This is a genomic window from Pantoea sp. PNA 14-12, from assembly GCF_004364735.1.
Taxonomy (GTDB): domain Bacteria; phylum Pseudomonadota; class Gammaproteobacteria; order Enterobacterales; family Enterobacteriaceae; genus Pantoea; species Pantoea stewartii.
Window position 1 is genome coordinate 115,344 of record NZ_SOAJ01000004.1, and the last position, 57,671, is coordinate 173,014.

At 53.2% G+C, this 57,671-nt stretch carries 53 protein-coding genes and 1 other RNA gene (1 of these 54 only partly in view); 29 read left to right on the forward strand and 25 right to left on the reverse strand.

Annotated elements, in window-relative coordinates; genetic code table 11:
• A protein-coding gene (locus C7434_RS14405) for a penicillin-binding protein activator (RefSeq protein WP_133745569.1) crosses the window boundary here: on the reverse strand, positions 1–656 show its beginning. 1,384 nt of this gene lie to the left of the window's left edge; the window shows 656 of its 2,040 coding nt (coding positions 1–656); its start codon is at positions 654–656; its stop codon lies off the left edge, out of view.
• 62 nt (positions 657–718) lie between these two features.
• On the opposite strand from C7434_RS14405, the gene rsmI reads away from it, so the two are divergent.
• The 5 genes from rsmI (at position 719) to tdcC (ending at position 5,997) form a co-directional block, all read left to right on the forward strand.
• On the forward strand, positions 719–1,579 hold the full coding sequence (gene rsmI / locus C7434_RS14410) for a 16S rRNA (cytidine(1402)-2'-O)-methyltransferase (RefSeq protein ID WP_006118319.1): 861 nt from the start codon (positions 719–721) through the stop codon (positions 1,577–1,579).
• Between the two features lie 54 nt (positions 1,580–1,633).
• Positions 1,634–2,009, forward strand: an RNA gene (gene rnpB, locus C7434_RS14415) — RNase P RNA component class A.
• 460 nt (positions 2,010–2,469) lie between these two features.
• Positions 2,470–4,080, forward strand: coding sequence for a glucan biosynthesis protein D (locus C7434_RS14420; protein ID WP_033739994.1), 1,611 nt, complete (start codon positions 2,470–2,472; stop codon positions 4,078–4,080).
• Between the two features lie 431 nt (positions 4,081–4,511).
• Positions 4,512–4,658 (forward strand): hypothetical protein, encoded by a 147-nt coding sequence (locus tag C7434_RS21980; protein ID WP_155489632.1) that lies wholly within the window; start codon positions 4,512–4,514, stop codon positions 4,656–4,658.
• A 10-nt stretch (positions 4,659–4,668) separates the two neighbouring features.
• On the forward strand, positions 4,669–5,997 hold the full coding sequence (tdcC, locus tag C7434_RS14425) for a threonine/serine transporter TdcC (RefSeq protein ID WP_033739993.1): 1,329 nt from the start codon (positions 4,669–4,671) through the stop codon (positions 5,995–5,997).
• A gap of 58 nt (positions 5,998–6,055) precedes the next feature.
• On the opposite strand, the gene C7434_RS14430 is transcribed toward tdcC, so the two are convergent.
• Positions 6,056–7,030: a glutathione S-transferase family protein gene (locus C7434_RS14430; protein ID WP_006118315.1), complete on the reverse strand. Its 975-nt coding sequence runs from the start codon at positions 7,028–7,030 to the stop codon at positions 6,056–6,058.
• 255 nt (positions 7,031–7,285) lie between these two features.
• Between C7434_RS14430 and C7434_RS14435 the strand changes: the two genes are divergently transcribed.
• Positions 7,286–8,206 (forward strand): formyltransferase family protein, encoded by a 921-nt coding sequence (locus C7434_RS14435; protein ID WP_033740111.1) that lies wholly within the window; start codon positions 7,286–7,288, stop codon positions 8,204–8,206.
• Positions 8,207–8,232: 26 nt separating this feature from the next.
• On the opposite strand, the gene C7434_RS14440 is transcribed toward C7434_RS14435, so the two are convergent.
• The 11 genes from C7434_RS14440 to C7434_RS14490 form a co-directional block, all read right to left on the reverse strand.
• Positions 8,233–8,925: a VIT family protein gene (locus tag C7434_RS14440; protein ID WP_006118313.1), complete on the reverse strand. Its 693-nt coding sequence runs from the start codon at positions 8,923–8,925 to the stop codon at positions 8,233–8,235.
• Positions 8,898–9,521 carry a cytochrome b/b6 domain-containing protein gene (locus tag C7434_RS14445; RefSeq protein WP_033740110.1) on the reverse strand — a complete coding sequence of 208 codons (624 nt, stop codon included), beginning with the start codon at positions 9,519–9,521 and terminating at the stop codon, positions 8,898–8,900. The genes C7434_RS14440 and C7434_RS14445 overlap by 28 nt, the downstream gene beginning before the upstream one ends.
• 174 nt (positions 9,522–9,695) lie before the next feature.
• On the reverse strand, positions 9,696–10,106 hold the full coding sequence (locus tag C7434_RS14450) for a DoxX family protein (RefSeq protein ID WP_033739992.1): 411 nt from the start codon (positions 10,104–10,106) through the stop codon (positions 9,696–9,698).
• Between the two features lie 202 nt (positions 10,107–10,308).
• Positions 10,309–10,593, reverse strand: coding sequence for a YqjK-like family protein (locus C7434_RS14455; RefSeq protein WP_006118310.1), 285 nt, complete (start codon positions 10,591–10,593; stop codon positions 10,309–10,311).
• Positions 10,593–10,988: a phage holin family protein gene (locus C7434_RS14460; protein ID WP_006118309.1), complete on the reverse strand. Its 396-nt coding sequence runs from the start codon at positions 10,986–10,988 to the stop codon at positions 10,593–10,595. Before C7434_RS14460 ends, C7434_RS14455 begins: the two co-directional genes overlap by 1 nt.
• Before the next feature lie 2 nt (positions 10,989–10,990).
• A complete protein-coding gene (locus C7434_RS14465) occupies positions 10,991–11,296 on the reverse strand; it encodes a YqjD family protein (RefSeq protein WP_006118308.1) in 306 nt (101 codons plus the stop codon).
• A 35-nt stretch (positions 11,297–11,331) separates the two neighbouring features.
• On the reverse strand, positions 11,332–11,706 hold the full coding sequence (locus C7434_RS14470) for a DUF1090 domain-containing protein (RefSeq protein ID WP_033739991.1): 375 nt from the start codon (positions 11,704–11,706) through the stop codon (positions 11,332–11,334).
• Positions 11,707–11,890: 184 nt separating this feature from the next.
• Positions 11,891–12,238, reverse strand: a complete 348-nt coding sequence (gene mzrA, locus C7434_RS14475; protein WP_033739990.1) for an EnvZ/OmpR regulon moderator MzrA — start codon at positions 12,236–12,238, stop codon at positions 11,891–11,893.
• Positions 12,235–12,909 carry a DedA family protein gene (locus C7434_RS14480; protein ID WP_006118305.1) on the reverse strand — a complete coding sequence of 225 codons (675 nt, stop codon included), beginning with the start codon at positions 12,907–12,909 and terminating at the stop codon, positions 12,235–12,237. The genes mzrA and C7434_RS14480 overlap by 4 nt, the downstream gene beginning before the upstream one ends.
• Before the next feature lie 313 nt (positions 12,910–13,222).
• The gene (exuR, locus tag C7434_RS14485) at positions 13,223–13,999 is read right to left on the reverse strand and encodes a transcriptional regulator ExuR (protein WP_006118304.1); all 777 of its coding nucleotides are present in this window, start codon (positions 13,997–13,999) and stop codon (positions 13,223–13,225) included.
• Positions 14,000–14,086: 87 nt separating this feature from the next.
• A complete protein-coding gene (locus tag C7434_RS14490) occupies positions 14,087–15,391 on the reverse strand; it encodes an MFS transporter (protein ID WP_033739989.1) in 1,305 nt (434 codons plus the stop codon).
• A gap of 399 nt (positions 15,392–15,790) precedes the next feature.
• Between C7434_RS14490 and uxaC the strand changes: the two genes are divergently transcribed.
• Genes uxaC through C7434_RS14505 form a run of 3 tightly spaced genes read left to right on the forward strand, consistent with a single transcriptional unit; the run spans position 15,791 to position 20,150 of the window.
• Positions 15,791–17,206 (forward strand): glucuronate isomerase, encoded by a 1,416-nt coding sequence (gene uxaC, locus C7434_RS14495; RefSeq protein ID WP_033739988.1) that lies wholly within the window; start codon positions 15,791–15,793, stop codon positions 17,204–17,206.
• Positions 17,207–17,208: 2 nt separating this feature from the next.
• Entirely contained in the window at positions 17,209–18,660 is a 1,452-nt protein-coding gene (locus C7434_RS14500) for a tagaturonate reductase (protein ID WP_033740109.1), read from the forward strand.
• Entirely contained in the window at positions 18,660–20,150 is a 1,491-nt protein-coding gene (locus tag C7434_RS14505) for an altronate dehydratase family protein (protein ID WP_006118300.1), read from the forward strand. The genes C7434_RS14500 and C7434_RS14505 overlap by 1 nt, the downstream gene beginning before the upstream one ends.
• A gap of 55 nt (positions 20,151–20,205) precedes the next feature.
• On the opposite strand, the gene C7434_RS14510 is transcribed toward C7434_RS14505, so the two are convergent.
• Together C7434_RS14510 and C7434_RS14515 are read right to left on the reverse strand one after the other, a co-directional pair.
• Positions 20,206–21,177: a TerC family protein gene (locus tag C7434_RS14510; protein ID WP_033739986.1), complete on the reverse strand. Its 972-nt coding sequence runs from the start codon at positions 21,175–21,177 to the stop codon at positions 20,206–20,208.
• Positions 21,178–21,436: 259 nt separating this feature from the next.
• Positions 21,437–22,417: a Gfo/Idh/MocA family oxidoreductase gene (locus tag C7434_RS14515; protein WP_133745570.1), complete on the reverse strand. Its 981-nt coding sequence runs from the start codon at positions 22,415–22,417 to the stop codon at positions 21,437–21,439.
• 134 nt (positions 22,418–22,551) lie between these two features.
• Between C7434_RS14515 and C7434_RS14520 the strand changes: the two genes are divergently transcribed.
• Positions 22,552–24,240, forward strand: a complete 1,689-nt coding sequence (locus C7434_RS14520) for a chloride channel protein (RefSeq protein ID WP_133745571.1) — start codon at positions 22,552–22,554, stop codon at positions 24,238–24,240.
• Here C7434_RS14520 and C7434_RS14525 read toward each other — a convergent pair.
• Complete coding sequence (locus C7434_RS14525) at positions 24,237–24,740, reverse strand: M48 family metallopeptidase (RefSeq protein ID WP_006118297.1); 504 nt, start codon at positions 24,738–24,740, stop codon at positions 24,237–24,239. The genes C7434_RS14520 and C7434_RS14525 overlap by 4 nt on opposite strands.
• An 82-nt stretch (positions 24,741–24,822) precedes the next feature.
• Here C7434_RS14525 and rlmG point away from each other — a divergent pair, with 82 nt between their 5' ends.
• The gene (gene rlmG, locus C7434_RS14530; RefSeq protein WP_033739973.1) at positions 24,823–25,941 is read left to right on the forward strand and encodes a 23S rRNA (guanine(1835)-N(2))-methyltransferase RlmG; all 1,119 of its coding nucleotides are present in this window, start codon (positions 24,823–24,825) and stop codon (positions 25,939–25,941) included.
• Here the strand turns inward: rlmG and C7434_RS14535 are convergent, their stop codons facing one another.
• Complete coding sequence (locus C7434_RS14535; RefSeq protein ID WP_133745572.1) at positions 25,942–27,963, reverse strand: NADPH-dependent 2,4-dienoyl-CoA reductase; 2,022 nt, start codon at positions 27,961–27,963, stop codon at positions 25,942–25,944.
• 170 nt (positions 27,964–28,133) lie between these two features.
• The gene (locus C7434_RS14540) at positions 28,134–28,841 is read right to left on the reverse strand and encodes a polyphenol oxidase family protein (protein ID WP_039341911.1); all 708 of its coding nucleotides are present in this window, start codon (positions 28,839–28,841) and stop codon (positions 28,134–28,136) included.
• Between the two features lie 109 nt (positions 28,842–28,950).
• Between C7434_RS14540 and C7434_RS14545 the strand changes: the two genes are divergently transcribed.
• The 4 genes from C7434_RS14545 (at position 28,951) to C7434_RS14560 (ending at position 34,124) form a co-directional block, all read left to right on the forward strand.
• Entirely contained in the window at positions 28,951–29,760 is an 810-nt protein-coding gene (locus tag C7434_RS14545) for a 5'-nucleotidase, lipoprotein e(P4) family (RefSeq protein WP_039341918.1), read from the forward strand.
• 571 nt (positions 29,761–30,331) lie between these two features.
• The gene (locus tag C7434_RS14550; RefSeq protein ID WP_039341920.1) at positions 30,332–30,964 is read left to right on the forward strand and encodes a carbonic anhydrase; all 633 of its coding nucleotides are present in this window, start codon (positions 30,332–30,334) and stop codon (positions 30,962–30,964) included.
• Complete coding sequence (locus tag C7434_RS14555; protein WP_006118229.1) at positions 30,961–32,436, forward strand: SulP family inorganic anion transporter; 1,476 nt, start codon at positions 30,961–30,963, stop codon at positions 32,434–32,436. The genes C7434_RS14550 and C7434_RS14555 overlap by 4 nt, the downstream gene beginning before the upstream one ends.
• Before the next feature lie 263 nt (positions 32,437–32,699).
• Positions 32,700–34,124, forward strand: coding sequence for a GGDEF domain-containing protein (locus C7434_RS14560; protein ID WP_033739966.1), 1,425 nt, complete (start codon positions 32,700–32,702; stop codon positions 34,122–34,124).
• 19 nt (positions 34,125–34,143) lie between these two features.
• Here the strand turns inward: C7434_RS14560 and ddlA are convergent, their stop codons facing one another.
• Positions 34,144–35,241 carry a D-alanine--D-alanine ligase gene (gene ddlA / locus C7434_RS14565; protein WP_033739964.1) on the reverse strand — a complete coding sequence of 366 codons (1,098 nt, stop codon included), beginning with the start codon at positions 35,239–35,241 and terminating at the stop codon, positions 34,144–34,146.
• 525 nt (positions 35,242–35,766) lie between these two features.
• On the opposite strand from ddlA, the gene C7434_RS14570 reads away from it, so the two are divergent.
• Entirely contained in the window at positions 35,767–37,344 is a 1,578-nt protein-coding gene (locus C7434_RS14570; protein WP_033740108.1) for a sensor domain-containing diguanylate cyclase, read from the forward strand.
• Between the two features lie 27 nt (positions 37,345–37,371).
• Here the strand turns inward: C7434_RS14570 and C7434_RS14575 are convergent, their stop codons facing one another.
• Positions 37,372–39,153, reverse strand: a complete 1,782-nt coding sequence (locus C7434_RS14575; protein ID WP_133745573.1) for a GGDEF and EAL domain-containing protein — start codon at positions 39,151–39,153, stop codon at positions 37,372–37,374.
• A gap of 342 nt (positions 39,154–39,495) precedes the next feature.
• Here C7434_RS14575 and C7434_RS14585 point away from each other — a divergent pair, with 342 nt between their 5' ends.
• From C7434_RS14585 to C7434_RS14595, 3 genes are all read left to right on the forward strand, one after another.
• The gene (locus C7434_RS14585) at positions 39,496–40,965 is read left to right on the forward strand and encodes a methyl-accepting chemotaxis protein (protein ID WP_039341927.1); all 1,470 of its coding nucleotides are present in this window, start codon (positions 39,496–39,498) and stop codon (positions 40,963–40,965) included.
• A gap of 393 nt (positions 40,966–41,358) precedes the next feature.
• Positions 41,359–41,598: a hypothetical protein gene (locus C7434_RS14590; RefSeq protein WP_033739962.1), complete on the forward strand. Its 240-nt coding sequence runs from the start codon at positions 41,359–41,361 to the stop codon at positions 41,596–41,598.
• Positions 41,599–41,929: 331 nt separating this feature from the next.
• Positions 41,930–44,029 (forward strand): EAL domain-containing protein, encoded by a 2,100-nt coding sequence (locus tag C7434_RS14595; RefSeq protein WP_033740106.1) that lies wholly within the window; start codon positions 41,930–41,932, stop codon positions 44,027–44,029.
• A 607-nt stretch (positions 44,030–44,636) separates the two neighbouring features.
• Here the strand turns inward: C7434_RS14595 and C7434_RS14600 are convergent.
• Positions 44,637–44,879 (reverse strand): biofilm development regulator YmgB/AriR family protein, encoded by a 243-nt coding sequence (locus C7434_RS14600; RefSeq protein ID WP_033739960.1) that lies wholly within the window; start codon positions 44,877–44,879, stop codon positions 44,637–44,639.
• 743 nt (positions 44,880–45,622) lie between these two features.
• Between C7434_RS14600 and C7434_RS14605 the strand changes: the two genes are divergently transcribed.
• The 4 genes from C7434_RS14605 to C7434_RS14620 all read left to right on the forward strand — a co-directional run bounded on the left by C7434_RS14605 (position 45,623) and on the right by C7434_RS14620 (position 47,259).
• Positions 45,623–45,928, forward strand: coding sequence for a hypothetical protein (locus tag C7434_RS14605; RefSeq protein WP_033739956.1), 306 nt, complete (start codon positions 45,623–45,625; stop codon positions 45,926–45,928).
• 277 nt (positions 45,929–46,205) lie between these two features.
• Positions 46,206–46,445 carry a regulatory protein YcgZ gene (ycgZ, locus tag C7434_RS14610; protein WP_033739954.1) on the forward strand — a complete coding sequence of 80 codons (240 nt, stop codon included), beginning with the start codon at positions 46,206–46,208 and terminating at the stop codon, positions 46,443–46,445.
• A gap of 134 nt (positions 46,446–46,579) precedes the next feature.
• Positions 46,580–46,849, forward strand: a complete 270-nt coding sequence (locus C7434_RS14615) for a hypothetical protein (RefSeq protein WP_033739952.1) — start codon at positions 46,580–46,582, stop codon at positions 46,847–46,849.
• Between the two features lie 137 nt (positions 46,850–46,986).
• Positions 46,987–47,259, forward strand: coding sequence for a biofilm development regulator YmgB/AriR family protein (locus C7434_RS14620; RefSeq protein ID WP_033739950.1), 273 nt, complete (start codon positions 46,987–46,989; stop codon positions 47,257–47,259).
• 105 nt (positions 47,260–47,364) lie between these two features.
• Here C7434_RS14620 and C7434_RS14625 read toward each other — a convergent pair whose 3' ends face one another.
• The 3 genes from C7434_RS14625 to C7434_RS14635 form a co-directional block, all read right to left on the reverse strand.
• Positions 47,365–47,562, reverse strand: coding sequence for a hypothetical protein (locus C7434_RS14625; protein WP_033739941.1), 198 nt, complete (start codon positions 47,560–47,562; stop codon positions 47,365–47,367).
• A 125-nt stretch (positions 47,563–47,687) separates the two neighbouring features.
• The gene (locus C7434_RS14630; protein WP_033739939.1) at positions 47,688–47,945 is read right to left on the reverse strand and encodes a hypothetical protein; all 258 of its coding nucleotides are present in this window, start codon (positions 47,943–47,945) and stop codon (positions 47,688–47,690) included.
• A gap of 279 nt (positions 47,946–48,224) precedes the next feature.
• Complete coding sequence (locus C7434_RS14635; RefSeq protein ID WP_033739938.1) at positions 48,225–50,153, reverse strand: methyl-accepting chemotaxis protein; 1,929 nt, start codon at positions 50,151–50,153, stop codon at positions 48,225–48,227.
• Between the two features lie 910 nt (positions 50,154–51,063).
• On the opposite strand from C7434_RS14635, the gene C7434_RS14640 reads away from it, so the two are divergent.
• A complete protein-coding gene (locus C7434_RS14640; protein WP_133745574.1) occupies positions 51,064–52,608 on the forward strand; it encodes a methyl-accepting chemotaxis protein in 1,545 nt (514 codons plus the stop codon).
• A gap of 100 nt (positions 52,609–52,708) precedes the next feature.
• Here the strand turns inward: C7434_RS14640 and C7434_RS14645 are convergent, their stop codons facing one another.
• Positions 52,709–53,293, reverse strand: coding sequence for a phage repressor protein (locus C7434_RS14645; protein ID WP_006118225.1), 585 nt, complete (start codon positions 53,291–53,293; stop codon positions 52,709–52,711).
• 426 nt (positions 53,294–53,719) lie between these two features.
• On the opposite strand from C7434_RS14645, the gene C7434_RS14650 reads away from it, so the two are divergent.
• The 5 genes from C7434_RS14650 to C7434_RS14670 all read left to right on the forward strand — a co-directional run bounded on the left by C7434_RS14650 (position 53,720) and on the right by C7434_RS14670 (position 57,427).
• Positions 53,720–54,088, forward strand: coding sequence for a hypothetical protein (locus C7434_RS14650; RefSeq protein WP_033739936.1), 369 nt, complete (start codon positions 53,720–53,722; stop codon positions 54,086–54,088).
• A gap of 66 nt (positions 54,089–54,154) precedes the next feature.
• Positions 54,155–54,373 carry a DUF2732 family protein gene (locus C7434_RS14655; RefSeq protein WP_006118223.1) on the forward strand — a complete coding sequence of 73 codons (219 nt, stop codon included), beginning with the start codon at positions 54,155–54,157 and terminating at the stop codon, positions 54,371–54,373.
• On the forward strand, positions 54,373–54,600 hold the full coding sequence (locus C7434_RS14660; protein WP_006118222.1) for a TraR/DksA C4-type zinc finger protein: 228 nt from the start codon (positions 54,373–54,375) through the stop codon (positions 54,598–54,600). The genes C7434_RS14655 and C7434_RS14660 overlap by 1 nt, the downstream gene beginning before the upstream one ends.
• Positions 54,597–56,678 carry a replication endonuclease gene (locus C7434_RS14665; RefSeq protein WP_226374571.1) on the forward strand — a complete coding sequence of 694 codons (2,082 nt, stop codon included), beginning with the start codon at positions 54,597–54,599 and terminating at the stop codon, positions 56,676–56,678. The genes C7434_RS14660 and C7434_RS14665 overlap by 4 nt, the downstream gene beginning before the upstream one ends.
• 338 nt (positions 56,679–57,016) lie before the next feature.
• Positions 57,017–57,427, forward strand: coding sequence for a hypothetical protein (locus C7434_RS14670; RefSeq protein ID WP_033739934.1), 411 nt, complete (start codon positions 57,017–57,019; stop codon positions 57,425–57,427).
• Positions 57,428–57,671 lie beyond the last annotated feature (244 nt).

The following is a 57,671-nucleotide window of genomic DNA, read 5'->3' on the forward strand; positions in this document are numbered from 1 at the left end:
TTGGCATCCTGCGCATTGGCGTGCCAGGCGGTCAGCAGATCCAGCCAGCCCTGCAGGATGTTTTCATCGGCATTGATGACCAGCGCGTTCATGTCTTGCTGTGACAGTTGCGTCAGTGCCTGCCAGGTTGCATCAATGTTCTTCTGACGTGCGTCACCCTTCAGCAACGGTTCCTGGGCAATGTAGGCACGGAGCAGGGCCAGAGAGGTTTTCCCCTGTGCGCTGGCGATCTGCAAATCGTAGTAGCGCGCCAGTTGATCCTGAGACAGTCCACTGGTTTTCACCTGGCTCAACAGTTGCTGCGCGTCAGCCACTTTTTGCTGTCCAATCAGCGACTGGGCTTTCAGCAAGCGTAATTCCTGTTGCTGTGTTGAGGACAGTTGATTAGGCAGTTCGCCAATCGCCTGGTCGGCCTGAGGATATTTTCCCTCTTTTAACAAGGCGCGGATTGCGAGTAATTGCCAGTCGGTCTTGCTATCATCGCTGCTTTGCTGCACCTGTTGCAGATAGTAAGCAGAATTATTGGTGGCTGGCCCCTGAATGTCTACGGACTGGCTTTTGGGACCCTGGCCACTACACGCGGCTAAAATCAGACCAGCAAGAAGGACAGGCACAAAGCGTCCTGCTTTATGACGAACGATTTTTGAAGGAAGCATACTGTATCCAGTGATGTTTTTTTCAAGATGCTCAATATTAAATCGGCAATTCGGATGAAACAATGAAACAACTCGATCGGGCAGACATTTCCGCCAGCACGCTTTACATCGTGCCAACCCCAATAGGTAATTTGGCTGACATTACCCAGCGGGCGCTAGCGGTACTTTCCAGCGTCGATCTGGTCGCAGCGGAAGATACACGTCATACCGGACTGTTGCTACAACATTTCGCCATCAATGCGCGACTCTTCGCACTTCATGACCACAACGAACAGCAGAAAGCAGACATCCTGCTCGCCAGGCTGCAACAGGGAGAAAGCATAGCTCTGGTTTCTGATGCTGGCACGCCGTTGATCAACGATCCCGGTTACCACCTGGTTCGCCGCTGCCGGGAGGCCGGTATTCGCATCGTTCCTTTACCGGGTGCCTGTGCAGCGATTACAGCATTAAGCGCAGCGGGATTGCCGTCTGATCGTTTCTGTTACGAAGGGTTTCTGCCAGCCAAAACCAAGGCACGCTGTGATGCGCTGCGGGCCCTTGCCGACGAGCCACGCACCTTAATTTTTTATGAGTCGACTCACCGTCTGTTAGACAGCCTGCAGGACATGGTGACCGAGCTGGGTGCCGATCGTTATGTCGTGCTGGCGCGTGAGCTGACTAAAACCTGGGAAAATCTCAATGGTGCGCCCGTGGCGGAACTGCTGGCCTGGGTCAAAGAGGATGAAAATCGCCGCAAAGGTGAGATGGTGCTGATTGTGGAAGGCCACCAGCCTGATGAAGAGGCTTTGCCAGCGGAGGCCTTGCGCACACTGGCCCTGTTACAGCAGGAATTGCCTCTAAAGAAAGCGGCCGCCCTGACAGCGGAGATTCATGGGGTGAAAAAGAACGCCCTCTATAAATATGCGCTGGATCAGCAGGCGTAAGCATCCTGTTTTGCCTGCGTGACAGCGCCGGCTAAACGCTCTATAATGCGCGCCGAAGCTGACCAGACAGTCGCCGCTTTGTCGTCGTCCCTCTCTGAGGGAGACGGGCAAAGGGGAGGAAAGTCCGGGCTCCATAGGGCAGGGTGCCAGGTAACGCCTGGGGGGGAAACCCACGACCAGTGCAACAGAGAGCAAACCGCCGATGGCCCAGCAATGGGATCAGGTAAGGGTGAAAGGGTGCGGTAAGAGCGCACCGCGCGGCTGGTAACAGTCCGTGGCACGGTAAACTCCACCCGGAGCAAGGCCAAATAGGGGTTCACATGGTACGGCCCGTACTGAACCCGGGTAGGCTGCTTGAGCCAGTAAGCGATTACTGGCCTAGATGAATGACTGTCCACGACAGAACCCGGCTTATCGGTCAGTTTCGACTTATTCATGCAAACCCCGCGCAAGCGGGGTTTTTGCTTTATGGCGCAGCTATGCAGGCTTTGCTGTCTCCATCAGGCACAGGGGAAAGACGCGCACGACGTTGCCACGGGAGCCACTGTTCGGCGCGAGTCATACAGGATGGTTTCACGATGCCGTGGTAAAAAAATGCGGCAGGGCGGTTCTGTGCGGGCGTCCGGGCGAAAGAAGGCCATTATACCCTTTGATCGGGGAAGATAAGCGGCCGGTTGCCAGAGGGCGTGTTTCTCAGGCAAATCCCATGCAATTTCTCGCCAATGCCCTATACGCTCATCCGATGTGTTACATGATGGCTTGCCATCTGTTTGGGAGGCAACGGTTTCTCTCGTCTATAGTTGAAGGCAGCTCGCCAGACGTCACTGATTTTACGTTTTGCCCCATTGGGCACGCATTCATTGAATGAAGATTAAAAAAACAGGTGGATCATGGTTACAAGAAGGGATTTATTAACGTATTCCGGGGCGTTTGCTGCCTTATCTGCTTTAGGCATTTCTCCCGGCGCGATGGCAGCAGGTGTGCTCAAACTGGGTAACAGCGAAACATTTAATTTTCAGACATTGATTGCCCGGGCTAAAGCGCTGGCAGCCAAACCTTACGAAAAACCCACCGAATTCGATCCGTCATTGTTGTCCAACATCACCTATGACGCCTACATGAAGACCGTGTACAAACCGGAATATGCCCTGTTCAAAAATGCCGGGCGTTTTCCTGTCACCTTTTTCATGGTTAACGGCCTGCACCGCATGCCGGTGAAAATGCACGTAGTGGAAAATAACGCCGCGCGCGAAATCATTCAAAATATTGATTACTTCACCACGACGGATAAAAGCGTCAGGTTGCCGGCGCTGGAAGGAAACGTATTTTCGGGTTTCAGAGTGCTGGCAAGCCAGGACGCGTTAAAAACCAATCCCCAAAATGACTGGATTTCCTTTATGGGGGCGTCCTATTTCCGCGCTATTGGTGAATTAGGGCAGTTTGGTTTGTCCGCTCGCGGTATTGCCCTGAATACCGTCCAGCCCGGTGTGGATGAAGAGTTTCCTGATTTCACGGATTTCTGGTTCGAAGCGCCGAAAGATGACAGCAAAAACCTCACGGTCTATGCCCTGCTCAACGGGCCGAGCATAACGGGTGCCTACAAGTTTATCCTGCATCGTGGCAAAGGCGTGGTGCAGGACGTGGAATGCACGCTTTTCCTGCGTAAGGATATTCAGCGTTTCGGCATCGCGCCTCTGACGTCCATGTACTGGTTCTCAAAAACGGTCAAGGGGGCTGCGACAGACTGGCGTCCCGAAGTGCATGACTCCGATGGTCTGGCAATGTGGACCGGCAGCGGTGAACATCTCTGGCGACCGCTGAACAATCCGTTGCGTGTGGTCACCTCAAGCTTCCACGACGAGAATCCGCGAGGCTTTGGATTACTGCAGAAAGACAGGAATTTCGACAGCTACCTGGATGCTGCGCACTACGAGCGTCGCCCGGACCTGTGGGTCGAACCGCTAGGGAAATGGGGCAAAGGATCGGTACAACTGGTGGAAATACCGACCGATGACGAAATTTACGACAATATCGTCGCCATGTGGGTGCCGGATGCGCCAGCCAAAGCGGGTGATGAACATCATTTCCATTACCGGCTGCACTGGCTGTCCGATGAACCTTATCCCTCAACGTTGGCGCGCTGTGGTGCGACCCGACTGGGACGTGGCGGCGTGCCGGGATCTGACCGTCCGCATGACAGTCGTAAATTCACCGTTGAATTCCACGGTGGCAACCTGAATCACCTGCCGTCAGGCGTTGCGCCGGAAGCCGTGCTGTCGGCCTCGCGCGGGACGTTTGAGAACGTGCTGGTCTCTAAGCTGCCTGATGACTCCGGCAACTGGCTGGCGCAGTTTGATTTGGTGGCGGGGGACGGTGACCCGGTGGAGCTGAAGCTTTATCTGAAAGCGCAGGAAAACGTGGTATCTGAAACCTGGTGTTATCAGTACCATCCGTTTAACTCCCCCGCGAAGCCCTGGCCGGTCGCCTGCGACAAGAAGTAATGTCCTCATCACGCCCACTCACCCAGTGGGCGTTTTTTTCGCGCACTCATCCCCTGTTTTTATCCCTGCTGGCAAGAAAATGCCCAGTATTGCCGGGCAGGGCGCCATCGGTCTGGCGATGCCTGACGAACTTTTCGGTGTCGGTTTCGCCATGGACGGAGGGCCGGTAGGGTGGCTGCCCTGAGATCAAGGAATCCAGCGTTTACCGTCAACGGTGCGCAATCTGTTGATCCTGACGGTATGGCAGCCTCCATTTTTGCTGGTACCATGACGCCCCATTGTTGTACTCGGGTACCCTTGCGGATGGCCGCGATGTCGCCTGTTCGGGTGAACTCACCTTCGCGGTTATGAACGAACAGGTCGATCAGAAGGGGTGAGTAAGTGAAGGCGAAATTCGTAAGTGTTTGATTGAACAGACTCAGCGAAACCAGATGGTTACGGAAAGCGTCAGTGCGTTAGCCTGCGCTTCGCCGCTCAGCGGCAACGTGGACCATGACATTCAGGGGCGGAAAACCGTTTACACGCTCTCTGGCGGCAATATTGATTTGTCCCGGGTTTCGGGTCTCGCTGACGCATAAAGGATAAGTTATGAGTAATTCTGAAAATATTCTCAACCGGGAAAAAGCGTCGATCTGGCGTCAGTCCGATACCACATGGACACTGGGACTTTTTGGTACCGCCATTGGGGCAGGGGTCCTTTTCTTTCCTATCAGAGCGGGCTATGGCGGCCTGATCCCCATTCTGATTATGTTAGTGTTGGCGTATCCGATCACCTTTTTCTGCCACAGGGCACTGGCTCGCCTGTGCCTGTCCGGCAGTAACGTATCGGGCAATATTACCGACACCGTAGAAGAACACTTCGGTAAAACCGGCGGCGTGGTCATCACCTTCCTCTACTTTTTTGCCATTTGCCCGCTGTTATGGATTTATGGCGTCACCATCACCAACACGTTTATGGCGTTCTGGCAATATCAGCTACTGTTGCCCGCACTTAATCGTGGCGTCGTCGCGCTGTGTCTGCTGCTGCTGATGGCGTTTGTGATTGGGTTTGGTAAAGATTTGATGGTCAAAGTGATGAGCTGGCTGGTGTTTCCGTTTATTGCCAGTCTGGTGCTGATTTCACTGTCGCTCATCCCGTACTGGAATCGCGCCGTTATCGATCAGGTTCACCTGAACGATCTGGCCTTTACCGGGCATGATGGCATTCTCGTCACGGTATGGCTTGGCATTTCTATCATGGTGTTCTCGTTTAACTTCTCGCCCATTGTGTCTTCTTTCGTGGTGTCGAAACGGGAGGAGTACGAGCCGGAAATGGGCCGGACCTACACAGAAAACAAGTGCAGTCAGATTATCTCCCGCGCCAGCATCCTGATGGTGGCAGTGGTCATGTTCTTTGCCTTTAGCTGTCTGTTTACCTTGTCGCCGCAGGACATGGCGGATGCCAGGGCACAAAATATTCCTGTGCTGTCTTATCTGGCGAATCACTTCTCCAGTATGGCGGGTGAAAAGTCTACCTTTTCCACGGTGCTGGAATACAGCGCGTCGGTCATCGCCCTGGTCGCGATTTTTAAATCCTTCTTTGGCCACTATCTGGGCACGCTGGAAGGGCTGAATGGGTTAATCATCAAGTTCCGCTACCACGGTGATAAAGACGCCGTGTCCCATCGTAAGCTGAACACCGTAAGTATGGTCTTTATTATGGGGTCCACCTGGCTGGTGGCGTATCTCAATCCCAATATTCTTGACCTGATCGAGGCGATGGGTGCGCCCATTATCGCCTCGCTGCTGTGCCTGTTACCGATGTTTACTATCCGCAGGGTTCCGGCGCTGGCGAAATATAAAGGCCGTGCTGACAACGTTTTCGTGAGCGCGATTGGCGTGCTGACGATTTTGAATATTGCGTATAAGTTTTTCTGACGGGCCGCGCAGCCGTTTTGACCTGACATGTCCCCCATGTCAGGTCTGCGTCATCCTGTTAACCGCGACCGTGAGGTTCATCCCAGTTGAACGCCGGGCCGACAGAGATTACGCCGTGCGGGTTGATGGTTTTATGGCTGCAGTAGTAGTGATGGCGAATATGGGCCAGATTCACGGTCTCAGCAATGCCAGGCATCTGGTAAATATCCCGCAGGAAACCGCTCAGATTCAGGTAGTCACTGATACGGTGACGGTCACATTTAAAGTGGGTGACGTAGACCGGATCGAAGCGCACCAGCGTAGTCCATAAACGTAAATCCGCCTCGGTCAACGTGTCGCCGGTCAGATAACGGTGCTGGCCCAGGATTTGTTCCAGACGGGACAGCGACTGAAAGAGTGCCGTAACCGCTTCATCATAAGCCGCCTGTGACGTGGCAAACCCCGCCTTATACACGCCATTATTGACCGTGTCGTAAATCCAGCCGTTGAGGTCATCAATCTTGTCGCGCAGTGCCGGCGGATAATAGTCGCCCGCACGTGCGCCCACGCCGTCGAAGGCGCTGTTAAACATGCGAATGATATCGGCAGATTCATTACTGACGATGGTATTCTGCTGCTTATCCCATAACACGGGCACGGTCACCCGACCGGTGTAGTCCTTATCCGCGTGCAGATAGAGCTGATAAAGAAATTCATTTTGATGCAGCTTGTCACCGGTTGCCGCCGGGAAGCTGTCATCGAAGGTCCAGCCATTTTCCAGCATCAGCGGATGCACGACTGACACATCGATCATGTTCTCCAGCCCTTTTAACTGACGCATCAGCAAGGTACGGTGTGCCCAGGGACAGGCAAGCGATACATAAAGATGATAGCGATCGCGCTCTGCCGCAAACCCGGCGTTGCCACTCGGGCCGGCGCTGCCATCCGGCGTGACCCAACTGCGCCATGCGGATTCCGAGCGCTTAAAACGCCCGCCGGTTGATTTTGTGTCATACCAGGTGTCATGCCAGACACCATCAATTAACTGGCCCATCTTGTCTCCACTCTCTGTCGTGCAATGAAATGTTCTCGTCTGATTAACCATAGGTGGTGATGCGCGACTGCGACAGCGTTGTGCGCGCATGACGTCAGACATTTTGTGCCATCGTCTTAACGGCCTCTCACTGAGAGAAGGGTTGATGACGTAAACCGGTAACGATTCCTTTATGATGTCGGACATTCTGCCTGCTCCAGGCATCTCATTCCACCAGCCTGTCCGTGCGGAGAGGCGGAGAAAAAGGAAAGTGCAATGAAAGCCGTCGTCTTTGGATACCATGAAATGGCCTGTACCGGATTACAGGCGCTGCTGGATGCCGGATTCAGTATCAGTGCGTTGTTTACCCATGCCGATCCCGGCAACGCCACACCATTTTATGGTTCCGTTGCTGAGCTGGCGCGTCGTCACGCTATTCCGGTATTCATCACCGAGGAGGTGAATACCGCCGAGTGGCAGGCCCGTATTGCCAGTTTCGACGCGGACTACCTGTTCTGCTTCTCCTACCGTCAGGTACTGAGCGAGGCCATTCTGTCTTCGGTAACAAAAGGCGCCTATAACGTTCATGCCGCGCTGCTGCCAGCCTACCGTGGCCGCGCCCATCTCAACTGGGTCATTATCAAGGGCGAAACCCGTACAGGCGTTACGCTGCACCGCATGATTAAACGGCCAGATGCCGGTCCCATACTGGCGCAGCAGGCGGTGGATATTCTGCCGGAAGATAATGCTCTGGCCTTGCATACGCGCTTAGTGGCAACGACGGGCAAGATGTTGCCGGGCTGGCTTAAGGCGCTGGTGGCGGGCGAGCTGACAGAAACACCGCAGGATGAACGGGCCGCCAGCTGCTGGGGCAGCCGCAAACCCGAGGACGGCGAGATACACTGGCAGGACAGTGCCGTCAATATCCACAATCTGGTTCGGGCGCTGGACTTTCCCTGGCCGGGGGCGTTCAGCTTTACCCGCACGCAAAGGTTTACTGTCTGGCAAACCCAGGTGATGAACAGCGATAACAGCGGGCGTGCGGGTGAGGTTGTATCACTATCGCCCCTGATCATTCGCTGTGGACAAGGGCAACTCGAAATCCTGCAAGGGCAGGGCCCGGACGGTGAATCTGTTTCAGGCCGGGTTCTGGCCAGTCAGCTTGGGCTGGTGGTGGGCCAGCCCGTGAAGGCCTGATGGGGCTCGTGGACGGCCTTATGCGGCTAGCCCAGTACCTGACCCGTAAGGTAGCCGACGGTCGCCGAAAAGCTCATTGCCAGCAGGCTCCAGAAGCAGATGCGCATGATACTTTTGCGTACGGGCGCATCCCCCGCTTTAGCTGCCAGGGCACCCAGTAGTGCCAGCGCCAGCAGGGCCGACAATGCAATCGCGGGCAGGGCGAAGGGCCCGGTAATGAGCAGGGCGACAGCAAACGGCAGCACGCTGCCGGAGGCAAAGCTGATAGCGGAAAACAGCGCGGCCTGAAGAGGTTTCGCGCTGCTGAAGTCAGTAATGCCCAGCTCGTCCCGGGCATGTGCGGCCAGGGCATCATGGGCCATCAGTTGCTCTGCTACCTGATGAGCCAGGTCAGCAGACAGCCCGCGCGCCTGGTAAATCGCCGTCAGTTCAACGGTTTCCGCCGCAAAGTCAGCCTCCAGCTCGGCTTTTTCTTGCTGCAGAGAGGCCTGTTCGCTATCTGACTGTGAAGACACGGAGACATATTCTCCCGTGGCCATCGACATCGCGCCGCCGACGATTCCCGCCAGCCCGGCGAGCAACACCGTGTGGGGGGCACTACTGGCTGACACCACGCCTGCCAGCAGGCTCGCGGTTGAGACAATCCCGTCATTAGCCCCCAGAACGGCCGCGCGCAGCCAGCCTGCGTGTTCTATTTTATGCGTTTCACTGTGTTGCATTCGTTATCCCTGTGATCAGCGACCCGACGGGTACGCTTATTTTCATAGTGCGAAAGCAGAATATGCAGCACGCCCATTGCACCGTGGCTGTAAAAATAGATTTCGACAAACGTGGTCAGGAACCTGTGCCAGTGCAGCACTGCATGCGTCAGACCCGGCGACGCGAACGATGTGCTGTTAAGTAAAAACCATAGCGCGCCTGAGCAGGCCACCACAAGCAACGCGCTAACGCCCAGCCCCTGTACGGTGGCAGCGATGCCGCCACTGTGCGCGTCGGGTAATTTCATGCGCGCCAGACAGGCGAGATCGTCCCGAATACCGCGGAAATCCAGCGTCAGCCACGAAAAGTACCAGTGTAAGCCGCGCTGCATGCGCATCCAGATCAGCATAGCGAATCCGGCGACAATCAGTAACAGGCCAGACAGGATATGAAACCAGGTGATCACCGTTTCCAGACTGTGCCCGCCCAGCGCTTCACGTTCGGTGAAACTGGAATTGATGATCTGGGAAAGGATGAGGACGGCAACGAAGAGATGGAGCCGTCGAAAAAAAGGCGCATCGTGATGAGGGAGCCACTGCCTGTAAGACATGTTCATAGTAATCCTGAAATGAAAAGAACAGGACACTATATTTTCATGCGTAGATTAGGCTTACCTTAAGCGTTTCTCCGCGGTACCGGAGAAGCGGCGAGACGGCAGGCAGCAAAAAAGCAAAACGCACCGGAAAAAGCAGCCGGTGCGTTCAGCTAAAGCGGGATTGCTGGCGGTGAATTAGCGCGCCAGAACACCCTGTGGCTTTTTACTGATCAGGCGATCGATGCTGTACGCGCCCGGTCCAACCAGACCTAACACCAGGAAACCGCCAGCGATAGACAGGTTTTTCATAAACATCAGCTGGTTCACGCCTTCGGCAAAGTTACTGTGAAACAGGAAGGCGGTCAGAATCGTGAAGCCCGCGGTGAACAGCGCGGTGAAACGGGTCAGGAAGCCAAACATGATCGCCAGACCGCCGCCAAACTCCAGCAGGATAACCAGTGGCAACATGAAGCCGGGGACGCCCATCGCTTCCATGTAGTGCTGTGTACCTGCATAACCGGTAATTTTGCCCCAGCCTGCGGTGATAAACAGAATGGTCATCAGGATACGGGCGGCCAACAAACCACTGTCTTCGAATTTTTTCATCATCTACTCCAACGCTATAAGTTCGCAAGGCAGGAATGCCCGCAGTGAATATTCCCGTTGGCCGCCTGATAGCAAACCGCTGGGCTGATAGCTGGAGATGATAGTCGCGAGGCGTGACAGTTGTAAGCGATATAAACTGTCGATGTTATTCAGTAAATCTGACAAAAGAAAAAGCCAGTCACAATGGACTGGCCTGGTGATGTCAGCGCGGGGGGAAGGTTGACTTAACCATGCGCCAGGTGCTCCACAGGCCAAAGCCGCGCTTGGCCCAGCGTAACAGGCGGTTGGGACTGCGGATGGAGTAAATCGCTAACGCGCTGCTGCCAATGGCCAGATAGCGTTTAAGGCTCAAAAAGGTAAACCAGCCACGGTCGTAAGGTGCCGTGATTTCGAGCCAGCCACGCCGCGCCGCGCTGAGATCAAGGCGCTGTTGCTGAACCTGTTTAAGCAACTCTTCTATACGCGCTTCACGTTCGCGGCGGCTCATTAGCGGTTATCCTCAAGCAAATCACGATCGTTGGCCAGCTCTTTACGCGTATGACGCAGCAGCGTCGACTGGCGTGATTTACGCAGTGTCCAGAGCCCAAAAATCAACGCCAGCAGGAACAGTACGCCGGTGGTGATGGCTATCGCCATAAGACGGTACTGCGCATCGACTGCCCAGATAATCAGCACCATCAGGCTCATCAGGCCAAAAGCAGTAAAAAGCATCGTCAGGCCAAGCATCAACAACATCTGTATCAGATTGGCCTTTTCTTCTTCCAGCTCTGCCACTGCCAGACGAACGCGTGTTTCGACCATACTGACCAGCGTCGTAACGATACGCTGACCAATCGTGATCACCCCTTTAGCTGGTCCGTGGTTCTGCTGTGAATCGGTCATGGTTAACGACGCGAGATCAGCATACCGATAGCGACACCGATCGCCGCGCCAATACCGACACCATGCCACGGGTTATCACGTACATAACCGTCTGCTTTTTGTGCCGCTTCGCGCGTAGTGGCTGCCAGGCGCTCGCCGGATTCACCTAAACGCTCGCGGGAGCTGTCCAGCGCCACGCGCGCTTTATGACGCAGTTTATCCAGTTCACTTTTCGATTTTTCTGTGCCGCTGCTCAGCACTTCTTCCAGCGTATCCGCCAGGTTTTTCAGCTCAGCACGCAAATGTTCCGATGATGTGTCTTTAGACATAAAATACTCCTTTAACATCAGTAGAGTGAATCCGATTAATAGGGCTCCGCCTGTAACTTCTTAAGCTCCTGGCGTGCTTCTTCCAGCTTATGTTCGCGTTTTGCTATCTTGTCCTTATCATGACCTTCATCGCGCTCTTCCTTGAGTTCGCGTTCACGCTCAGCCACTTTCTGTTTCTGCGCGTTGATTTTTTCCAGATGTGAAGCTTTCAGCTTTTTGTCCGTGCAGCCCGCGCGCACCTCAGTAAGGGCGCGCTCAAGGCCGTTTACCCGGCGCTGATTGTTATGCTTCTTCGCCATCTCAATTTCGTGCTGTATGTCCTGTTCTTTTTGCTGGCACAGCGATTCCGCCGCCATCAATGAACCTGAAAGCGAAAACAACACGATGCCCAGCAGTAATTTATTTTTCATTAGGCGTAGTACCTTCCATTGTTGCCTGATTTACATCAACGCGGCGCAACCGCTTCACGGTGTGCGTTGAAACCCGCCTTAGTTTAAGCATAGACATCAGGTGGAAAAAGTCCAAAGATCACCGATATACGGGGAAACGTTCAGCGCGCAGTCGATAAACGCTGAACGTATAAAGAAACGCGCATCAGGCGAGAGAGAGGTGAGGCGATTGATCGTGTTGCGCGACGATAAAGCCCTCAGGCAGCAAGCGACGCAACACTTTTTGCGCGGCCAGGCTCTGCTCTTCATTGTCGAAATGAATAACCAGCGCATCACCTGCGGGTGTGATGCTTTTGATGCGAATACCTTGCGCGCTCAACTGTTGGTATAAATAGAAGCCGTCCGGCATCGGGGCACCCGCATGCGAAACACGAATCTGTACCACATTTTCATGGCGCATCAGACCTGGCACCAGGCTCATCGCAATCAGCGCGAATGCACCGCCAATCAACCAGGGCCGCCAGTGTTTAGGTATGGCCTGTAATGTTTTCATAAGCCGGTCCCCCGCTGATTTGCACGGCGCTTGCGCCAGAGAACAACCAGCGAACCGATTAATCCCACCACCAGTAACACCAGCGGCAGCATCATCAGAAAGAACATCAGCTCATCTTCATAACGCCGAAAAATAGGGGTTTTACCCAGCGCGAAGCCCAGAACGGTCAGAATCACCACCCACAGGAAGCCACTCATCCAGTTAAAAAACTGGAAACGGGCATTACTTAAACCGGACAGCCCGGCAATCGTGGGCAGTAAGGTGCGGACAAAGGCGATAAAACGGCCAACCAGTAAGGCGGATAATCCGTGGCGATGAAACAGATTATGGGCCCGCTGATGATAGCGGGCGGGAAGGTGCGATAACCAGTTTTGTACGGTGGGCGTATTACCGAGCCATCGGCCCTGAATATAGCTGACCCAGCAGCCAAGGCTGGCACCTGTTGTTAAGACCAGGATCGTCAGCGGGAAGCTCATTGTGCCCTTGGCAATCAGCACGCCAACCAGAATCAGCAGACTGTCCCCGGGAAGGAAAGCGGCAGGCAGTAAACCGTTTTCCAGAAAAAGAATCATGAATAAAACGCCGTAAATCGCCCACACCAGTGTTGGATCAGAAAGCGTTTCATAATCCTGTTGCCATAAGGCATGCAGCAGCGCTTGCAAAATTTCCATCAATCATTCCCGAACATCATCGTTGAACATGTCCCACTGGGACTAAAGCGCAGACTGACAGTTAGTTATAAATTCTGGGGTGACCGTCTGAGCATGCATGTCTGGATCCTTCCAGAACTGATTGTTAAATCAGCGATTTGATAAGCCCTTAACGCAAAAGGTAAGAAAAGGGTGATAACTGTAACAAAAATCCAGCTTCGGAGACAGAACTACTCCTAAACGAACAGGAGTTTTACCCTCTCCATTACGATGTAAAAAGGAGTTTTACATGTTCTGACACTATTGCAGATTAACTGACTGTTTTTAGGTCAGATTAGCGCTGAATCGTATCGGCATCAGGTAAGACAACCGGATTTTCGCTGAACATGTAGCGGTCGACATTAAATTCAAAATCGTCGGCGGTGGCGTTAAATAACATCTGCTTAGTATTTTCGAGATGTTGCCACATTGCCAGCTTACTGGCGGCAGGATCTTTGCGGATGAGTGCTTTAAGAATCTGATCGTGATCGTCACACCAGCTGAGAATACTGCGCTGATCGATATGCTCGTGCAGTTTGAGCCAGTAGGGATTGTGTAACCGGTGCAGCCACATTTTTTCGACAATGGCCGCGAGGGCACTGTTCTGCGTGGACTGCGCAATACGAACATGGAAGTGCATATCCCATTCTGAGTCCCTGAAATGGTCCTCCTGACGGGCTTTCTCCTGAATCGCCATCAGGTCGACAATATCCTGACGCGTTACCTGCGTGGCGGCGAATTCGGCGACATTACTTTCAATCAGCTGACGCGCCTGAAGGAGTTCAAAGGGACCAAAGGTGGCGAACTCCAACTGACTGCTGGACTCAGCCACACGGGTTTGCTGCTGGCTGGCTATCACATGAATACCCGAGCCTTTGCGCACCTCAACATAGCCTTCTACTTCCAGCATGATGATGGCTTCGCGGACCACTGTGCGACTGACCTGCATTTCTTCGGCAATCAGACGTTCTGCGGGCAGCTTGTCTCCCACCTGATAAACGCCATTTTCAATGCGCCGTTTTAATTCGCTGGCCAGTTGTTGATAAAGTCGACGCGATTCGGTGAGGTCCATAGCACGATCCAAAGTAACAAGCAGATAAGTTGTTATACCACTTTGCTGTAACTGAAGAAAAGGGCTGGCGCAGGCCAGCCCGGGAGATTAGCTGCGAACGGGCGCAGCCTGAGAAGGCGAATGCGGCGTCTGCAGTTCCGACACCGGTTGATTTTTCAGGACGGTCCAGATGACGATGGCGCCCAGCAAATCAAACACGGCCAGCGCAGCGAACAGGGGACTGAAACCTAACGTATCTGCCAGCGCGCCAACCACCAGCGCAAACAGCGTGCTGGCTGTCCAGGCCGCCATACCGGTTAAACCATTGGCGGTGGCCACTTCATTACGGCCAAAAACGTCAGACGAGAGCGTAATCAACGCGCCAGAGAGCGCCTGATGGGCAAAGCCGCCTACACATAACAACGCGATGGCAACGTACGGGCTGGTGAACAAACCAATGGTGCCCGGGCCTATCATCAATATCGCGCCCATTGTGACCACCATTTTGCGCGACACGATCAGGTTTACGCCAAACCAGCGTTGAAACAGCGGGGGCAGGTAGCCACCCAGGATACAGCCAAAGTCAGCAAACAGCATGGGCAACCAGGCAAACAGCGCGATCTCTTTCAGGTTGAAACCGTAAACCTTAAACATAAACAGCGGGATCCAGGCGTTAAAGGTGCCCCACGCAGGTTCGGCCAGGAAACGCGGCAGCGCAATGCCCCAGAACTGGCGGTTACGCAGGATCTGCAGTGCCGACATTTTGGTCGTGTTACCTGTCTGATGCTGCAACTCCTGACCTGAAATGATGTAGTTACGTTCTTCGTCGCTCAGCTTGTTTTGCTGCTTAGGATGCTTGTAGAACACCAGCCAGCACAGCGCCCATATCATGCTCAGTACGCCTGCGATGATAAACGCCATTTGCCAGCTGTGCGCCACAATAGCCCACACGACCAGCGGCGGCGCGACCATGGCACCAATGGATGAGCCCACATTGAAGTAGCCCACTGCGACGGAGCGCTCTTTTGCCGGGAACCATTCGCTACTGGCTTTGAGCCCGGCGGGGATCATGGCTGCCTCGGCGGCACCGACAGCGCCGCGCGCCAGGGCCAGTCCGCCCCAGCTGCCTGCCAGCGCGGTCGCGGCGCAGAATGTGGCCCACAGTACGGCAAAGACCGCATAACCGACTTTGGTGCCTAGCAAGTCGAGCACATAACCCGCAACGGGCTGCATCACGGTATAGCAGGCGGAGTACGCCGCCACAATGTACGAGTATTGCTGGGTGGTGATGTGCAACTCGGTTTGTAAGGTTGGCGCTGCTACGGCAATAGTGTTACGCGTCAGATAACCCAGTACCGTCCCCAGCGTCACCAGGCCAATCATATACCAGCGTAATCCTTTGATCTTACGCATTCTGTACCTCTTCCAGTTGTGTATGCGGTCAAACCGCTGTTGTTATCTGGAGCGGGACATCTCGTGATACAGCTCTGCTCACGCCCGCCGGCCCTGCCTGAGCGACCGTTATCTGCCTTGCCTTATGTCAGAAGTTTGTTACCTTGCGGTAAAGCGAGAGCCTAACTTGTTATACAACTTTAAAAGTTGAAAGCCATCACAAAAACCCGTAATCGCATGTGGGATACTGCAAACAGATGAGAACACAGCCAGTTAGCGCGCTGCCGGCGGCAAAAAGGTCGCTTTTCGGGGGAAAAATCTCGCTTAAATGTGACCTGAGTCGTAAAAAAAACGGCAGTCAGTGAAAATTGGTATGATAACTTTGAGCCATTCAGGGTGTATCCCATAAGGAAGCTTTTTATGTCGCGTTTCATGACCGAGGATTTTTTGCTGGACACAGAGTTCGCCCGTCGTCTTTACCACGACTACGCCAAAGACCAGCCTGTCTACGACTATCACTGCCATTTACCGCCGCAACAGATCGCTGAAAACTACCGTTTTGCCAATCTCTACGATATCTGGCTGAAAGGGGATCACTATAAATGGCGCGCGATGCGGGCAAACGGCGTGGCTGAGGCGCTGTGCACCGGTGATGCCAGCGATCGCGAGAAATTTAATGCCTGGGCACGGACCGTACCGCACACCATCGGCAACCCGCTTTACCACTGGACGCACCTGGAGCTGCGTCGCCCGTTCGGGATTACCGGCGTCCTGTTGTCAGAAAAAACGGCGGATGAGATCTGGCAGCGCTGTAACGATCTGCTGGCTCAGGACGCTTTCACCGCGCGCGGTATCATGCAGCAGATGAATGTGAAAATGGTCGGCACCACCGACGATCCGCTGGACGATCTGGTGCACCATCGTGCGATCGCCGAAGACGGCAGTTTCAACGTTAAGGTGCTGCCAAGCTGGCGTCCGGATAAAGCGTTCAACATCGAAGCGGACACCTTTTTGCCGTGGATTGAAAAGCTGGAAAGCCTTACCGATGTCAGCGTGCAACGCTTCGATGATTTGCGTCAGGCGCTCAGCAAACGGCTGGACCACTTTGCCGCACACGGCTGTAAGATTTCCGATCATGCGCTGGATGTCGTGTGTTATGCCGAGGCCGATGAAACGACGCTGGACAGGATTCTGGCGCACCGTCGCAGTGGTGCCAAACCCGATGCACAGGCGATTGCCCAGTTCAAAACGGCGGTGCTGGTCTGGCTGGGCGGCGAGTACGCCCGACGCGGATGGGTGCAGCAATACCACATTGGTGCGTTACGCAATACCAATCAGCGCCAGTTCCAGCTGTTAGGCGCGGACGTCGGTTTTGACTCCATTAACGATCAGCCTGTGGCAGAACCGCTGGCTCGTTTGCTGGGTGCGCAAAACCTCAATAATGCGCTGCCTAAAACGGTCCTTTATTGCCTGAATCCGCGTGACAACGAAGTGCTGGCAACTATGGCCGGCAACTTCCAGGGAGAAGGCCAGGCCGGGAAAATGCAGTTTGGCTCCGCCTGGTGGTTTAACGATCAACTGGATGGCATGCAACGTCAGATGACGCAGCTGGCCCAAATCGGTCTGCTGAGCCGTTTCGTGGGCATGTTAACCGACAGCCGAAGCTTCCTCTCGTATACCCGCCACGAGTATTTCCGTCGTCTGCTGTGCCAGATGATTGGTCGTTGGGTGGATCACGGCGAAGCCCCGGCCGATGAAGCCTTGTTAGGACAGATGGTGCAAAACATCTGCTTTAACAATGCGCGCGACTATTTTGGCATTGAGCTGGGAGCCTGATGATGACGCGGCTGAACCGCCACGACTTTCCCGGCGCGGTCTACCACGATCGCGTGATTCAGTTTGGTGAAGGCAATTTTCTGCGTGCTTTTATCGACTGGCAACTGGACTGGCTCAATGAGCATCAGGGAACGGATGCCGGTGTGGTGGTGGTCAGGCCGCGCAATCGCGCAGTCAGCGACACGTTAAATCAGCAGGACGGCCTTTATACGACCTTGATTCGTGGCCTGAACGCGCAGGGTGAGTCGGTGAGCGAAAGCCGCCTGATCCGCAGTGTGAACCGTGAAATCCAGCCTTACACGCAGTTCGATGCGTTTATGGCGCTGGCGCGCCAGCCCGACATACGCTTTGTTTTCTCGAATACCACCGAAGCGGGCATCGCGTTTAGCGAAACGGATCGGCTGACCGATTCGCCCGCCGCCAGCTTTCCCGGCAAACTGACGCAGCTGCTTTGGGCGCGTTATCAGCACGTTGCCGGTGACGAAAGCAAAGGCTGGCTTATCGTGCCGTGCGAGTTGGTCGATCATAATGGCGATATGCTGCGCGCGCTGGTGCTGCGCTATGCCGAACACTGGCAGTTACCGGACGCCTTTACACGCTGGGTAATGACAAGCTGTGCGTTCTATAACACGCTGGTGGATCGCATCGTCACCGGGTTTCCGGCCGACAGCGCCGCGCTTGAGGCACAACTGGGTTATCAGGATCACTTCCTGGTAGCGGGTGAGGTCTATTATCAGTTCGTTCTGCAAGGCCCCGCCGCGCTGTTTGACGAACTCAGGCTGACGGCGCTGGCACCCAACGTGCGCCGGGTGGAGGATATCGCCCCGTATAAAGCCCAAAAAGTGGCCATTCTGAATGGCGCGCACACCGCAATGGTGCCGGTGGCGTTTCTGGCGGGCCTGGAGAGCGTGGGCGAGGCGATGGAGGATACACAGATCGCTGGGTATATTGACGATCTCCTGCGCAAAGAGATCATCCCTACGCTCGATCTGCCCGCTGATGAGCTTAACGCCTTCGCCGACGCGGTACTGCGCCGCTTTCGTAACCCCTTTATCCACCATGCGCTGCTGTCTATCGCTCTTAATGGCATGACCAAATTTCGCACACGTTTGCTGCAGCCATTACTGACTGCCCATCAGCAAACCGGCCAGTGGCCAACAAACCTGACGTTTGCGCTTGCCGCCCTGATCGCGTTTTACCGGGGCGAACAGGCAGACAAGCGCTGGACCTTGCAGGACGAGCCGTACTGGTTGCAGCGTTATGCAGAGAGCTGGGCTGCCGTCAGCGCACAACGTCTTTCTCCCGCGGCGTTGGTTCAGCAGGTTTTAGGTGAGGCATCGCACTGGGGACAGGATTTAACTCAGCTACCCGGCCTGACCGAAACGGTCAGCCACCATCTGCAACGCATTCTCGCGCATGGAATACGCGACGCGCTGAGCCACCGGAGATCATGATGCAAGACGCCATAAAAATTCATCCGCAGGACAATGTCGCCGTGGCGTTGCAGGATATCGACATCGGGACGTCAATTGCGCTGGCGGATCACCCCGTGACGTTACGACAGGCCGTGGAGCGGGGGCATAAGTTTGCCTTACGCTCGCTGGAGAAAGGCGAAACGGTCGTGAAATACGGGTTGCCCATCGCGCACGCCACGCAGGCTATCGGGGCCGGAGAACGGGTGCATTCGCACAATGCACGTACCAATCTTAGCGATCTCGACCAGTACGACTACCAGCCAGAGCCGCCAGCCTTAACGCCTCAACCTGGCGATCGCGACGTGCAGCTCTACCGCCGCGCTAACGGTGAGGCAGGCATTCGCAACGAGCTGTGGATCTTACCGACCGTCGGCTGTGTTAACGGAATTGCCCGGCAAATTCTGCAGCGTTTCCTGAAAGAAACCCAGGACGCGGCCGGAACTGACGGGGCGTTTCTTTTCAGCCACACATTTGGCTGTTCACAGTTGGGCCAGGACCATGAGAACACCCGCACCATGTTGCAAAACATGGTGCGTCATCCAAACGCGGGCGCGGTGCTGGTGATTGGCCTGGGCTGTGAAAATAATCAGGTCGATGCCTTTCGTGAGACATTAGGGGCGTTTGAAAGCGACCGCGTTGCGTTCATGGTCTGCCAGCAGCATGACGATGAAATAGAAGCCGGGCTGGAACGCCTGCACGCACTGTACGAAAAAATGCGTCACGATCGCCGTACACCGGGCAAACTCAGCGAGCTGAAATTTGGTCTGGAATGTGGCGGCTCTGATGGCTTCTCAGGCATTACCGCCAATCCGCTGCTGGGGCGTTTTTCTGATCAGATGATCGCCAACGGCGGCACCACGGTGCTGACCGAAGTCCCCGAAATGTTTGGTGCCGAGCGCATTCTGATGGGGCGCTGTCGCGACCGCGCGACCTTCGATAAAACCGTGGCAATGATCAACGATTTCAAACAGTACTTTATCGATCACCATCAACCTATTTATGAAAATCCGTCTCCGGGCAATAAAGCCGGCGGCATCACTACGCTGGAAGAGAAGTCGCTCGGTTGCACACAAAAAGCGGGGCAAAGTCAGGTGGTGGACGTACTGAAGTACGGTGAACGCCTGACGGTACCCGGCCTTAATCTGTTAAGCGCACCGGGCAATGATGCAGTGGCGACCAGTGCCCTGGCGGGCGCAGGCTGTCATATGGTGCTGTTCAGCACCGGACGCGGAACCCCTTACGGCGGATTCGTACCGACCGTTAAGCTGGCCACCAATACGCCGCTGGCTGAAAAGAAACCGCACTGGATTGATTTTAATGCCGGAAGGCTGGTTGAGGGCATGAGCATGGAGGCGCTGCTGGCCGATTTCGTGGACACGATTGTGGCCATTGCCAACGGGCAACGCACCCGTAACGAACAAAATGATTTTCGTGAGCTCGCGATTTTCAAGAGCGGTGTGACGCTGTAAATCACAAGGGCGGCACCCATGCCGCCCTTGTTCCGTGCTTTTCCTTGCCGTGCCGTTACGGCTTATTCAGCTTCTTTTTGTCATTCTGACGGTTAACCCAGGCGTTGATCAGCAGTGTCGATGCCAGAATCGTTCCGACGATGCCCAGCGATATCGCTACCGGAATGTGGTAGATATCGACAATCAACATTTTTATACCGATAAAGACCAGCACGACAGCCAGACCATATTTCAGCATCGAGAAACGTTCCGCCACGTTAGACAGCAGGAAGTACATGGCGCGCAGACCCAGAATCGCAAACAGGTTTGAGGTCAAAACGATAAAGGGATCGGTGGTGACGGCAAAGATGGCCGGGATGCTGTCGACGGCAAAAATGACATCGCTCAGTTCGACCATGATCAGTACCAAAAGCAGCGGCGTCGCAAACAGCACGCCGTTTTTCCGCGTAAAGAATTTTTCCCCGTCCAGCGTATCGGTCATGCGCAGATGTTTACGCAGCCAGCGCACAACCGGCTTGTCGCCCACGGCTGCATCGTCCTCTTTCGCCATCGCCATTTTGATACCGGTAAACAGCAGGAAGGCACCGAAGACATAGAGGATCCAGCTAAACTGCGTTACCAGCCAGCTACCTGCAAAAATCATGATGGTGCGCAAAACGATAGCGCCCAGTACACCGTAGATCAGGACGCGGCGCTGCAGGTTGGCCGGAACAGAGAAGTAGCTGAACAGCATCAGCCAGACAAAGACGTTGTCTACCGCCAGGGATTTTTCCAGCACGTAACCGGTCAGGAAAGCCAGCGTCTGGCTGGTCGCCACGTCACGCCCGGCGGTACCGTCCAGATACCACCAGAACGCCGCACTGAACAGGAGCGAGACGGAGACCCAAATCAGCGACCAGACGGCAGCCTGTTTGAAGGACATGGTTTGCGAACCGCGACGGCCCTGCAGGAACAGGTCAATCGCCAGCATGATAAGTACTACAACCGCAAAACTGCCCCAGAGAAGTGGCGTACCTACAGTTTGCATAATCGTATCCTGTCTGAAATAAAAAAACGGCTGAGGTCAGAAGACGTCAGCCGCTTATTCTGTGTAAGCAAACCTCGCCTTCCGGCAAGGTCTCACTTACAACTCAGGAATGGATTCTGGGTTGCCTGATGACCGGATGCGTACGCAACGTAGTGACGATCAATCAGCTTACAAGTTACTCCCCTTTGCAAGCCGATAAATTACGTGGCTGGCCGTCAGGAATCAATCGTCTGCCCGTCATATTTTGAAATATTTACACTCAGGCACTGTCGGCCGGAAAGACCACGCCGGTCTGACGTCGGATCTCGGTCAGTAATTTTGCAACGCTACGGGAAATGTCCAGCGCCGGATGGCTGACATGGCGCTGTTCCACCAGTCGCACAAAGGTTTCTGCTTCATACAGCAGGGTATTGATGTGTTGAGGCTGGCTCCAATCCTGTTTCTCCCCGACACGCGGAATAAAGGTCACAGATGGACACTCAGAAATACGTGTCACCACCAGCGATCCCGCTTCCCCCTGGATTTCACTGGCCAGTACCGAGTCGCTGACTTTTGAGTGCACTATCGTGACATCAAACTCACCATAATTCAGATTCACTGTGCCGTGGCCGTCCACGCCACTTTCCAGCAGGGTGGCCGAGGCAAGCAACTGCCGGGGCTCGCCCCACAGCGTGACGGCGACCGCCAGGCAATAGTAGCCGATATCCATGATGGACCCGTTGGACCAGCGAGGATCAAAGATGTTGGGATGTTCGCCGTTCAGGTAACGCGGATAACGGGACGAATACTGACAATAGTTCAGCAGCGCTTTGCGCACTGTGCCAAGCGCAGGCAGCCCTTGTTGGAGTTGAATAAAGTTGGGTAAGCTGGCGGTCTTGAAGGCTTCGAACAGCACCACCTGATACTGGCGGGCGCAGGCGATCATGGCTTCGACCTCGTGCAGATTCGAGGCCAGCGGTTTCTCACAAATGACGTGCTTGCCCTGCGACATAAACAGCATGGCCTGCTGACAATGCAGGGCATTGGGACTGGCGATATAGACGGCGTCGATATCAGGACAGGCGGCCATGGCCGCCAGCGACGTAAAGCGCTGGTCGCAAGGATAGTCATGGCAGAATGCCGCCGCCTGCTCCCGGGTACGTGAATAGACGGCACACAGCCTCATCTTGCCGGTTTCGTGTGCCGCCTCGATGAACTGACGCGTTATCCAGTTCGTTCCCACAATGGCAAAGCGAATCACAGTGATCTCCTGCGCAGGTAAAAGTGCAGAGTAGCATCTGGCATCCGGCAGGCAACATCAGACGTTGATCCTGAGATCGCCATTCCAATACTATGTCTGAATACCGCACGTTAAGCACAAGACGGGGAGCGCAGGTGAAAGGAAGCAAACACGCATTAAACTGGACCACATTAGTGATTGCCGTGCCGGTGGGCTGTGCCGCCTCGTTAGTTACTTTGCTGTTCCGCGAAACGATTGAGTTCATCAATTATCTGCTGTTTGGCCGCAGCAACGACATCACCGAATCCATCCATCTCTGGCCCATGCTGTTCTGGCCCGTTCTGGTCGGCGTGGGCGGTCTGCTGGCCGGTTTCTTCCTGCGCTACGCGGTCGCGATAGAGCGGCAGCAAACCGTCAAGACCGACTATCTCGAAGTCATTAATGCCCGCCTTGACGCCGTGCCGACGAAAACCTCCCTTTTCCGGGCGCTGTCTTCGGTTGCCAGTATTGGCAGCGGCGCGTCAATCGGTAAAGAAGGCCCAATGGTTCAACTGGCCGCGCTCTGTGGCAGCATGATCGGCCGCCTGTTGCCGCCTGGCGTGCAGTTAAAAAACAGCGACGTCGTCGCCATGGCCGCCGCAGCTGGTCTTTCCTCGGTCTACCATGCGCCGCTGGCATCGGCCATTTTCGTGGCAGAGATCGCGTTTGGTATCTCCGCCCTGCAACGCCTGATTCCGCTGGTGGTCTCCTCCGCTGTTGCGGTCATGACCATGTGGGCGCTGGGCTTTCGTAATGCGCTTTATCCGCTGGCCGAGGTGAGTTTCACGATGGATGTCAGCAGCCTGCTGATTACCGTCCTGATTGGCTTACTGTCCGGGCTGGCCGGTTTGCTCCTGATTCGCCTGATCGCCCGTGCTAAAACGCTGTTCAGTCGGGTTCGGTCCTTACCGCTACGTCTTGGGGCGGGTGGCTTTGCCGTGGGCCTGCTGGCGCTGGTCTCGACCGATATCCTGGGGAACGGCTATGAAGTCATTGTAAAGGTGATGGCAGGGCATTATGTGTTATCAGGTTTACTGCTGCTGCTGGTCTTAAAAACGCTCGCGACCAGCCTCTCGGTAGGCGCCAATGCGGTAGGCGGGTTGTTTACACCGTCCTTGCTGATCGGGGCGCTGCTGGGTATGGTCATCGCGTTATGTGGGGTTGCCCTGCATCTTCCCCTGAATAATGTCCTGCTGTTCGCCGCTGTTGGCATGGCGGCCGTCCTGGCGGCCGTCAGTCAGGCGCCGTTAATGGCCATGTTAATGGTGCTGGAAATGACGCTCAACAGCAGCCTGCTGTTTCCGGTGATGATAGCGTCCGTTCTGGCGACAATGGTGGTCTACCGCCTGCAAATGGCCAGTACCTATCCCGTCGTGACGCACCATTTCAACCGTTCTGAAGCCAAATATGACTTCGATAATATGCGCATCAGCGAACTGATCATTCCGGGGGCGGCCCTGCAACCCGAGGCCTCGGTTGGGGAAGCACTGGCGGTGAGTTCGCTTAAGCGTGAGCGCTATGTGTACGTCATCAGTGCGCAGGGCGCGTTTCTGGGCGTGGTTTCCATTCACGAAATATCCCGCCGGGTGCTGGCGCAGGAGATTAATCTGGACTCGCCGGTGCAGTGCGTGATGGATGAGGATTTCCCGGTGGCCTATCAAAACCAAAGCCTGCGGGAAGGATGGGAAGCTTTTGCAGCCGTCACGCTGGAACGTCTGCCTGTCCTGAATAATCCCCAGGAGCGCCGTTTTTTAGGCGCGCTGACCAAAACCAGCCTGATTCAGAAAGCGCAGGAGTTTCTCTAAGCCGCATTGCCCTGCAAAGCCTGTTCTGTCATCCACAGGCGGGCGTCGAATTCGAGCTGGTGATAGTCCGGTTCCATATGGCAGCACAGCTGATAAAACGCCTTGTCGTGATTTTTCTCTTTCAGGTGCGCCAGCTCATGTACCACGATCATGCGTAAAAAAGGCTCAGGCGCCTGGCGGAAAAACGTGGAAATACGAATCTCCGCTTTGGCCTTCAGGTTGCCGCCCTGCACACGGGAAATGGCCGTGTGCAGGCCCAGCGCGTGCTTCATCACCTTTATTTTGTTATCCCAAATCACCTTATTGATGGGCGGCGCGTTGCGCATGAAGCGGTTTTTCAGTGCCAGCGTAAAGTCATACAGCGCCTTATCACTCATCACATCGTGTCTGTCGGGATAGCGCTGTTGCAGCACCGGGCCCAGACGCTGGCGATCGATGAGCGTTTGCACCTGTTCAAGGATGGACTCAGGATAACCCTGAAGATAGATCAGTGAGGACATTAGAGATTCCCGGCGAAAGACAGTATACTGCGCCCCCTTTTTGGGGCGAAAATCAACCAAAGTGTACCACGCCGGAGAATTCATGAGCCAACTTGAACTGAACGATCGCACACTGATCCTGCACCGTTTCCCGCAGATGCGTGACGAAAGTCCGTTACAAGCCTGGGATGCCGCTGATGAATATCTCCTGCAGCAAAGCCTGCCGCCTGGTCCAGCGTTAATCTTTAACGACAGCTTTGGGGCGTTAACCTGCGCACTGAACACCCGTCCGCTGTGGCATATCAGTGACTCCTGGCTGAGTCAGCAGGCCACGCGTCAGAACCTGCGCCTGAATGCGCTGGACGACAGCGATGTCCAGTTCCTTGACAGCCTGGCACCGTTGCCGGCCGCACCGGCACTGGTCCTGATCAAAATTCCTAAAACCCTGGCGTTGCTGGAGCAGCAACTGCGCGCAGTGCGTCAGGTTATCACGCCAGAGACCGTGATAATGGCGGCGGGGCGTGCGAAAGAGATTCATACCTCCACTCTGCAATTGTTTGAGCAAATCATTGGTGAGACCAAAACCTCACTGGCCGTCAAAAAAGCGCGCGTGATTTACAGCCAGTTCACCCAGCCTGCGCTGCGCGAAAAATCGCCTACCCAGGTCTGGTCGCTGGACGGTACGCCTTATCAGATCCATAACCACGCCAACGTCTTTTCCCGCTCTTCACTGGATATTGGCGCGCGCTTGTTCATGCAGCACCTGCCGGAAAATATTGAAGGCGAGATTGTCGATCTGGGCTGTGGCAACGGCGTGATTGGCTTGATGGCGCTGGCACAAAATCCCGAGGCGGAGGTGCATTTTCTTGATGAGTCATACATGGCGGTGGCGTCCAGCCGGTTAAACGTAGAGATCAACCGCCCGGACGATCTGTCACGCTGTCAGTTCCGGGTCAATAATGTCCTGAGCGGTTATCCTTCCGATACGCTGCATGCGGTCTTGTGTAATCCGCCGTTCCACCAGCAGCACGCGGTGACCGATCACCTGGCTTGGCAGATGTTCCGTGACGCAAAGCGCTGCCTGCAATACGGCGGGGAGCTGCGCATTGTCGGCAACCGTCACCTGGATTATCACCACAAGCTGAAGAAGCTCTTTGGCAACTGCACCCTGGTTGCCTCCAACAAAAAATTTGTGGTGCTGCGTGCAGTGAAAATGCGTTAACTACAGCGTTAACGCCAGCGCGGTGGCCTGGGCTATCGCCCGACGGGCATCCAGCTCCTGCGCGACGTCGGCCCCGCCAATCACCTGCACGGGTTTACCGTTTGCCCGCAGCGCCGCTTCCAGCTCGCGTTGCGGCTCCTGACCGGCACAAATAATCACGTTGTCGACCGGCAGGAGCAGGCGCTCACCGTCGCGCCGGATATGCAGCCCTTCATCATCAATCGCCAGATACTCAATCCCGCCCCACATTTCAACTCCCCGTGACTGGAGACTGCTGCGATGGATCCAGCCGGTCGTTTTCGCCAGCGTGGCACCGGGCTTGCCGGGCCTGCGCTGAAGCAGCCAGATTTGACGCGGTGAAGGCTGTGGCGCGGGCGCAATCACGCCGCCGCGCTGCGTCAGGCTCTGATCGATGCCCCATTCGCGATAAAAATCCCCGGTGGTTTCGTTTGCGGGCGGTTCAGACAGATATTCAGCCGTATCAAACCCGATCCCGCCCGCGCCAATAATCGCCACGCGTGCACCAACCGGACGCTTATCCGCCAGCACGGCCAGATAGCTCAGGACTTTGGGATGATCAATACCGGGGATATCTGGCGTACGCGGTTTAATGCCGGTCGCCAGGATGACTTCATCGGCGTCTGCCAGCAGGGGAGCGGTGACCCGACAGCCTGTTTTGATTACCACGCCCGCCGCCGGCAAACGATGGCGAAAATAGCGCAGGGTTTCGCGGAATTCCTCTTTCCCTGGGATCTGTCGGGCGATATTGAACTGTCCGCCGATCTCATCGGCCGCCTCATAAAGGGTGACCTGGTGGCCGCGTTCAGCCGCCTGTAAGGCAAACGCCATACCTGCCGGACCGGCCCCTACAACCGCCAGCCTTTTGGACACGTGCGCCGGTGTCACCGGCATGAGGGATTCGTGGCAGGCGCGCGGGTTGACCAGACAGGCGGTGACGTGACCGGCAAAGATCTGATCCAGACAGGCCTGATTACAGGCGATACAGGTGTTGATACTGTCGTCATCCCCCCGTTGCGCCTTGCTGACAAATGCGGCATCGGCCAGGAACGGTCGCGCCATGGAAACCATGTCCGCACAGCCATCCTGCAAAAGCTGTTCTGCCACCTGTGGATGGTTGATTCGATTCGTTGCCACCACGGGCACGGCAACGTGTTGGCGCAAGCGGCGCGTGACCCACGCGAAGGCGGCGCGGGGCACGCAGGTCGCAATGGTCGGAATGCGAGCTTCGTGCCAGCCAATGCCGGTGTTAAACAGCGTCACGCCACAGCGTTCCAGCGCTGTTGCCAGTCGTAGCGTTTCGTCCAGCGTACTGCCTTGCTCAATTAGGTCCAGCATCGACAAGCGGAAGATAATGATAAAACGGTCACCGGTGGCCTGACGGACCGCGCGGGTGACCGCTAAAGCAAACTGCATGCGCCCGGTAAAATCGCCGCCCCAGCGGTCCTGACGCTGGTTGGTGTGCGGTACCAGAAACTGATTAATCAGGTACCCTTCGGAGCCCATGATTTCTACGCCGTCGTAACCCGCTTTTTGCGCCAGACGGGCACAGTGCGCGAAGTCGGCAATGGTCTGCTCAACCTCGGCGTCGCTCAGTTCCCGCGGCGTAAAACGGTTAATGGGGGCCTGTATTGCAGAGGGCGCAACCAGATCGCGCTGAAAACTGTAACGGCCGGTATGCAAAATCTGCAGCGCGATTTTTCCCCCGTGCTGATGCACGGCGGCGGTGATTTGCCGGTGCCAGTCACACTGTGAATCTTGGTTCAGCACCGCACCGTGTGCGGCGGTCACGCCCTGAGGATTGGGCGACACGCCGCCCGTCACGATCAGCGCCACGCCTTCCCGTGCCCGTTCGCCATAGAATGCCGCCAGCCTGGCCGCGCCATCTTCACGCTCTTCCAGACCGGTGTGCATAGATCCCATCAAAAAGCGGTTTCTGAGCTGAGTAAACCCCAGGTCAAGGGGCGTAAACAACGCCGGGTAGGATGAGGGCAGCACAGTCATAATCACTCACAGATAAAGTGGTCGGATGAGTTAGCTTTAACCATTTTTCTGTTAAAAAAAAGTGAAATGGCATCAGGCTGTGAGAAACATCATAAAAGCGGCCTTAGCCGCCACATAAAACGGCCAGGCCGGGGAAATGCAGGGGAAGGCCAGCGGATGTGCGCGCAACCTCAGCGGCGGCGAATCCAGGAATAGCGGGAACGATAGCCACTGCCGTGATGCGTGTTGAAACGGTAACTGGAGCCCGCCTCGGTAGTGCAATAGGTGCACTGGTGGACAGGGTCAATGTTTTCTGCCGGAATGCCTGCTTTTATCAGCATTTGCGTCGCCAGATACGGTAGATCAAACCAGACACCGCCACGGGTAGCAACGGCCTGGGGGCGCTGAGCGCCGGGATTGTGGGGCTGAACCGCATAATAGCGCAGGGGCAATGGCATGTCGGGCATCTGTTCAATCTCTGCCAGACGTTGACGATCCAGCTCAAAACAGCAGGGAGCCAGCGCCGGGCCAATCGCCACCGTCAGGCTCGCTGGCGTGGCACCGCGTTCGCAAAGATGCGCTACCGCCCGATACAGCACGCCAGCCAGGGTCCCCTGCAGACCAGCATGAACAGCGGCAACCTGTTTCTGCTGGCTGTCGGCAAACAGCACCGGTAAACAGTCGGCCGTGTAAACCGCGACGGGGCGGTGGCCGGTGGCGATCACGCCATCTGCATCACCGCTTTTGGGTGGAATAGTGTGAGTGTCGGTTAACACGACGGCGCTGTGACGCTGATGGGCATAGGCGGCATCATCAGGAGGCGGTTCGCCTGCGGGCTGAAACGCATAATCGACCCAGTCAAGTGCATCAAGCAACGGCGAACGCGGTGTAGCGGACATCCTCATCTCCTGTTGAAACAGCGTGTAATGTTGCTGCCCTCAGCTTACGTTAACTGCTACATTTTTGAAGCGTTACCCACTTAAATCTTTCACACCTTAGGATAAGACGATGAAACATTCAGTGAATTTCGCGCTGTCGGCGGTGGTTGCGCTGGCACTGGCAGGTTGCGCGCAACCTGCCCGACAGCAGGCACAGCAGCAACTGGGGCAACAATCGGTCCTGGCCCTGAACTGGTTCCAGCAGTCCGGCGAATATCAGGCGCTCTGCTGGCAGGCATTCAACAGCGCCCGTCTGGCCTTTGATCAATCGGCTTCGCTGGCGGGCAAGCCTAAAGCGGTCATTGTCGATTTAGATGAAACTATGCTGGACAACAGTGCCTATAGCGCGTGGCAGGTGAAGAATGGCCAGCCTTTCAGCGACAAAACCTGGTCAGCCTGGACACAGGCGCGGCAAGCAAAAGCGGTTCCCGGCGCGGTGGAATTCGCCCGCTACGTCAACAGCCATGGCGGCACCGTTTTTTACGTCTCCAATCGCGATCAAAAAGACTATGCCGCCACGGTGGCCAACCTGCAGCAGCTTGGCTTCAGCGGAGTCAGTGAGAAAACGGTCAGCCTGAAAACCGACTCCTCAAACAAGCAGGCGCGTTTCGATGCCATTAAAAATGCGGGCTACAATGTCGTTTTATATATCGGTGACAACCTGAATGATTTTGGCGGCGCAACCTGGCATCAGGGTAACGCGCAGCGTCGGGCATTTGTCGACAATAATCACGCGCTTTTCGGTACGCAATTTATTGTTTTACCCAATCCATTGTATGGCGACTGGGAAAGCGGCATGGCGGAAAATTACAATAAGCTGACACCACAACAACAGCTTTCCGTTCGTGAGGCGCGCCTCAACGCCTGGAACGGTAAATAAAATGTCAATATGAAGCGCCTGCACTGGGCGGGCGCCTTCACGTTGGCTCAAATATTTACTTACATCCGTCACTATTTTCACGCAAATTAAATTAACTATCTCTCGCTTTAATTTACCCCTTCATTAAGACGGATTCACTGCCTGCATTAAATAAAGGCGGTTAATCGTGCTATTCATAAATTCTGCATTTAAGACTAATCCTGGTCTGCGGCGTCGCTGTTATTTTAATTACTTAGTTCGCTATGAAATTTTTGTATTTATTTGTCAATTTATAAATCATGGCGTGAATTTTATGTGTTTGATTTTAAATGAATAAAATTAAAATAGCTGCAAAATTTGGTGGTATGACCTCTTAATCTTATTTACGTTTTGATGACGTTAGTTGAATAAAGTCTTACACAGGCAGGCAGTATTTTGGCGCGTGTAATATTCCAGGTGCATTGAAAATGATAAGCGGCTATAACCTTTTAATGTGATGGAGTTCAGGTTTCATTAGCCCCTCGGCCAAATAAGGTGAGCGGGTTCACTCCGTGGTTCGCCTGGAAATGATATTCCCGGTAGTTAAGAGAAGATGATTGTGACGACACTTAAACCCTTATTAGCGAAAAATCGCAGTTGGGCCTTACAGCGCCGCCAACGTAACCCCGCCTATTTTGAAAAATCGCTCTATCAGCAAAAACCGCATTCATTATGGATTGGCTGCTCAGACAGTCGGGTACCGGCGGAGGTGTTAACGGGTTCCCATCCTGGCGAGCTGTTTGTTCATCGTAATATCGCCAATATGGTCGTGGCGGAAGACGACAATCTGCTGAGTGTTCTGCAATATGCCGTCTTCTTTCTTGGCGTGAAGCGCATTGTATTAAGCGGTCACTATGGTTGCGGCGGCGTTCAGGCGGCTCTGAATCTGCCTGGCAGTCCGTTAGAGACGGAGGATTCTGCACTGGCGCGTCGTATTACCTGTTTGCGCGACGGCCTGGCAAGCCATCTTGGCGACCCGACGGCGCAGGAAACAGAGGGTGAGAAACTGAACCGTCTGGTGGAGGCAAACGTGCGGGTGCAGTTTGCCAGGCTGGTGGCTTCCGACCCTGTCCGTCAGGCCTGGCAATCTGGTCAGGAACTGGATGTGTTTGGCTGTGTTTACGACCTGCAATCGGGTCATCTTAAAGAGTTGATTCAGCAATCTGCAGAGGAGTCTTCACCATGAATCTGGATACGTTACGCCGCGATGTGCCGGCAGGGCTGGTTGTGTTTCTGGTCGCACTCCCGCTCTGCCTCGGTATTGCTCAGGCCAGCGGTTTACCGCCTTTTGCCGGCTTACTGACCGGTGTGATTGGCGGGATAATCGTGACATCACTCAGTCCGTCACGCTTCGCCGTCAGCGGTCCTGCGGCAGGACTGGTCACTATCGTGGTCGCCTCGATGGCCACGCTGGGAAGTTTTTCCGCGTTTCTCACTGCGCTGATCATCGCCGGGCTTTTACAGTGCCTGTTTGGTCTGCTGCGCGCTGGCCGTTTTATTGCACTCGTGCCCGGTAGCGTGATTAAAGGTATGCTGGCGGCGATTGGCCTGCTGCTGATCATGCAGCAAATACCGGTGGCGCTAGGAGCCGGCGGCAGCGTAAAACTGGTGTCGCTGGTAAACGGTGAAATGACCTTTTCGCTCTCGGCGCTGTTGGTGTCGTTGGTGGGCTTGTTCATTTTGTTTGCGTGGACAACCGGCCCCATCAAGCGCATCAAGGCGATAGCCTGGATCCCGGGTCCGCTCTTTGCGGTTCTGTTTGGCTGTGGGGTGACAGTATTGGGGGCGCGACTGTTCCCGTCACTCACCGACGCCTTACCGCGTATTTCACTGCCCGCTTTTGACAGCGTTTCGGCGATGATAGCCGAACTTGAAACGCCGGACTGGATGGCCTGGCAAAATCCGCAGGTGTGGGTTGTCGCGGTGACGCTGGCGCTGGTGGCCAGTCTGGAAACGCTCCTGAGCCAGGAAGCCCTGAAAAAGCTACGTCCGCAAAATCCTGCGCCATCGCCCAACAGAGAAATGTTTGCTCAGGGCATTGGTAACATAACCGCGGGCTTCTTGGGTGCAATGCCCATCACGGCGGTTATTGTTCGCAGCTCAGCAAACGTCAACGCAGGCGCACAAACCAAACTGTCCATTTTGCTTCATGGTGTGATGTTGCTGATTTGCGGTATGTGGTTTAGTGAGATGCTGAATGCCATTCCACTTGCCAGTCTGGCTGCGGTCCTGCTCTATACCGGTTATAAGCTGGCTGCACCGCGACTGTTTATCGAACAGTTTCGTATGGGCGCACAGCAGTACGTCCCGTTCCTGGCGACGATTATCGGAATTATCACGTTGGGAATGCTGGTGGGAATCGGCATAGGTATTGCCACTCAAATTATCTACAGCATCTACAAGAGTCATCGCAACGCCTTGCAGCTTACGCGCTATGACGACCACTATGTGCTGCGTTTTCAGCAAAATTTGACGTTTTTACACAACCCTAAACTTCAGGGCCTGCTGGAAAAAATTCCCGAAAATAGCGTGGTAATTGTTGATAACGATAATGCAGAATACATCGATCCGGATGTAAAAGCCGTGTTGAAAGATTTTGGTGAAAATGCTGATAAACGAAACATACGTTTGAGTCAGTGGCCGGTGGCGGTGAAATAACCAGACATCGGTATTCTGGAATTTACAGCAGAAAAATCGGATATCTCGGATATCCGATTTTTTTATTTGTAAGACATAATAGGCAGGGATGTCTGCCAGCCCATTCGTTACCGGTAACCTGTTTCAATACCCTGACGTTCGCCTGTTTACTGTTGTTTTTCTCTGAATGGCGCAGACACGAATCAGGCTTTAATGATGATGATAACGCCACATACTTTGTGGGCGGCGAGATAGTGAGCCTCTTTGTGACAAGGTCCGGACGTATGCGCGCTAAGCTGTTTGAAGAGCATAATGCTAAAAAGAGTGCCTTCTGGCTGTTTATGATTACGCTGATGTTTTGTTTCGTTGGCGGTCATCTGCGCATTCCCCACGATTTATCCCTGTTCTGGCCGGTAAACGTGTTTATTGCCGGTATGATGCTGCGTTATCCCTTTCTTCACCGAACCCGTTTTTATCTTATTTGCTTTAGTGCGATGGTATTTAACGATACGGTCTTTTCGGGCTGGACGTTACCGGCATTTACGCTCAATGTCGCCAATATTCTGTTTATCCTGATATGCGTACTAGTGATGGGAAAACAGTATCAGCATGATTCCAGTAGTGAACGCATCTCGAATGCCTTACGGATCTTCCCCGCCTGCCTGCTGGCGGCGTTCGGTTGCGCCACCTGGGGCGCACTGGCACAGGTAGGCAGTGTCAATGCCGCGTTCGCCGATGCCTGGATGAACTGGTTCAGCGAACAGTTTTCGACCGGCTTAATGCTGTTGCCGTTTCTGTTGACCCCAAACTGGCGCGTGATGTTCTCAGGGCTACGGGTAAAGGTGGGGACGATTCTGCCGCTTATCGCCGTGGGGCTGTCCTTAACGACGGGGGCCTTAATGGGCGGCGCAGGCAGCCTGACGCTGCCGGTGCCGGCGTTAATCTGGTGCGCCATTGTCTTGCCCATCCCGCTCACCAGCCTGGTGACACTGATAACCGGCATCAGCCAGATCATTTTGGTTTCCCATGGCGTCATGCATATCCAGGGCGATTCAAGCCTGCTGCCCATCAGTCATCTGACGTCAGCGCGACTGGGCGTGGCTACGCTTGCCATCAGTCCTCTGATTGTGGCGGTCAGCGTGGATGCTATCCGTCAGCTCAATGAGCGGCTGGCTCTGCGCGCCGATTACGATTTTCTTACCCAGTTATTATCGCGATCCGGCCTGTATGAAAGACTGCGTAACGAGCCCAGCTATGCGCAACGTCAGGTCGGCGTGATCCTGCTGGATGTGGATTACTTTAAATCAGTCAACGACAATTTCGGCCATGATGCGGGCGACAGCGTGCTGGAAGAGATTGCCCGCCGCATTTCGCCGCTGGTTGGCAGCAAAGGGCACATTTGCCGTTTTGGCGGAGAAGAATTTGTGGTGGTGCAGTTCGATCTGTCTCCAGAGAAAATCTATTCGCTGGCGGAGGGGATTCGGCAGAGCATTGTCCGCGAGAAATTTGTGCTGCAGGGCAATGCCGTCACGGTCACGGTGAGCCTGGGCCTGGCAAACGGCGAAGCCCAACCGGGTACGGCCTGGGCTGAGACGATTAACAACCTGATCTCCGCAGCCGACAAAAATCTCTATATTTCCAAGCGAAATGGTCGCAATCAGACATCGCCGGGCAAAGCCCATAATGAAATGACCAGCGACGTTGCCTGAGCAGGTCGCTGGACGCACATTAATGAATACTGGTTTTCAGCAGGGCGCTCTGTTGATGGCGTGCGATAGCCAGTTCAATCAGTCGGGTAATCAGGTCCTGATAGCTCAGGCCCGCCGCCTGCCACAGTTTGGGATACATGCTGATATTGGTGAAACCGGGTAGTGTATTCACTTCGTTGATCACGATTTCGCCTTCCTCGGTATAAAACACGTCGACACGCGCCATGCCAAAGCATTCCAGTGTGGTAAATGCCTTAATCGCAACCTGGCGAATCGCCGCATCGACGTCCGGTGGGATGGCGGCAGGAATCACCGTTTGTGCGCCGGTTTCGCTGATGTACTTTGTGTCGTAGGAATAGAAGCCTTCTTTCACCACCACTTCGCCACACGGGCTGGCCTGTGGCTCTTCGTTACCCAGCACCGCACATTCGATCTCCCGGCCTTTAATGGCTTTTTCAATCAGGGCCTTACGATCGAACGTAAACGCCATTTCCAGCGCGGGCAGGAGCGCTGCGGCATGGGTCACTTTACTTACGCCCACCGAAGAGCCCTGATTGGCAGGCTTAACAAACAGCGGCAGGCCGAAGCGGGCGATGACGGCTTCGGTGTCCAGTTGGTTCAGCTGTGAAGACGTGACGCTCAGCCAGGGGGCAACCTGCAAGCCGGCATCACGTAACAGGCGCTTGGTGAAATCCTTGTCCATGCTGACCGCCGACCCCAGCACATCCGACCCGACAAAGGGCAGCGACGCCATGCGCAGTAACCCCTGCAGCGCGCCATCTTCGCCTTGCGTACCGTGAACCACCGGAAAAATGACATCCAGCTGTGACAGGGAATGCGCATCGTCACGGGCAATGAGTGGCTGCTCAGGTTCGCCGGGAATCAGGGCAATCTGTTTTGCCGTGCGATTGAGGGCAATCAGTGACGGATTTTCTGCATTCAGCAGGAAGCTGGAGGCGTCATTGAGGTGCCATTGCCCTTGTTTGTCGATACCCAATAGCACGACCTCAAACCGGGTCTTATCAATGGCATCAACGATATTTTTTGCTGACTGCAACGACACTTCATGTTCTGAAGATTTCCCGCCAAAGACGATGCCAACCCGCTGTTTTTTCATCAAAGGTATCCACATAAACGCAAATCACTACCATAGCATGCGCATTGTCATAAAAAACAGCCGGATGAACGGGAGCGCCTTCTGTTGTGCGTCGTGATCAGCACGCCGGGCAAGGTCGGAGAGAAAAGAGGAGACACGCGATTCAGAACGCTTGCAACGCTTCATTACTTCGCAAGGAGTAGCGCCTGAATTTCTTTCAGCGTACTCCTCAACACGGGGTTAACGAACTGACGTATATTTAAGAAAGAATCTACCATCGAATAACTGGATTATTTTGTTTAAGGAAAAATAATTAACTACTCTTATAGCGGTATTGCGTGCGGGGCCACTATGATTGATGCCAGCTCAGATGACGCCTCAACACGGTGAGAATCTGCACACAGGTAAAAAAGTGTCGCTTGCTGCCTGCGGATGAATACTGCCACTCATTCAGTACTGTAGAGAACAAAAGTGACGTTTATTCTGCCCTTTGTCTGGCTGATTAGCGTTTACTATCTGCATAATTTATTCTCAGCACATCCCGTTATGTATCGCAGAAAAATCCATCTTCGAACGTTACTCACCGCGTTATCGATAGGAAGTGTCATTGTGACTTCCGGCTTGCTGCTGGGCGCGCTGTTTCTTTTTCAAAAAAGTAATATTGAAGAGTCGCTGCTGGACAGCAATATTGCCTATGCCCGTAAGCTGGCCGACACCACCGATCATTATCTTGCCATTGCCCAACGTGAACTGGCCTGGAGCGCCGGTCAGATCGCTGACCTGAATAACGTTCAGCTGTTACATCGCGAAACTACGCGCCTGTTACAACAGTCAGGTTTTTTCAACTCGGTAGTCGTGCTGGATAACCATTCCATTATCGCCTCCATCTCGCCTGAAAGCCTGTCTCTGCTGGGTGTTAAGGTGGACACCGCTGAAACGGAACAGGCGAATAAGCTACAAAAACCGTTTATTTCTTCGCCTTTTATCTCACCCTCGGGCAACTATGTGGTCTTTATCTCGCATCCCCTGTTTGCGCATGACGGTCATTATCTCGGCTTTATTGGGGGAACGATTTACCTGAAAAAACAGAGTATGTTGAGTGACATCCTGAGCCAGCATTATTACGGTGATGGCACATCGGTCAGTATTGTCAGTGATGATGGCACGATTATTTTCAGTCAGGATCCGACGCGTGTCGGGACGCGCATGGCGTTAAGTCAGCCGTTACAGAAACGCCTGGCGGCCACGATGAGCGGCCAGTTTATGATTCAGGACGCGGGCAAAAAGTACCTTATCGGTTACGCCAGCCTGCAAAAAACGGACTGGAATATCTTTATGTCCGGTACCTCAGAAACGGTAAATGGCCTGATGATGCATACGGCCAGAAATGCCTTCTGGTTTATTCTGATCATCATCGTCCTGACTGCAACCTGCATGGCCTTTCTGGCGTCCCGCATCTCTTATCCGCTGGAAAAACTGGCAGGCATGGTGCGTGACGGGGGAAGTGAGGCCAGCCCGGATCCGCTGTCATCCGTTAACACCTGGTACAACGAAGCTGACAGATTAAGAGAAGCGGTTCAGCATCACCGGCGTGCGGTCGCAGGGCATGTTGCGGACCTGAACGATAAAGCCATGACCGATCCGCTGACCGGATTAAATAACCGTCGCGGTTTCTATGCACAGGCGGCTCAGCACCGCGAGGAGCCTGTGCAGAGTGCGATTGCCATCGATATCGATCACTTTAAAATCATCAACGATCGCTATGGACACGATGCTGGCGACAAAGTCCTGGTGAGCCTGGCGGGTTTGTTAAGAAAGCGCTGCCGTACGCTGGATGTAATCAGCCGGTTCGGCGGCGAAGAGTTTGTGCTGCTGCTGCCGGGCACCTCTATGGGCGACGCGGCCGCAATGGCAGAACGCATCCGTGAGGCCGTCAGTCATACGGTGTTCCCGTTTATCAACAGCATGACGGTTTCCCTCGGCGTCGCTACCTTAAACGGTTTGGGCGACGACGCCTCACTGCTCAGGCGAGCAGATGAAGCGTTGTACGCGGCAAAAGACGAAGGCCGTAACTGCGTCATGGTGAACCATGAGGGGAACATTTCTCGCTATCCTGCCAGGTAACGCCGTGGGCGTGAACCCAACGGCGTCTTAACACATTTCGCGGAGTTTCCAGTGCAGCCAGTGGTCCAGTTCGCTGTCTGCCAGGGGACGGGAATAGAAAAAACCCTGGGCCTGATCGCAGCCATATTCCGTTAACGCTTCCACGGTATCGACACATTCCACGCCTTCGGCCAGTACCACATAATCCAGCTCTTTCAGCATGGTAATAATATTACGAGCAATAATGCGTGAGGCCATATCGGATGAAAGCTCACTAATTAGCGAACGGTCCAGCTTGATCACATCCAGCGGCATCCGGCGCAGATAACTGATATTGCTGTAGCCGGTACCAAAATCATCAAGAGAAATGCCAAAGCCGCGCAGTTTCAGCATCTCAAGCCCCCGCATGGACGAGGGGCTCTCAACAATGCGCTCCGTTTCCAGACACTCGATTCCCAGCAGGGAGGTGGGGAGTTTTGCCTTAAGCATTTTCTCTTCCAGACTATCTGCAAAACCGTCAAGCGAGAAATCGCGCTCACTCACATTAATCGTAACAGGCAACTGGATACAGCTGTTGCGCAGGCGCTTCAGGCGGGCGATAACGTTGTCAATCACCCATGATGTCAGGGCAGTAAGGGTTTCGGTCTGCTCAGCAAGCGGGATGAAAGTGGCCGGTGAGAGTTCGCCTCGTTCAGGATGATGCCATCGAATCAGGGCTTCAAGCCCGATGGGTTTACCGCTTTGCAGGCAAATTTTAGGCTGATAAACCAGATAAAGGCCCACATCTTCGCGCAGCGCGCGCGCCAGATCGTTGATTAACGTGAAATCCTGCGTACGTCTGATATCCGTGGCTTCACTAAAGCGTAAAGAGGGTAAACCGCGCCCAATGGCCTCGTGCAAGGCGCTGACCGCCTGGCGCAGGGTTTCATGGGGCGGGAAAATACCGGAGACGAAATCGACCTCGCCGGTGTGGGTGCTGAGCCCCACTGACAGGCCTTCACCCAGGTCGGCGCTGATGCCTTCCATCTGACAGGCGACCCAGTGCGCACTGATGCGGCTGTCCGCACGCGTCAGCACCGCAAAACGCCCGGTGGCAACAGTATAAATAATGTCACTGGCCGCAGGACGCAGCCGAAGGGGCAAAAGGGTAGCGACATCCTTGAGCAGGCTTTCAACGGGCCCCATGCCCATCGACCGGGCCAGTTCATAGGCGCGCGGCATATCAATACAGTCAATCAGGACCAGGCGGCGTAAGGTTGTATCGCCTGCTGCCGATAAATAATGCATGTCACGAATCAGGCGCTGGCGGTTGGGCAGCCCGGTCACCGGGTCGACAAAGCCCGCAGAATGCCAGGCCTCCAGAAACGACATAACTAATGATGACAGTAACTGAAGCGTCGTAATTTGTGAGGCGCTGAAGGGGTGCGGTTGAACATCCGTGACGCACAGCGTACCCAGGTTTATGCCATCACGGTTTTTCAGTGGGACGCCCGCATAAAACCGAATAAAGGGCGCCCCAACGATCAGGGGATGGGCCGCAAAGCGGCTGTCGAGATAGGTATCAGGCACGACGACGGCGGTGTCACCATCTACCGCATAGCGACAAAGTGAATCCTCCCGGGATGAACGTTCCAGCTTAAAATTGTGTGAGGCACGCACATACTGAAACTCATCATCAATGATAGAAATAAAACTGCCGGGAATGTTCAGTGCCTGACTGGCCAGTCTGACAAATTTTCTCAGTATGTCATCCCGACTTTCATCAGGATGACGAAGTGCCTCAAGGGCATGGATGCGGCGTTCAGGATCGCCGTCGAGACTCATAAGCATGTGTGTCCTCCGCTCCGTACTGATAACGGCGCGAAATTAAAAAGAAAAAGTGTCGGATAGAAGCACCGCAACGCTGGCCAAAGGGCGCGAAAGGAAAAACAGGAAATAATTTTATTTTCACTAAATAATAGGCGTGTTCTGGGTTTATGTCTCTTTTTATTTTCTTTAATAAATTTCTTAGTTATGAACGATGCACACATTTAATCAATTTTTACGTTTTATTTTTTCATTAACACTGCCACAATTATTTTTATAAAGAGTAGCGCGCTATTGTTTTGCCCGCAACTATTAGGCATGAATATTTTTATTGACGTTTTTACACAGCCACACCGGGGAAATACTATGAATATTCTAAAAAATTTTACGATAAGACGTGTCGTCTTATGGATACTCATTATCGCCGTGATCGTCATTGCGCTTGCGGGTGCCTATGGTTCGGTGATTCTCAAAGACATTAATCGGGAAGTTACGCGCAGTAACAGCCTGACAGAGCAGCTTATTTTCCTCAATCGTGCCAGTTTGCAGATGCAGGAGAATGCGACAGCGAATCGTGCTGCGCTGGCGGCAGACGTGCCTGCGGGTGATGAGTGGCAGCGCTACCGTGCCGCGCTGACCAGCGCGCCACAGGATTATCCTGCGGCTGCGCAGGAAAGACTCCGTGCTCTGACGCAGCAGATTTCCAGCAATAACGCGCCGCTGAGCGTAGAGCATCAGAGACTGGTAGAACTCTTTTTGATTACGTTGGCTGCGGTCACGGGGCTGCTTTTCTTTTGTGACCGCTATCTGGTTGTCCATCTTGTTCGCCCCGTAGCAAAACTGCGTAATCACTTCCGCATCATTGCTGACGGCGATCTGACCCAGGAACCCGAAGATCTTGGTCGGAATTGTGTCGGGCAAATGGTGCCGTTACTTAAAGAAATGCAACAAAGTTTGCTGAAGACCGTTCTGGCGATTCGCGACAATGCATCCGTGTTACGGGATGAGGCCAGCGATATCGCTAAAGGCAATGCCGATCTGTCGAACAGGACGGCGACTCAGGCAGCCGCGCTGGAAGAAACGGCTGCCAGCATGGAGCAGTTAACCGCGACCGTGCGCTATAACGCAGAAAACAGCCGTGAAGCGCGCGCGCTGTCAGGCATCACTGCGCAAACCACTCAGCAGGGCGAACAACTGGTGAAAACGGTGGTTGGCGCGATGGAAGGCCTGTCTGTTGGCGCAGAAAAAATACGTCAGTTTACGGCTACCATCAATGGTATTGCGTTCCAGACCAATATTCTGGCGCTCAATGCCGCCGTCGAGGCGGCGCGCGCCGGAGAGCAGGGGCGCGGTTTTGCTGTAGTGGCCAGCGAAGTACGCTCTCTGGCGCAACGCAGTGCCGAAGCGGCGAAAGAGATTGAAGGATTAATTGCGGATACGGTCGCCGGTATCAGTCAAGGACGTGATGCGGCCAACACGGCGGGCAGCACGATGGAAGAGGTGTTACGTAACGTCGGCAGCGTGAACGACCTGATTGGTCAGATTGCTCTGGCTTCCGAAGAACAGAGTAAAGGTATTTCTCAGGTCACACTCGCCGTAGCGGAAATTGACCGGGTTACGCAGCAAAACAGCAGTCTGGTGCAGACTATCTCAGCCTCTGCGGAAAGTATGAGCAGCCAGACTGAGACACTGACCAGCGTCATTACACGGTTTACACTGCCCGTGACAACCTCGTCTGTTGTCCGTTCAGCCAGCCATAAGGCCACGCAACCTCTTCGTCCTTCGGTCTCTGTGGCGACAAAAGATGATGCGGCCTGGATTGCGTTTGGTAAATAAAGATATATAAGCCAGCCGGTGGTCTGTTTTTCAATTGAAAATAACCACTGTGGTTTTCATGCCCCCGCCTTATGGCGGGGGAATTTATTGTTGAACGCCCTGTTTTAAATTTATATTTCCTTACATCTTACGTTACGAAATAAACTCAAATTATTGGTTTTTTTAAAAGTCATGCCGTTTCGCTTAAGGGAAAGTGATATAAGTTGATCAAAGCATAGATTCGGGCCCATAAAATTCCTGCCAGAACGGCCTTCCCTCGATTGACATTTCCCCTGTTAAGATTAAGTATTCTTATGAAATGTGTGCTGCGGCGGTGGCTGATGACCGTGTGAGAGAACCGATACGGGCTGCGCTAAGGCACTGTTACCCTAAGTCAACAACAGGGAGCCTGGTTTGGGAAATTCAATCGTCCGACGGCCCGTGCCCGTCCAGAATAACGTCCGGGAGCTGCGTATTGCGGCAGGTCTGTCACAGGAGGGCGCAGCCGAACGCTTTGATCTCAGCTTACGCGCCTGGCAGACAAAAGAAGCCACGGCGAAAGTCGCGTTACTGAGTCAGGGCGAGTATGAATTGCTGCTGCTGTTGGCAGGCAAGCATCCCTATTATGAACTGGTGCCGCAGTCCAAAAAATAGCGATTTTTACCGTTTTACACAGATAAGCAGCCTCAGACTATGAAGTTCATCTCTGAGAGGACGATAACAGTAAAAACGGGGTCGAAGTTAAAGGCGATCCCGTGATCAGAGCAGATGACTGAGATTGGGATTTTTGCTGTACAGGCGGGCCTTTGTTGCGGTTTCAGGTTGGCAGATAACGTTTACCTGGTTCTGTCTGATTGCAGGCGTCCTCTTTTTACTGTGAGATGCCCGGCCACAGTATACGACCTCAGGAGGACATACTCTGAAGCACTCAACCGAAAACGGCGCTGAAGAAGCGCGCTTGCGTGCGCTGGCCCAGTATCACCTGATGGACACGCCGCCGAATGAAGCGTTCGATCGCCTGACGATTCTGGCCGCGCGACTGTTTAGCGTGCCGGTGGCGTTTGTGTCGCTGATTGATGAAAAACGCCAGTTTTTCAAGTCTCGCTATGGTCTGCAGATTACTGAAACCTCGCGGAGCGTGGCGTTCTGCCATCATACGCTTGAGAGTGACTCGATTCTTTGTGTGCCTGACGCGCTCAACGATCCCCGTTTCTGTAACAGCCCGCTGGTGCTGGGTTATCCCTATATTCGATTCTATGCTGGCGTCCCGCTGATTACGCCCGACGGGCACAGAATTGGGACATTATGTCTGACCGACAATCATCCCCGCCCTGCAATGAGCCCAACGGATCGTCAGAACCTGACCGATCTGGCTGCGCTGGTGATGGACCGCATGGAGGTTCATCGTATGGAGGTACTGCGCCACGCCAGTCAGCAGCGGCTTGAAGCCATATCGGTCACCTCGCCTGATGCCATTATTTGTACCGATCTGAATCGCGGGATTACTTTCTGGAACCCTGCCGCGACCAACATGTTTGGCTATGACGCCAGCGAAATGATGGGAAAATATGTCGCCGGACTGATCCCGGAACGCTGCCAGACCGACTACCGCAACGAACTTGATCGGCTTGAGCATGACGATGACGCGATCGCAGTCCCTCGCACTCTGCAGATTTGGGGGAAACGCTGCAACGGTGAAGAGTTTCCGGCAGAAGTTTCTTTCTCGGGCTGGCGCGAAGGGGAGGAACGCTATGTCGGCATGATTATCCGTGATGTTACGCTGCGTTATGAAAGCGAGGCGCGACTGTGTGAGCTGGCGTCACTGGATATGCTGACGCGTCTTGCCAGCCGCAGTGCGTTTATGACCCAACTCAGTAAGCTGACGGAATCCGGCGTACCTTATACCTTGCTGATGACGGATTTAGACAGTTTTAAAGAGGTGAACGATACACTAGGCCATGCCGCAGGCGATGCCTTGCTGTGCCATGTGGCTGAGCAGATTCGCGCGGTTTGTACCCATGCGATTGCGGCAGCCCGACTTGGCGGCGATGAGTTTATTGTCCTGCTACCCAATGGTTGCGATGAGGCCATGGGGATAGCGCACATACTCACTGCGGCCATCCAGATGCCATTTGATTACATGGGATCGGTGCTGACGGTGGGAGCCAGCACCGGTGTGGCCTGTTTTCCCTTACATGGCACCGACACGTCATCGGTCATGTCAGCCGCCGATTTAGCGCTGTACCGCGCCAAAGCGCGCGGGAAAGGCCAGTCTGTTCTCTTTCAGCCTGAATTTCGTGAGGCGGAACAGGGACGACGCCGTTTTGAGCGTGAACTGGAAGCTGCGGTACGTCAGCATCAGTTCGTTCTGCATTACCAGCCGCGTTTTAATGGGGCCGATGGGACATTGATTGGCTGCGAAGCACTGGTGCGCTGGATGCATCCCGCGCGTGGCATCCTTTTTCCCGCTGAGTTTATTGATATGCTGATTAAAAGTCCGCTGTCAGTCAAACTTGGGGAGTGGATCATTCAGTCCGCTGTCAGTCAAATTAAGCAGTGGCGGCGTCAACACGCTGCCTTGCGTGTCAGTATTAATCTGTTCCCACGTCAGTTGCTGGAAACGGGCCTGGCCGATGTTATCCGTCACTGTGCCGGGGAAGATGCAGGCTTTATCGAACTGGAAATCGATGAACCGCTGCTTACCGACGCCGATGAGATAAAATTACAGGTTCTGGATGCGGTTAAAAATACGGGGGCCTTATTTATCATCGACCATTTTGGTCGCAGCCTGGCCTCGCTCAGCCTGTTGCAGCATCGCTGTGTTGCCGGCCTCAAGATAGATAAATCGCTGACGGGCCAACTTGAGCAGAGCAATAAAGCCCGACTGCTGTTTAACGCGATTGCTTCGTTAGGCAAAAATATGGGCATCACGGTCGCGGCTGAAGGCATTGAGAACCGTGCACAGCATGAATTCATTTGTGCTGCGGCATGTGACATTTTACAGGGCAAACAGATGGGGGCACCCGTCAGCGCGCCTCGCTTCGAAAAGCTTTATGTTACGCCGCTCAATTGCCCCCAACCCTGATTTGCTGTTCTTCCGGCGTTAACGCTCAGGGTCCTGAGCGTTAACGAAGATGACGCTGTCCTGAGCGATGAGGCAGAAAAAACGGCACCGCGAGGGTGCCGAAATGAGCAACGTTTGTCAGGACAATCATTGTGATAATCAACTCACACTAAGATTATCCGCCCTGTGCCAGGAAGATTGAGCGAACCGATGACACGTTTGTGAAAACGTGACGCGACGCAGGTTTTAAGCGGTCTGAGGGCATTTATCCGCAAAAAAAGAGAGAGGCATTTCAGGTATAGAGAAAATTTGTTTGATCCCGGGTGGCGACAATCCAAAGCGTGAACTAGTGTAATAACGCTGTTTGGAAGTCATTTAGGATTTCCCTGAGAACTCCGGCCCGGCCCTTTAACGAGGTTCGGGCATTTTTTTACACTTTAAACAGCGCCTTGCCTCTCTGTTACACGTTCAACGCGTCAGGGAAGGCCGTAAATCTGCCTGCAGGCCAGCGCTGACGGAAGCCCGTTTTCTGTGCATAACGACAGAGGACAGAGTAAGAGAAGGAAGGGCATTAACGTCAGCGTGGTAATGGTGAGTCGAGAGGCAGGTAAGCAGGCGCGTGTAACGTTTATTGCCTGAAGAGCAGCGTCAGAAGTTCACGATAATGTGACGCATCGTCCTCATTCGTTGCCGTTTCAAGACAACCAATCAGCTTCAGACAGATGATGCGTCGACTCACAGGCTTATTTTCCCGAAGAATTTCGACTGCGATCCTGCCAAGTGTTTCAAGTTGATGTGGGTGATCAATCTGGCTGAAATAATGGGCCAGATTGCTGGTTTTTCCTGAGGGCGGCAAACCGTCCTGGCGCATAGTGTTCCTTGAAGCTGAGTAGGAATATTTGTGCGCAAGTTAACCGATCCTGGGGGCCGCTGTACAGCAGTATTACCGATTACTGGCGAAAGAAAGGTTGCCAGCCGTCTGGCTTAGATCTGGCAGGGTAAAGCGGCGATATGTAAGGCGGGCACTGGCGCTTCAGAGCTGGCTGACAGCGGCGACTGGCTTCCCATTGTGCGTGAATATTTCAGTCTGTGATAAGAGCATAAACGCCGCTAAATGAACCGGCACAGGCATGGCGCACGTTAATAATAACGTTTTAGTGCGAAGCATTACCGAAGAGAATAACATTATCATTAGCAGGGTTTTATTCATGGGGCGTAAACAGTCGCCAGGAAGTATAACCATCAGCGCCACAACAAAAAATATTAATACTGCTCTTACAAAAAGCTGAACGATAATATCTCGACGTTGACGGATATCTGTCTTTACGTGCCTTTGAAAATACACGCATAACGCCGGGCCAGGCCTGGCAAGGCCTGCAGGTGTTGTCAGGCGTACTATAGATATATTCAGAATAGTCTTTATCAGACAGCATTCAGGCCAGGAATTTAATAAATTTATTGCAATTCATTAAGTTAAAACAGGCATTTCAAAAGTATCATTTTTATCACTTCAGGCTACTATTCTTTCGGCAGAAAAAGGCTTTTGTCATCTGTTTGATTATTACTAGAATGTGAAAAAAAATAGTGATTAATTGCCAGATTGAGGAGCGTAAAGTGTTATTTCACGACGATGAGAAAAGTCATGTCATTCTTGGCGAAGCGGTGGTCAATCTTGCCCTCGGTGAGAAAGAAATTAGTATTGATACACTCATTGCGGAGCTCAATATGATGGCCGAATCAGAAACCTGTGATAACAGATTGGCCGACATTTTCTCGGCGCGACGCTGGCTAAAGCAGTTCAGACCTTCACCCGTCAGGAGGGATTCCGGCCTGCGCTGGTTAATGACAGCCAGTCAGGAAGGAAAAACAGATGAAAATGTTATTCGTCTTAATCCGGAAGAGGATGACGACCGTGCATAGCCAAACGTTGGCAAGTTAGTCAAGAAAAGGTAATCAATGACCTCTCTGCCTCTGCTTTACCGCCTCGCCTCTGCCCTGTGGTGTAATCACAACGCTGTAAGACGGTTAGCGATCTGATACTTACGCAAGTGACTGTTAAGTATGATATAGCACTTTATGCACAATAACCCTGCCAGCCAGTAAAGAGAATTCCTGTACAATTTTCCAGATGTTGTATAAGTTTAGTGAACATTGCGTTGACTAACGTTTATACTATTTCTCATTTGGGAGATTCATGATGCGTCAGAACGAAAATACGTCCAATACGGTTCACGATATTGCCCGTTACTTTGGCAACGACACGCTCCCTTCCGAAAAAGCGACGCTGGGTCAGGTCATCGTGGAGATCCTTCATGCAGGCAAAAGCCTTAACCGTAAGGCCATTTGTAGCGCGCTGATTCGTCGACTGAGTCAGTCGGCCAGTCCGCTTGAAGAGCAACATTATCAGAAACTGATCAGTATGCTTTTTGACCGCTGAACGCTGCGACTCACACGTGCATTCACGTCCCGCAGCAGTAATCTGATTGGTCAAATAAGCAGGTCACCAGAGGCCTGAGCATTTGAGGCTGGTTTGCCCGGTTACAGGGGCACAATGTCATCAGGAATGCGGGTATGCAAAAAGATAAACAAGAGAAACTTATTGAAATTGTCATGGGCGAGGCGATTACCGCGTTGCTTGACAGCAATGACACCATCAGTGGTGCGACACTGGCAAACAGACTTAAGATCATGCTCCGGGATGAAACTCACGACGAGCGGCACGAGGCTATTGAAATGGCGCTCACGGAAGTTCGCAACGAGTTTGCCTCCGCACGTGACCCGATTGATGCCACCGTACTGGCATTTGGTCAGAGCATTCCGGACAACAGTCGTAAGCACTAAGTCTGGGCGGCCTTCAGGGCGATGCATGCAGGGTAAAAACGCAGCGGTTGCTGGTATGCACGCAGGATTGCAGCACTGAACAGTCAGTATGACGTCACTTACCTTCACAGATACAGATACAGATTAAGAAGATCATCATGCCGAATACTACCGACATTGAGCAAAACACGACAGAAGCAGAAATACTGCATCTCTTTCGCCGTGCGGGTGACACACTTCAGGCTGAAAATGCAGTGCTGGATGCGGTGATTCGTGACATCGTCATTCAGGGGCAAAAGGTGACCAGTAAGGCCATCATCATACGTCTGATTGCCGAACTGGAATGCACGGAAGATAGCAATGAGTTGGCCGTGTTACGCCATTGCCTGGAAATTGTTGTGGGGCGAACATCCTCCAGGGACGATGCGTAAGATACAGCCTGCGCGGTCTCGCTGAATCTGTCATGGAATAAAAGCGCATCGCCCTGTACTGATAAAGCGGTATCGGTACCACCGCTAGTCCGGTGCTTCATCATCTTAATGAAATTGTCGGGAAAGCAGGCGTATCGCTTCCTGACACGCTTTCTTTTCAAGCTGCTCTGTGCTCTGTTCACTGTAATTATGCAGTGAACTGACAATATCCTGAAGATGGAGCTCGCCATCGGGTTTAAGCAAACGCGCAACTATCGTACCAATAATGGTATAGATGTCTTGCATGGCGGTGTCATCACTCATTCGACCTCCGTCAGCGAAAACGTGCCTTTATTAATCAGCGCGTCGGTTATGTGAATACCTTTCAAGGCGCTTACTCGTGCAAAGCGTTTTTCAGAAAATGGGGTAAGCCGCTGCTTGGCAGCGACTTAATGAAGGTGATGGATACTGAGATCACCGAGTTCTGTCGTTTGCGATTCAGCCGGACGAGAAATCATCTCCGCACGGATTTCTTCAATGGCCCGCAATGCTGCGCGAATGCGTACCTCATCACTTTCGGTATCCAGAAGCTGTTGCAGCCGCTCAAGGAGAAGGCGCCAGGAAATTGCCGCATCCTCATTCAGTAGCTGCGTCACCATCTCTCCGATGATGATGTCCGTCATTTTTTCGTCAAAAACGTTATTCATATACTCCCCGGAAGGCGGTTCTGAGACCGAAAGATTAGCACAGGTTTTTCCAGTGGGGGTTTGCTCAGCATCAAAATGAGACTGCACGGATGTGCAGGCGGCACTGCAATGGCACCGAAAACCTTTACTGGCTTTTTTTTGCGGGCAACAGAATAAGTTTCTTTGAGCAATCATTCAATTGTACATTGACGTATTTTTCATCTTTGCCAAAGAAACAGCCCGGGCAGTGCCGGGCTCTGGCGGTCATGCTGCTGCATCGCCGGTTAACTGAGCAGGCGGTCAGGCTGTACGAAACACAGAAACCATGTCGCGCAAATCACTGGCCCGTTTTGCCAGTTCATCTGCGGATGACGCCGACTGCTCAACCAGTACTGCATTTTGCTGTGTTACCTGATCCATCTGGTTAACGGCAATATTAATCTGGCTTACGCCGCTGCTCTGCTCTTCAGACGATGATGAGATATCGCGAATCAGCTGAGAGGTTTGCTCTATGGCCTCTACGCTCTGCTTAACTTTGCTGCCCGCATCCTGCGCCAGCGTTAAGCCTTCATTCGACTGAACGACAGATTGCTCTATGAGACCTTTAATCTCTTTCGCGGCACCGGCTGAGCGCTGCGCCAGTGCGCGCACTTCGGCCGCTACTACGGCAAATCCTTTACCCAGTTCGCCGGCGCGAGCCGCTTCAACGGCGGCGTTAAGCGCCAGTATATTGGTCTGAAAGGCGATGCTGTCAATGACGGCGGTGATTTCCTCAATCTGGCTTGAGCTGCCACGAATCTTCTGCATTGTCGCCATGACAGCGTTCATCGCATCACCACTCATTAAGGCCGCATTAGTCGCCGATACGGCCATATCGGAGGCGTAACGTGTGTTATCGGCATTCTGTTTAATGATGGACGACAGTTGCTCCATACTGGCGGCGGTTTCAGCCAGCGAGGCGGCCTGTTCCTCCGTACGCGATGAGAGGTCGTTATTACCCATCGCAATTTCTTCCGACGAGTTGGCAATGGTTGACGCGTTATTTTTAATACTGGTCACTAACAGCGAAAGACGTAGCTGCATCTGCGCCAGGGCATTCAGCAGTTCGGCGATCTCATTATTGCCCGATACCGTTATTACGGTGGTTAGATCACCCGCTGCAACTTTACTGGCCACTGCCACCGCCTCTTTTACAGGGCGCGTGACCGAACGACTAATCATAAACGCCACAAAGACTGCAATGAGTGCTAACACCAGTAATGCGGCCAGCAGGATATACTGCGAATGACGACGTTGATCGATTTGATCGTTGAGCGTGATTGCCAGTTGCTGGCTGAGTTTGGTGCCAAGATCGTTATAGGCGTTAATCGCCTGGGTAAAGGCTTTTACGTAGTCCAGAGGCGTAATCTGCACGGTTTTCGTGATAAAGACGTTCTCCGCCATCTTAAGCACGCTGGCCGAACGTTGATAGGCGTCCTGCGCCTGCGCGGCAAAGTCAGTTTTCAGTCCTGGCTCCACGGTAAAGGCTTTATTCAGTACATTACTGAATTTTTCCAGTGCATTTCGGCCGCCTTCAAGTTGATATTCCATGGCGCCACAATAGGATTCGTCAGCTTTATCCCCCGCCGCAATGATGGACGTACCACTTGCCCGGATGCGCCCGAGCGTTTCGGTCAGCTCTGGCAGGCGGCCATAAATACTCATGATAAGCTGATAAGTATTCAGGTCGGCATCTAAAGAGAGACTATACAAATCAAGAATGTCTTGATTCGTGTCCAGCAGGTTTTGAATGAGTTGGGCATGATGCGTCAGGCTGCTCGACAGCGTTAACTTCCCCGTTAACACGTCCTGTTGTAGCTGTGACCATGCGGTCTGAACATTTAAAAAACGCTGAGTGGGTTGTGCGCTGGCATCATATTGACGCAATTCAGAGGCTATTTTTTCATACATTGCATCGATCTGAGAAGCCAGCGCTACGCGTGGCGCGTTATCCAGCTTATTTTGGGAAATAGCGATGGCACTTTCCGCACGATGGCGCTGTATCAGGTTAAGTAATGTCAGGATATCTTTTTCGATCGGTACGCCCTGTAACTCTTGTGTTTTTACGTTAATCGCTTCATTACCCGACTGAATAAATAGATAGGTAGGTAATATAAATAAAACCAGAGCAAAAATACCGAGGATAAGAAATTTTGTCGGCAGGCCGAGTTTGTCGAGAATGTTTTTCATTACTTACGGTCCAGGTGGAGTGGTGTCTTTTGATAAAATCATCAAAATATAATTATGTTATGTTTTTACTGTAATAGAATGGAATTTTTTCGCTTATTATCAACGATCTGTTTGATTTAACGGCAGGGCGAGGCCCATTTTTCACAGTGAAAGACAGTATAGAGTGCATTCTTCTGTTTATCATGTTAAAGATTCACTAAATTTTCTTTTCAGTGTGGCTAAGCCAAATTATTTTTCTTTTTTAATTTTCATCTAATCATAAATAGGTATATATGGGATGCTTGTTATAAAAAAGCAGCCTCGATCCCAAAGAATGAAAAAAAATTAAAGTTATCCTGAGGGGTGACGATAATGGCGGTCCTTATTTTTTTAGCCAACAATAAAGTCTTCCAAGGGCTTTTACCGGGTAATATTCTGGTCAGATAATTAAAGTCATATGACTTACGATGAGTATCGCCACGTGCTCAGGACCGGTTAAACATACATTCCGCTTACTCCCGCAAGACGCTTCCGAAGCTGAGGGTTGTGTTGCAATCCTTGTGACGCGTTTTGTGTCGCTGCGTGCGTCATCGCCTGCGTGTTTTCCTGCGCTTAAGCACTGTTTACAGTGAAGAAGTGGTGCACGCTCTGACGCCGCAGCGGCAAACGGTGAGTGTTCCCTGTTAACCACGATTGAATATTTTTTTCTTATCGCCAGAAAGTAACCAATACAATGTTTTATTCTCTTTTTCTAAATGAAATCCTTCTCGTTTATTTTAAGATTTAATATTCGTCAAATTATTTTTGTTTTTATTAAAAAACCATAATTATCAATTGCTTATTATTTTTTTATTACGGGGCTCTTAATTTTTACTGTGGATTTTACTTTTTTAACCGATACCTGTTTTTCACCATAAGCAGGGAGTCCATAATGAAAATTTCAACGCGCCTGACGATGAGTTTCGGCCTTTTAATTACGCTGTTTATTATCTGCACCTCAGTGGCCTATACCGGTATGAATAATGCCCGTAACGGCATGGATGAAGCCGTAAATGTCAAAATGAAGAAATACCGTGTGGGGATGGACATGTACGGTGGGTTACGTGACATGGCCGTCATTGTGCGTAACCTTGCCCTGATTACGGATCCCGACCAAATGCAGCGAGAGTGGCAACGTATTGTCACGCAAAAAGCGAGCTATATAGAGAACCGTGAGCGTCTGGCTGCAATGGTTGCCAGAGATTCAACGCCAAAGGCCAGAGAGGCCTTTGATAAGATAGTAAGTAGCGAGGGCCCGGTGCTGGCGGCGCTGGAACATGCCGGCCAGCTTGGCTTACAAAACAAGCAGCAGGACGCGACGTCTTATCTGATAAAAACGGTTCGGCCATTGCAAGGGCAATTACTTGAGTCACTGAAAGAGATGACCAGGCTGCAAATGGAAGACAGTGAAAAGTCCGTTGAAATCACCAGTCAAAATGTGCGCCGGGCCACGCTGATTCTGTTGATTCTTGCCTCTCTGTCGGTGGTCGTTTCCGTCGCAGCGGGGTATATGATTATACGCGTGCTGATGCGTCAGCTCGGTGGTGAACCTGCTCAGGCGCAGGCATTATCTGCGGCGATTGCCGGCGGCAATTTAACCACACCGGTCACCTTGCGTGCCAACGATTCAACGAGTCTGCTCGCCTCTCTGGCGAATATGCAGACCAGTTTGCGTCGTCTGGTTAGCCAAATCAAAGAGACCGCCGGATCGGTCGCCTCGGCATCCGATGAAATCGCTCAGGGCAATACTGAGCTGTCATCACGTACAGAACAGCAGGCTGCCGCCCTACAGGAAACGGCGGCCAGTATGGAACAGCTCACCGCCACGGTGAAGAGCAATACGGCCAGTGCACAACATACGGCTACCGTTGCCCGCGAGGCTGCAACCCTGGCGCGCAGCGGCGAGTCCGAAGTCCAGCGCATGTCTCATACCATGAATGACATCGCCCTGAGCGCGACAAAAGTACGCGACATCACAGGCGTGATTGAAAGTATTGCGTTTCAGACCAATATCCTGGCGTTAAATGCGGCGGTTGAGGCAGCGCGGGCGGGCGAGGGTGGGCGCGGTTTTGCCGTCGTCGCTGGCGAGGTCAGAATCCTGGCACAGCGTAGCGCCACTGCCGCAAAAGAGATTAAAGAACTGATCGAACATGCGGTGGAACAGGTGGATAGCGGCGTTCATGTCGCCGCCGGGACCGGAGAAAGTATTCTGAAGGTCGTGGGCATGGTCAATGCACTGGCGGGCGCGATGGATGAAATATCAATGGCTTCGTCAGAGCAGATGCAGGGGATCTCGCAGGTCAGCGTTGCCGTCAGTCAGATGGATGGGGTCACCCAGAATAACGCGGCGCTGGTTGAAGAATCCTCATCCGCCTCGCACTCCCTGTCAGAGCAGGCGCACGCCTTACGCGGCATGGTTGAAGCATTTCAGGTTTGATCGCTTAGCAGGGGCGGTAACGCCCCTTTTTTATATCACAGAGTCTGGCTTGCCCAGCCTCACGACAGGACATCCCCGCGTCGCCAGGCAATCAGGCCTGTCACTGAATGGTCAGAACAACCCGGCCAATCAGTTTGATGTCATCAATCCCACAATCAAAGGCCACGCCAATCCCGCTGACGTGGACTTTCCTGACCGGAATACGCGTCAGCGTTCTGACGCTGGCTGTGCCTTCGATTTCGACCAACCAGACGCCGTCATGCATATCTTCGAAGTCAGTATCGATGATGTATTGCGTGGTTTCGGCCAACAGTAAAAAAGCGTTGCGCGGTTCCTGCTTCAGGGGCGCATATAAGGCTTTATCCAGCATCACATAACCCGCATCCTCGATTTTTCCGCTGATTAGTTTTTTTCTAATCAGTGTCGGTGTGTCAGGTTTGCTTTCTGAGAACTTACTTCCTTTACCCGTAATCAACCATTGCAAGTCCGCCCCCGTTTCCATAACGCACTGCAAAACGATATCTGACGGAAAAACATCACGTTTATAGCGTGCAGACAGGCTGCTTGCGGCAATTCCAAGGTGATCTGCAAGCTGCATTTTCATGGTAAAGCCATAGGCATCGACAACGCGATCCAGAGCTTCAGCGCTCGAGTTCGGAAATTTGAAATTAGTATAAACGCTCATTTTCATTGACACTTAGATTTAGTCTAAGTATCCTCCGGTTTTAGTTAGCCTTTGATTGATGCAGCAGCAGGCGGCTTTATCAGATAACGAAAGATTTTGCCTGATGAGGCCCATTTTTACAATCGTCATGCCGGAACCTTATCGCGTCGCTCACCTGTCTGCGTGTAACGGTCAGCACCGGTGAGATAAGGCAACAAGGGCGATTGTGTCGGTAAGCGCCGCGATTGCACGCAAGATGTGAGTGAAAGTGGTTTAACGCCTTGTCGTGCTGACACTGAGGCCAGTTTTATTACCGTTTCGCTTAATGCTTAACAAAAGCCAGCGATGAGACAGGCGCGAATCCGTCATCAGGTACAGACACCATGATGTCAGTGACGGTGGCGACTGGTCAGTCAAACCCGATGCAAACTTTATCGGAGGAAAACAATGAGTCGCACCGTCCAGATAAAAAGCCCGCTATCCGCTTCGCATGCTGAAGCGCGTTTTGACAACGGCAGCAGCGAAAAGATGACCTTTGATGAATTTCGTCAGCGCTGGCGTTTGCTGCGCGACAGCAACCGTAACCCTGCGCTGCGGTACTTCAATCACCAAAATGACGATTTCAAATTCTGTGTTTTAACGCTGGTCAATCGTGACTGGCCCGGCAGTTTCAGGCAGGAAGATATTGGCAAACCTTTCGAGTGTTTCGATCAGTTACGTCGTGAACGCATCATCATGGCGATGAACAAGCTGGCGCGCTGGGGAAAGATATTGCCGCGACAGTTCTCAACGGCGGACTGCTTTTTGCCTGAATAAACCACCTAATCGTAACGCAATGACGTAAACCCGTCGGGCATGACTTTGCCCAAAATCTGGAGAGAAATGATGAACAGCGAAACCCATTCACTGAATGACGCCACAACCTTTACCCTCAACAAACTGCTTGATAACGAAAGAAAAGCCTGCGCACTGGCGGTCGCCAGACGGCTGAATGTTATGGCGGCGCATATTACGCGTCAGACATTAAACGGCATTGAGGCTGCGGAACTGCTGCGCAACGAAGCTGAACGTTATGAAAACGAATCAGGAGCGCTGCGCTGATGGCCGATACCATTGATGTCGCGCAGCAGCGCAGCGAAGAAATCCTGGCGCACAATATTGCCCAGGTCACGCAACGGCCCGTGGCAATCAGCGCTTCGTTTTGTGAAGAGTGTGATGCACCGATTCCCGAAGCGCGCCGTCGCGCCGTTCAGGGTGTCACCCGCTGCCTGTCCTGTCAGGAAGTCTGCGAGTTACGCACACGTCTTCACCACGGACAGGCGCGATGATGACTTTTGCTTACCCGTGGAATGCCCCCCGGCTGGCGATTGCCAGCCCGTATCCCACTTATGACCAGCAGCAACACCGCGATCGCCTGATTGCGGCGTGGCTGCATGGGCAGAAAACCCTTAATGCCCAGGCCAGGATGGTGCAACTGGACGTCCGGCGTCGCATGGCGTTACTTGAAAAGCAACAGGGCACAGCCCGGGCTAATGCGTACTTAGCAAAAACCTTTGTTGAGCGTACATTACCGCGTGTTGAGTCAGTCAACCAGCGCTACCAGTTGCATGCCATGCGTCCCGGCATCGTGGCGCAACTATCCCGAACGCTGTCGTGCCCGCAAGGTGCAGCCAGAGCGGCCGGCACATTGTGGGAACTGATGAAGCGGTTTAACCGCCTGCCGGATATGTCCCGTGCTGATGTTGATTTACTCGCGGGCGATATTGCCAGCTTTATTCATGCAGAACTGGTGCAGTTGCATGCCAGCATCAGTGACAGGACGGATTACCGTTATGTCCATCACCTTTACACAACCGCAGCTATCATCACCCGTGAGCTGGGACAAACGCCACCGCTCTGGGAAACGGTCAGTACTCGCTTCTTCTGTCCCGACGAGGTTACCGCCGCCATCCTGCGTATGCAGGCAGAGAAATGGTGGAAAGGACAGTTGCGTCGTCTCAGCGCCTTCTGGCGAGAACATCTGCATATTGCCTTAGCCAACGTCAGCAAAAAGCGGTCACCTTATGCCAGCCCGATGGCGGTCGCGGAATGGCGGGAACAGCGTCGACGCACTCGTGACTTCCTGCAGAGTATGGATCTGGAAGATGAGGAGGGGAACCGCATCAGCCTGATCGAAAAATATGACGGCAGTGTGGCCAATCCAGCCATTCGTCGTGCGGAACTCATGACACGCATTCGTGGCTTTGAAACCCTTTGTCAAAATATGGGCTTCCGGGCGGAGTTTTATACTTTAACCGCCCCCTCTCGCTATCACGCCACCTTGCAAACGGGCCACCGCAATGCGAAATGGAACGGGGCCAGCCCGGCGGACACGCAGCGCTATCTTTGCACGCTCTGGCAGCGAGTCCGTGCCAAACTGCATCGAAATAACATCAGTATTTTTGGTCTGCGCGTTGCTGAGCCTCATCACGATGGTACACCGCACTGGCACATGCTGATGTTTATGCGCCCTGAGGACGTCAGTCGGGTAAGTGAGATCCTGCGTGATTATGCCTGCCAGCAGGACAGCGATGAGCTGAACAGCGCCCGCGCACGCAAAGCGCGTTTTCATGCGGAAGCCATGGATCCAGCAAAAGGCAGCGCGACAGGCTATATCGCTAAATACGTAGCAAAAAACATTGATGGCTATGCGCTCGAAGGCGAGCGGGATCATGAAAGCGGAAAGCCGCTGAAGGAAACGGCGATGGCCGTCTCGGCCTGGGCGGCCTGCTGGCGTATCCGCCAGTTTCAGTTTATTGGCGGTGCACCCGTCACGGTTTATCGCGAACTGCGCCGCCTGGCTGATCTGCAAAGCGCTCATGGTGCGGGCGAGGCGTTTGCTGCTGTACATGCTGCGGCTGATGCCGGTCAATGGGCTGCGTACACCGATGCCCAGGGCGGCCCCTTCGTTAAACGTGACGCACTTACCGTGCGTGTCTGGTATCAGCCCGACGAAAATTGTAATGCCTTTGGCGAGGAAACGCAGTCGATTAAAGGCGTTTATGCCACGGCGACAGGGCCCGGCGCGCCCGTGTTGACCCGGCTGAAAACATGGAAAGTTGTGCCTAAATGCGCTGAAGAAGAGGGCGGCCAAAAACCGCAGCCGGCGTTGCGGTCTTGGAGTTCTGTTAATAACTGTACGCATATGCCAGCAATGCCTTTTAATAATTGCCACGGCAGCGGGATTTACACTATCGAATGCCAAAAATTTCAGCAAAAAGGTTTAGATAATGATGAATACTCTTCGTTTTACAGGCTATTCCTGTCCGAGTACTTAACGGGCTTTGAAAAAGCCAGACCGACATTGTTGCCGTATGAAAATAAAGTAGAACTCTCACGAATATCGAAAAGGACTGACTGCTTTTAAATCCTTGCAGCCGAGCCAAGAGATAAAAATTTACATTTATCTTAGCGTGACGTGCTGTTTAGGTATTGCTGAGTAAACGGTATACGATTGCTGTTGAGTCCACGTGACATGAAACTGGATGGGCAATAAGGTATCTCTTTAAATTATCGAAATGTATTTGGGGACTTAACGTTTTTTTTAGTGGGACAGCATCGTGACACCAGAACGCGGATGAATTTCCGTATCTTCAAGAGTACTACTGGTCAATTTTTCGTCTTTTCAAGTCATGTTTATCCAAATGGAATGTATTCAACCGGTACTGGATTTTCTCAATTACATTGTTTTCAGGAGTAAGAATTATGAACGCAAAGAAAACGTTGGTCGCTTTTACTGCTTTTATAGCGCTGTCAAGTCAGGCAGCAACAAGCATTAATATCAATGCACTACAAAACTGCATCACATCGCCTCCGGGAACCGCTGCTGCTGGTAAACCGGCACAGTTCCAGATGCAAAAAGGGACTTATGATGTCTCAATCACGAATAACAATATGAGCTGTTCCAGTAATGATCTGGGCGGTGGCTGCGCTATTGATACTGTTCTGCTTCAGGGGGGCTTAGGATATTCAACTAATCGGTGGGGGCAAAGCATTACATCGACACCGGTTCGCGTTTACGTTGATGTAACCTCAACAATAATTGCCTGGGTTTCTGACGATGGTTGTTACAATAACACGGGGCAAGCTACGCTTGTAATAAATAAAATTCAGTAGCTCTTCCATCAGGCCGACTCCATCTGATGACTTAATAAAGCCTGAAAGGTGAGCCGGTCTTTTGATTAAATATGCAAGATTATAAAATTTTTATAGTATGCATAAAGAATGCAGGCGGAGAATGTTCGGATGGCATTTTTGACTGGGGAATTAAATTACATGGCAGTATCGTTAAAAGAATTATTCGTTTTTAGCTGCCGAGGATGAAACGTATTGATAGATGATTATAGGGGGAATTAAAAGC

Coding starts and splice junctions, on each gene's coding strand:
- rlmG (WP_033739973.1), top strand. CDS start 24,823: ATGAGCCAACTTGAACTGAACGATCGCACACTGATCCTGCACCGTTTC.
- C7434_RS14665 (WP_226374571.1), top strand. CDS start 54,597: ATGATGACTTTTGCTTACCCGTGGAATGCCCCCCGGCTGGCGATTGCC.
- C7434_RS14575 (WP_133745573.1), bottom strand. CDS start 39,153: ATGCTTATGAGTCTCGACGGCGATCCTGAACGCCGCATCCATGCCCTT.
- C7434_RS14500 (WP_033740109.1), top strand. CDS start 17,209: ATGACGCGGCTGAACCGCCACGACTTTCCCGGCGCGGTCTACCACGAT.
- C7434_RS14490 (WP_033739989.1), bottom strand. CDS start 15,391: ATGCGTAAGATCAAAGGATTACGCTGGTATATGATTGGCCTGGTGACG.
- C7434_RS14480 (WP_006118305.1), bottom strand. CDS start 12,909: ATGGAAATTTTGCAAGCGCTGCTGCATGCCTTATGGCAACAGGATTAT.
- ycgZ (WP_033739954.1), top strand. CDS start 46,206: ATGCGTCAGAACGAAAATACGTCCAATACGGTTCACGATATTGCCCGT.
- C7434_RS14460 (WP_006118309.1), bottom strand. CDS start 10,988: ATGACCGATTCACAGCAGAACCACGGACCAGCTAAAGGGGTGATCACG.
- rsmI (WP_006118319.1), top strand. CDS start 719: ATGAAACAACTCGATCGGGCAGACATTTCCGCCAGCACGCTTTACATC.
- C7434_RS14525 (WP_006118297.1), bottom strand. CDS start 24,740: ATGTCCTCACTGATCTATCTTCAGGGTTATCCTGAGTCCATCCTTGAA.
- C7434_RS14625 (WP_033739941.1), bottom strand. CDS start 47,562: ATGAGTGATGACACCGCCATGCAAGACATCTATACCATTATTGGTACG.
- C7434_RS14545 (WP_039341918.1), top strand. CDS start 28,951: ATGAAACATTCAGTGAATTTCGCGCTGTCGGCGGTGGTTGCGCTGGCA.
- C7434_RS14560 (WP_033739966.1), top strand. CDS start 32,700: ATGCGCGCTAAGCTGTTTGAAGAGCATAATGCTAAAAAGAGTGCCTTC.
- C7434_RS14635 (WP_033739938.1), bottom strand. CDS start 50,153: ATGAAAAACATTCTCGACAAACTCGGCCTGCCGACAAAATTTCTTATC.
- C7434_RS14445 (WP_033740110.1), bottom strand. CDS start 9,521: ATGAACATGTCTTACAGGCAGTGGCTCCCTCATCACGATGCGCCTTTT.
- tdcC (WP_033739993.1), top strand. CDS start 4,669: ATGAGTAATTCTGAAAATATTCTCAACCGGGAAAAAGCGTCGATCTGG.
- C7434_RS14650 (WP_033739936.1), top strand. CDS start 53,720: ATGAGTCGCACCGTCCAGATAAAAAGCCCGCTATCCGCTTCGCATGCT.
- uxaC (WP_033739988.1), top strand. CDS start 15,791: ATGTCGCGTTTCATGACCGAGGATTTTTTGCTGGACACAGAGTTCGCC.
- C7434_RS14550 (WP_039341920.1), top strand. CDS start 30,332: ATGATTGTGACGACACTTAAACCCTTATTAGCGAAAAATCGCAGTTGG.
- C7434_RS14620 (WP_033739950.1), top strand. CDS start 46,987: ATGCCGAATACTACCGACATTGAGCAAAACACGACAGAAGCAGAAATA.
- C7434_RS14640 (WP_133745574.1), top strand. CDS start 51,064: ATGAAAATTTCAACGCGCCTGACGATGAGTTTCGGCCTTTTAATTACG.
- C7434_RS21980 (WP_155489632.1), top strand. CDS start 4,512: ATGGTTACGGAAAGCGTCAGTGCGTTAGCCTGCGCTTCGCCGCTCAGC.
- C7434_RS14670 (WP_033739934.1), top strand. CDS start 57,017: ATGAACGCAAAGAAAACGTTGGTCGCTTTTACTGCTTTTATAGCGCTG.
- mzrA (WP_033739990.1), bottom strand. CDS start 12,238: ATGAAAACATTACAGGCCATACCTAAACACTGGCGGCCCTGGTTGATT.
- ddlA (WP_033739964.1), bottom strand. CDS start 35,241: ATGAAAAAACAGCGGGTTGGCATCGTCTTTGGCGGGAAATCTTCAGAA.
- C7434_RS14505 (WP_006118300.1), top strand. CDS start 18,660: ATGCAAGACGCCATAAAAATTCATCCGCAGGACAATGTCGCCGTGGCG.
- C7434_RS14535 (WP_133745572.1), bottom strand. CDS start 27,963: ATGACTGTGCTGCCCTCATCCTACCCGGCGTTGTTTACGCCCCTTGAC.
- C7434_RS14630 (WP_033739939.1), bottom strand. CDS start 47,945: ATGAATAACGTTTTTGACGAAAAAATGACGGACATCATCATCGGAGAG.
- C7434_RS14655 (WP_006118223.1), top strand. CDS start 54,155: ATGATGAACAGCGAAACCCATTCACTGAATGACGCCACAACCTTTACC.
- exuR (WP_006118304.1), bottom strand. CDS start 13,999: ATGGACCTCACCGAATCGCGTCGACTTTATCAACAACTGGCCAGCGAA.
- C7434_RS14600 (WP_033739960.1), bottom strand. CDS start 44,879: ATGCGCCAGGACGGTTTGCCGCCCTCAGGAAAAACCAGCAATCTGGCC.
- C7434_RS14455 (WP_006118310.1), bottom strand. CDS start 10,593: ATGAGCCGCCGCGAACGTGAAGCGCGTATAGAAGAGTTGCTTAAACAG.
- C7434_RS14660 (WP_006118222.1), top strand. CDS start 54,373: ATGGCCGATACCATTGATGTCGCGCAGCAGCGCAGCGAAGAAATCCTG.
- C7434_RS14540 (WP_039341911.1), bottom strand. CDS start 28,841: ATGTCCGCTACACCGCGTTCGCCGTTGCTTGATGCACTTGACTGGGTC.
- C7434_RS14510 (WP_033739986.1), bottom strand. CDS start 21,177: ATGCAAACTGTAGGTACGCCACTTCTCTGGGGCAGTTTTGCGGTTGTA.
- C7434_RS14420 (WP_033739994.1), top strand. CDS start 2,470: ATGGTTACAAGAAGGGATTTATTAACGTATTCCGGGGCGTTTGCTGCC.
- C7434_RS14615 (WP_033739952.1), top strand. CDS start 46,580: ATGCAAAAAGATAAACAAGAGAAACTTATTGAAATTGTCATGGGCGAG.
- C7434_RS14435 (WP_033740111.1), top strand. CDS start 7,286: ATGAAAGCCGTCGTCTTTGGATACCATGAAATGGCCTGTACCGGATTA.
- C7434_RS14570 (WP_033740108.1), top strand. CDS start 35,767: ATGTATCGCAGAAAAATCCATCTTCGAACGTTACTCACCGCGTTATCG.
- C7434_RS14470 (WP_033739991.1), bottom strand. CDS start 11,706: ATGAAAAATAAATTACTGCTGGGCATCGTGTTGTTTTCGCTTTCAGGT.
- C7434_RS14450 (WP_033739992.1), bottom strand. CDS start 10,106: ATGAAAAAATTCGAAGACAGTGGTTTGTTGGCCGCCCGTATCCTGATG.
- C7434_RS14595 (WP_033740106.1), top strand. CDS start 41,930: ATGGACACGCCGCCGAATGAAGCGTTCGATCGCCTGACGATTCTGGCC.
- C7434_RS14440 (WP_006118313.1), bottom strand. CDS start 8,925: ATGCAACACAGTGAAACGCATAAAATAGAACACGCAGGCTGGCTGCGC.
- C7434_RS14465 (WP_006118308.1), bottom strand. CDS start 11,296: ATGTCTAAAGACACATCATCGGAACATTTGCGTGCTGAGCTGAAAAAC.
- C7434_RS14645 (WP_006118225.1), bottom strand. CDS start 53,293: ATGAGCGTTTATACTAATTTCAAATTTCCGAACTCGAGCGCTGAAGCT.
- C7434_RS14555 (WP_006118229.1), top strand. CDS start 30,961: ATGAATCTGGATACGTTACGCCGCGATGTGCCGGCAGGGCTGGTTGTG.
- C7434_RS14585 (WP_039341927.1), top strand. CDS start 39,496: ATGAATATTCTAAAAAATTTTACGATAAGACGTGTCGTCTTATGGATA.
- C7434_RS14430 (WP_006118315.1), bottom strand. CDS start 7,030: ATGGGCCAGTTAATTGATGGTGTCTGGCATGACACCTGGTATGACACA.